This window comes from Brenneria roseae subsp. americana, assembly GCF_003115815.1.
Taxonomy (GTDB): domain Bacteria; phylum Pseudomonadota; class Gammaproteobacteria; order Enterobacterales; family Enterobacteriaceae; genus Brenneria; species Brenneria roseae.
Map to the genome: position 1 here is coordinate 230686 of NZ_QDKJ01000002.1, position 57671 is coordinate 288356.

Genomic DNA, 57671 nt, shown 5'->3' on the forward strand with positions numbered 1-57671 from the left:
CCATTCGTACACTGATAGATCGCGGTCAACGGATTGATGACGCAGTTGGCCGCCAGCTTAAGCCAGCAGGTCGCAGTAATGTTATTGTGCCAGGCTACATCAGGTAATGCCTGATGCAAAATTTCGGCAAAATGGCTTTGCTGGTCGCCATCATTAATCGATCCGATATGCGTGGTTCCTGGGGCCACATGAACCACCGTGGTCGCATCACGGCGCGCGGCGTGGGTGGTAATGCCGATAATCAAAGGTTGCCTGTGCGCAGGCAGTTCTTCGCGCGTGCCCATTCCGTTATGCAAAAGCAAAATGGTGCAGTGAGGGTTGAGCTGCGGTAGTAAGCCGGCGACGGCATCGGAAACCTGCCAGGCTTTCAATGTCACGAGCAATAGCTCGCTTTGCGCCAGATGATCGGGATCGTTCGCCGTCAGGTTAAGATTGCAGTGTTGTCCATTCAACATGATCACATTGACGGAACAAAATGGTTGCGGGATACGCAGCCACCCCTGAACATCATGTCCCTGCTGATGTAAAGCGGCAAGCCACAGCTGGCCGATGGCGCCGCAACCAAGAACGGTTATTTTCATTTGACTCTCCCTTTGTTATTGATACGGGAACTGTCGTTCTTGTATCGGCCATTCACAGACCATCATTCGCATCAATATCCATTTATACCCGTCATACTTCAAGCTGCATGTGCGTTGGCTGCGCTCAGTCACCCGACTCACTTACCTGAGTAAGCTCATCGGGATTAATGAGAGACATCCTGTCTCTCACCGAAGGCCAGCCGTTGGCTGTTCAAATTCGTTCCCGACGAATTTGTCCTTCCCTTGCCGCCTTCCTGCAACTCGAATTATTTAGGGTATATACCCGTTATCTTTCAACTCGCAACCGAGTTAAGAATCTTGTCCCAGTATCAGATGCTCTGTCTGGGTCTATCAGGCTAATCAGCGATGACAACAGGGTAAAAGCTGAGCGTAATAAACCTGATAGCGACTCGTATTTTGTTTATGACAGAGGAGCGGTTATTATGCTCGCCAGGTCAAACTTGTCAGGAGAACAAATTATGCCATCTTTCGATATTGTTTCGGAAATTGATATGCAGGAAGTTCGCAATGCGGTGGAAAACGCGACGCGAGAGTTGAGCACCCGTTGGGATTTCCGCAATGTTCCGGCCAGCTTTGAACTGAATGAAAAGTCACAGAGTATCAAGGCGGCCAGTGAGTCAGATTTTCAGGTTCAGCAATTGATCGATATCTTGCGTGAGAAACTGATGAAACGCGGCATTGAAGGCGGTTCGCTGGAAATCCCTGAAGAGATGGAGCATAGCGGTAAAACCTACAGCGTTGAGGCTAAACTGAAGCAGGGTATTGAAAGCACGCTGGCAAAAAAGATTGTGAAGCTGATTAAAGACAGCAAGCTGAAAGTACAGGCGCAAATCCAGGGTGAACAGATTCGCGTGACGGGGAAATCCCGTGACGATTTGCAAGGTGCGATGGCGCTGGTGCGCGGTGCCGATTTGGGGCAGCCATTTCAGTTCACCAATTTCCGCGATTAAAGTATTTACAGGCCAGCGTTCGCTGGCCTGTTTGTGTGATAGCGGGCAGGCACGCTCCCGTTTTTTATGACGGGCTGACCAATTCTTCCAACTGTTTTCTGCTGGTTTTTTTATTGTCGATTTTGACGTAGGCGCTGTATTCATCGGGTACGATGATCACTTCTGCCACCCCTGGCTGCGTGCGCATTTTATGCTCGAGTTCGTTGTCACTTAATGCCAAATCGGAAAGCGTAATTCTCAGGCTGCTCAAATATGGCGGCTCCTGCATGGTCAATCCGACCAGTAACCAGATGGCGGCAATGACGGTTCCCGCAATAAAGACAAATGACGCCCCGTACAGTTCGAAAAGCCCCCCGCCGAGGCTGCCGCCGATCGCCACGCCAAGAAACTGGGTGGTTGAATAGACGCCCATCGCCGTACCTTTATAGCCAGCGGGTGATTCTTTGCTGATAAGTGAAGGCAATAGCGCTTCCATCACGTTGAATGCCAGAAAAAATAACTGAATACCGAAAATAATCTGCCAGAGATGGTTTTCCGCCTGCCACAGCACCAGTTCCGCCGCGATGAGTACGGTGATACAACCGACAAACACCTGTTTCATCCGGCGTTTCAATTCGGCATAAATAATAAAGGGCACAACGCCGGCGAAGGAAATCAGCATGGTGACCAAATAGACTTTCCAGTGGTCCTGCGGCGGTAAGCCCGCTTTTTCAAGTACCCTTGGCAGGGCAACAAAGCTGGACATCAGCAGGATATGCAGACACATAATGCCGAAATTCAGCTTCAGCAGTCGGCTATTCGCCAGGACTTTATGAAAACTGCCGCTTACGATGGCCGATTCCCGATTGAGAATGTGCGCTGGCGCAGCGGGAATCATCGTGAGCGTGATGAAAATTCCCACCAGAGACAGCGCCGTAATGCCCCAGAAGAGCGCCTGCAATCCAAACGCATGCGTGACGATCGGACCGACAACCATGGCAATAGCAAAGGTAACGCCGAAGCTGACGCCAATAAACGCCATGGCTTTGGTGCGATTCTGTTCGCGCGTCAGATCGGAAAGCAGAGCCATGACGGCGGCGGATATTGCCCCCGAACCCTGTAAGGCCCGGCCAAGAATAATCCCCCAGATTGAATCGCTGAGAGCGGCAATGATGCTTCCCAATGCAAAAATCAGTAATCCGCCAACGATTAACGGTTTTCTGCCGACACGATCCGACAGCAGCCCAAATGGGATCTGAAAAATAGCCTGCATCAGACCATAGATGCCGATCGCAATACCGATAAGGGTTTCGCTGGCGCCTTGCAAGGCCATACCGTAGGTGGTCAGAACAGGCAACACCATAAACATGCCGAGCATGCGTAGCGAAAATACTGTTCCCAGTCCCCATGTGGCGCGCAACTCACCAGGCGTCATCTTGTTATCGTTCATTGATACCTCTGAAAAACAGTCGGCGCTATTCTAGTTCGTTACCCGCCCGGCAGTAAACGGGAGCTTTGTTACGTTATTTAGCGAAAGAGTTGAGAGAGGAAAAAAGAAAAACAGGCGGAGGAGCCGCCTGTTTTACATGATTTGATACTGCTTATCTCTGGTATTGAACCACGACGTTAACGTAAGTAGGTCAGCAAGACCTCATGTGCCGGAGCCATTGAGTCAACGGACATCATGACGCTCAGCGAAGTGATGGCGACAATGGAAAACACAAACAGTTTTCTTGCCCATACCCGGTCGTCATTGGCATTTTTATAGCCCGATAGCGCCATTCCCAACCACCACACGCTGACCGCTGCGGCGACAACCAGATATTTGTAACCGGCGTAGCCGCCCAGAGACAGCATCAGCGTGGCAATCATAAACGCGAGGATATAGAGCGTAATATGATGCTTTGCGACGGAAATCCCCTTAACCACCGGTAAAACCGGGATATTGGCGGCCTGATAATCTTTGAGCCGGAAAATGGCAATCGCGTAGGAGTGGGGCATCTGCCACAGACTGAAAATCAGCAGCAGAATCAGGGCGCCCGCATCGAACTGGTTACTGACGGCACAATAGCCGATAACCGGCGGCGCGGCGCCTGACAAACTGCCAATCAGCGTACCGTAAACAGAATGACGCTTCATATACAGACTATAAACACCGACATAAACCACAAATCCCATCACCGCCAGCCACATGGCCAGCGGATTGGCTGCGATATACAGTAGTGCGAAGCCTGCAATACCCAACAATGAAGCGTAAACCAGCGTTACCTTCAGTGAAATCAGTCCTTTTACCAGGACGCGATTTCTGGTTCTCTCCATTTTTTTGTCGATATCGCGGTCAATAACGTTGTTAAACACGCAACCAGACGCAACGACCAGCGATACGCCGAACAGGGTGGAAAGAAACAGGGGATAATCAATGCTGCCCTGGGCAGCAAGAAGAAATCCGCCAATCACAGAAATTAGATTACCGAAAATAATTCCTGGTTTAGTGACTTGCAGGTATTGCTTAATCATCTTTGACGGCTCTGTTACTGGATCATCATGTTGTGGTGTGCGCTCATCATAATCCAGATGGAACCCACGACGACAATCGCGATAATCAGGACGGTAAACACCAGGGCCACCACATTCCACCGTTCTTCAGACGACGTATTCAGATGCAGGAAGTACACCAGGTGCACCAGAATCTGGATAACCGCACATCCCAGAACGGTCAGAAGAATCACGTTATGTGAGGCTGAACCGGCCATTACTATGCCGAAAGGAATGACTGTCAGAATAACGGACAGAACAAATCCAATCAGATAGGATTTAACGCTACCGTGGCTGGCGCCAGCATGATCGGTTGTTGAATGACTCATTGCATCGCCCCCAGCAGGTAAACAACGGTGAATACACAAATCCACACCACGTCAAGGAAGTGCCAGAACAGGCTCAGGCACATCAGGCGGGTTTTGTTTGTTGACGTCAGGCCGCGTTTGGAAACCTGAATCATCATGATGGTAATCCAGATAAGGCCGGCGGTAACGTGGATGCCGTGCGTGCCGACCAGCGCGAAGAAGGCTGACAGGAACGCGCTGCGATCCGGACCGTAACCTTCGGCGATCAGGTGATGGAATTCATAGATTTCCATCGCGATGAACATCAGACCGAACAGGAAGGTCAGACCCAACCAGGCGTTGACCTGAGACTGGTTGCCTTTGTTCATCGCTATCATCGCCATGCCGTAGGTAATACTACTGAACAGCAGGGCGAAAGTTTCCACCAGAACGAAAGGCAGCTCGAAAATGTCCTTCCCTGTCGGACCGCCAGCGGTACCATTAACCAGTACTGCATAGGTTGCGAACAAAGACGCAAACAAAATGCAGTCGCTCATCAGGTAGATCCAGAAGCCGAATACTTTGGTGGCTCCGGCATCATGGTGCCCATGCTCGGCATGGGCGGCATTATGGTTAGTCAGAGTTTCAGTTGACATTTTTCAGACCTGCTTTGCTGAGTTGATCAAAATTCTGATTCTCAATTTGTTCAATTTCCTTAACCGGGACGTAGTAATCCACATCCTGATTAAAGCTATGCACAATCCAGGTCACAATCATGCCGGCAAAACCGATGATTGCCATCCACCAGATGTGCCAGATCATGGCAAAACCGAACACCAGGCTGAATGCAGAGATAATCACACCTGCGCCGGTATTCTTCGGCATATGGATCTCTTCATAACCAGCCGGTTTTTTGTAGGCTTCGCCTTTCTCTTTGGCATCCCAGAATGCGTCACGATCGTGAACGTGCGGTACGGTAGCAAAGTTATAGAACGGCGCCGGAGAGGAGGTGGACCATTCCAGCGTACGCGCATCCCATGGGTCGCCCGTCAGGTCGCGGTTCTGATCGCGGTCACGGATACTGATGTAGAACTGTACCACCTGACACAGCACACCAATACCGATCAGCACGGCGCCCATAGACGCGACAACCAGTAACGGGTGGAATTCCGGGTTGATTTGCTGGCTCAGACGACGGGTCATGCCCATAAAGCCCAGCGCGTACAGCGGCATAAAGGCGACAAAGAAGCCGATGATCCAGAACCAGAATGCGCGCTTACCCCAGGTTTCGTTAAGGGTGAAACCAAACGCTTTCGGGAACCAGTAAGTGATACCGGCAAAGCACCCAAACACCACACCACCGATGATCACGTTGTGGAAGTGCGCAATCAGGAACAGGCTGTTGTGTAAAACGAAGTTGGCGCCAGGCACGGCCAGCAGTACCCCGGTCATCCCACCGATGGAGAAGGTGATGATAAAGCCAGTGGTCCACAGCATGGCGGAATGCGACTGAATACGGCCCTGATACATGGTAAACAGCCAGTTGAAGATTTTAACCCCGGTCGGAATTGAAATAATCATGGTGGCGATACCAAAGAAGGCATTCACGTTCGCGCCAGACCCCATGGTGAAGAAGTGGTGCAGCCAAACGATAAATGACAGCACGGTAATGGCGATGGTTGCCCATACCAGCGAGGTATAGCCAAACAGACGTTTTTTACAGAATGTGGCCACCACTTCTGAATAAATACCGAACACCGGCAACACCAGAATGTAAACCTCAGGATGACCCCAGGCCCAAATCAGGTTGATGTACATCATCATGTTGCCACCCATATCGTTGGTAAAGAAATGGGTGCCGAGATAACGGTCAAGCGTCAACAGCGCGATCGTAACCGTCAGAATCGGGAATGCGGCAATAATCAGAACGTTGGTGCACAGCGCCGTCCAGGTAAATACCGGCATTTTCATCAGGGTCATGCCGGGCGCGCGCATCTTCATAATGGTGGCAAAGAAGTTTACGCCGGTCAGCGTGGTGCCCAGACCGGATATCTGCAAACTCCATATCCAGTAATCGACCCCGACTCCGGGACTGTACTCCTTACCGGAAAGCGGCGGATAAGCGACCCAACCGGTTTGCGCGAACTCACCCACGCCCAGAGAGAGGTTGATCAAAATGACGCCGACCACGAACAGCCAGAAGCTCAGGGAGTTCAGGAACGGGAAGGCAACGTCGCGGGCGCCGATTTGCAGCGGAACGGCGAGGTTCATCAAACCGACCACGAACGGTGTCGCCACGAAGAAAATCATGATAACGCCGTGGGCGGTGAAGATTTGATCGTAATGGTGGGCGTTAAGGAAGCCTTCTTGCCCGGCAGAGGCGAGAACCTGCTGGCCGCGCATCATGATGGCATCGGCAAAACCACGCAGCATCATCACCAGCGCGACGATGATATACATGATACCGATTTTCTTATGATCTACGGAGGTGAACCATTCGGCCCACAGCCATTTCCACTTGCCAAAGTAGGTTAGCGCCGCCAGCAGCGCCAGGCCGCCGACAATGATCGCCGCGACGGTGACCATGATAATGGGTTCATGATACGGAACCGCTTCAAGTGTAAGTTTTCCGAACATCGTATTATCCCTCGGCTCCTTGGTGCGAGCCATGCTCGCCCATGTTCATACTCTCATCGTGCTGCATGTTTTCACCGTGCTGCATGCCTTCACCATGATGTTGCATGTTCATGTCGTCGCCTGTGAATTTGCGAATAATATTGTTGAACAAATCCGGTTGAACACTGGAGAAGTATTCTACGGGATGATATTCACTTGGCTGAGCCAGTTGGTTGAATTCATCCATGCTGTTGAGTGTCTTGGAAGACGCACGGACGTTCGCAACCCACTGGTCGAACTCCTGCTGGGTCGGCGTGGCGATGGCGGTAAACTTCATGCCAGAGAAGCCTTTTCCGCTGTAACCACCGGAAATACCGTCATATTTGCCAGGCTCATTGGCAATCAGATGCAGCTTGGTTTGCATACCAGCCATTGCATAAATCTGTCCGCCAAGACGAGGAATGAAGAATGAGTTCATTACCGAGTCGGAGGTGATTCTGAACGTAACGGGCGTGTTCGCAGGGAAGGCGAGTTCATTGACGCTGGCGATCCCCAGATCCGGGTAAACAAACAGCCATTTCCAGTCAAGCGAAACCACTTCAACATTAATCGGCTTGATGTCTGATTCCAAAGGCTTGTACGGGTCAAGCGAGTGGCTCGTTTTCCAGGTAATGGTGGCGAGAATGATGATAATGATAATTGGCACGGTCCAGACAACGGCTTCAATCTTGTTGGAATGTGACCAGTTCGGAGTGTATTTCGCCTTTTCGTTGGAAGCACGGAACTTCCAGGCAAAGGCAATCGTCATTATGATGACGGGTATGACGACGATCAACATCAGCCCAATGGCAGTCAGTATTAACGATCGTTGCTCTAACCCGACCTGTCCTTTGGGATTCATCAATGCCATATCGCAACCGCTGAGTAGTGCAGTGGCTGCAAATAAAGACAACATCCCAAAAATTTTATTGTATTTCCTGAGTCTCATCTAGCGACCTCAATAACAAGGGCTCTATTGTCATTTCACGCGAGCGGGCATTTTACGGGAAGGTTACTGTACTGTAAACATGATTAAGAGTATGTCAGCCTGTTGTTGCTGTTTTTTGCCTTGATTGTCACAAAGGCAACATAAAAATAAAAAATGATGATATAAAACAGTGAATTAAAGTGTCGTGCCGATAAAAGTATGGATGGATAATAAAAAATTACAACCATGTACGAGTTTTATTTCCAGAACGGTAGTATTTTCTGCATCAACCAGTGATTCACCATAAAACAGAATTAGCTCGGAAAAATATTCATCGTGGTGAAATAAATCTTTTTCTTACTCAATTATTAAAGAGAAAAATAATTTTATAAGTGGATAAAGACGCGGGTAAGGCGTCTTTATCCCCAAAAACCCGGCTTACCGGGAGCCAGACAGGGGAGATTTCAGTGAAAGGTAGTCCAGCAGACTCCCTAACAGAATACCCAAAAGAGCCAGCCCGCAACCCGCGATTAACAAATACTCCGCCGTCAGCGCCTGGGCCGTCCATCCCAACGCATTGGTGATCAACAGCATCAACCACAATCCCAGCAGGCTTGACCCGATAGCGAGCATACGCAAAGCCGTTCTATAGTAATAAGGAAAGCTATTCCGTAACTGGAAACTATCGGTTTTCTGTGTATATTCCAGCGTATTGCGGCATATCAGCAACAGGAACAGGCCGGGCAACGCGGCAACAATCGAGAAGAGATAGAACCACGTCCATCCGTAGATTTCGACAAACCAGCCCGCAATTGGACCAACGTACACCCGGCCTACCGCAGAAAGGGCGGAGAGCAAGGCGAATTGGGTGGCGGAAAACGATTTGTTGCACAGCGTCATCAATAGCGCCACAAACGCCGCGGTTCCCATCCCGCCGCACAGATTTTCCAGAAACACGGCGCTGGCCATGGTAAACATATTTTTATCGGTAATGGCCAGCAGCCAGTATCCGGCGTTGGACACGGCCTGAAGAATACCGAAGAGCATTAACGCGCGGAACAGCGTCAGGCGCTGCATCAGCAAGCCGCCATAAATGGCGCCGGCAATGGTGGCAAACAGCCCCAGCGTTTTATTGACCAGACCGACATCGCCTGCGTTAAAACCGACGCCGCGGATCAGAAAGGTAGTCGTCAGGCTGGCGGCGAAGGCATCGCCCAATTTATACAACACGATAAGCAGCAGGATGAGCCACGCATTGTTACGTGCGAAAAAGTCGCGCAACGGGGCGACGATCGCCTGTTCCATAGAGCGTGGCGCCGGCTGAGTGTTATTCGGTTCCGGTGCCAGCAGCGTGGAAACCACGCCAATCAGCATTAATCCGGCCATGAGCCAGTATGTTGCCTGCCAGCCTAACAGCCGGTCCGCAATCCACAATGCCAGACCGCCTGAAACCAACATCGCCAGACGATAGCCCAGTACCGACGTGGCGGCGCCGGTGCCGCGTTCTTCAGGCGCCAGCAAATCTGTTTTATAAGCGTCAAAAACAATATCTTGCGACGCCGAGAAAAAAGCGACGAGTACGGCTAGCGCGGCGAGCCACCAGAGATCGCGGGCTGGATTCATAAACCCCATGCAGACAATGGCGACAATCAGCAATAGCTGGCTTACCAGCAGCCATCCGCGTCTGCGCCCCAGAAAAGGCGGGGTATAACGGTCCATCAGGGGAGACCAGAGGAATTTGAATACGTAGGCCTGACCAACCAGAGAGAAAAAACCAATGGTTTTCAAATCAACATTTTCAACGGTCATCCAGGCTTGTAACGTGCCAGAGGTGAGCGCCAGCGGCAATCCTGACGCGAAGCCAAGCAATAACAGAAAACGTGAATTGCGTTGGCTGAACAGATTGATGATACGACTAAACATGAAAGACCCTTTTCCGTTGCGCTGCGAGGAAAATCCGTGCGCAACGGAAGCGGATGAAAAGATTAACGCGCGTTTTCTTTAATGAAGGCGCTGACGCTGGTGTCCTGAGCCATGTCGTTAATGACATCGCTTAACACAGTATTAACGGCATTGGTAATGTTCTGATTGTTTGCGGTAAAGGCGCCCTGGACGCTATAGGTCGCACGGTAGTTTTTCACCTGCTTGTTGCCGTTTGCCGCTTGAGACAGGATAGAGATATCGGCTTTGGTGGTGATGTTGTAACGCAGGTTTCCTTCAGAAACATCGGCATACAGATTATTAACGACGATCTGTAACGCCACCGGGCCGCCAGTACCAATCATGTAGCCACGGGCTGTCATTTGTTTTTCCAGCGCTTCTTGCAACAGGAAACGCAGATCGCGCGAAGGGGTCAGCGTAATCAATTGCCCATCGCGGTTCACTTTAGCCAGTGCCTGATCGGCACGCTGATCGGCGCCGTTAATGCTGATAGTGACGCCCATCAGCGTCGGATCTTGCGACGGCAGGCTAATGTTCGGCGTAATGTTCAGCGTATTGCTTTTGGTGGCGCATCCGGCAAGCAGGATCACGGCCAGAAGTGGGAAAAATAATTTTTTTAACATTCGTATTTTCTCAGTAATGATTAGGGTGGTTAGCTGATAAAAATTCTTGGTATCATATCATTGCCGCTGACGGGGGAAAGAGCGGAGTGCAAGTAATTTATCCTGAAATGCATCTTTTCCTCTTCTTTGCCCTGGCAAAAATCGTTTTTATCACATCATTGCCACTGAAGATATGTCATCAGGTTGCGATGTATTATCTGTTAGCAGTTGTGTTATTTGACCATAACGGCTTGAAAAACAGCTAAGATTAAAGTGATTCGGGGATCTGTAAGTGACAGGCAAGTTTAGCTGGTATCAGACTTTTCCAAAGCCGAAAGGGTGGCCGTATGATGTGTGAAACGATAGAAGAAAAACTGCGTGTGGAATTTGAACCCATCCACCTGGAAGTGATTGATGAAAGCTATCGTCACAACGTGCCAGCGGGGGCGGAAAGCCATTTTAAGGTGGTTATGGTCAGCGATCGTTTTGTGGGGGAGCGGGTTTTAGGCCGCCATCGTGCCATCTATGCGGTGCTTGCCGCCGAACTGGCGAGTACGGTACATGCGTTGGCGTTGCATACCTATACGGTAACGGAGTGGAGCAGTTTGCAGAATGCCGTGCCTTCATCGCCGCCTTGTGGTGGGGCGGGTATCCTGTCGTAAGTCTGGGATATAACCCGTTTCGAACCTTTTCGGTACGGGTTATTCATAAAAGTGTGAATCTCTTGCTGCAATAGTCTTTCTGCCGTCCTCGACTCAACCTGTCTATATCGCTATAATGCCGCGTCTATTTTTCCGGAATGTATTCGGGACGCTTCTGACTACAGGGAACAAGGGCGGGTAAATACGCCATCGTCCGGTTCTGTGAGGCTTTTTTCAATACATGTCGACCATGTTTGGGCAGGCTTTGCTGTTGTGAGAATAGTTTTGGGGTTGACCGAGCACTGTGATTTTTTGAGGTAACAAGATGCAAGTTTCTGTGGAAACCACTCAAGGCCTTGGGCGCCGTGTAACGATTACCGTTGCTGCTGACAGCATTGAGAGTGCGGTTAAGAGCGAATTGGTCAACGTGGCCAAAAAAGTACGTATTGACGGCTTTCGTAAAGGCAAAGTGCCGATGAATGTTGTTGCTCAGCGTTATGGTGCCTCTGTGCGTCAGGATGTGCTGGGCGATCTGATGCAGCGCAATTTTGTCGATGCCATCATCAAAGAAAAAATTAACCCGGTTGGCGCGCCGAACTATGTTCCGGGCGAATACACCGTGGGTGGCGACTTCACTTACTCTGTCGAGTTTGAAGTGTACCCGGAAGTGGAATTGAAAGGTCTGGACGCAATCGAAGTTGAAAAACCGGTTGTTGAAGTGACAGAAGCTGATGTTGACACCATGCTGGAAACGCTGCGTAAGCAACAGGCTACCTGGAAAGAAACCGATCGCGCCGCCGCTGCTGAAGACCGTGTTACCATCGACTTTACCGGTACTATCGACGGTGAAGAATTTGAAGGTGGCAAGGCTTCTGATTTCGTCCTGGCAATGGGCCAGAGCCGCATGATCCCGGGCTTTGAAGACGGCGTTGTTGGTCACAAGGCTGGCGAAGAATTCACCATTGACGTGAACTTCCCTGACGATTACCACGCTGAAAACCTGAAAGGTAAGGCGGCTCAGTTCGCTATCGTTCTGAAGAAAGTGGAAGAGCGTGAACTGCCGGAACTGACTGAAGAGTTCATCAAGCGTTTCGGCGTGGATGATGGTTCCCAGGAAGGCCTGCGTGCCGAAGTTCGCAAAAACATGGAACGCGAACTGAAAGGCGCCGTTCGCAACCGTATTAAGACTCAGGTTCTGGACGGTCTGGTTAAAGCGAATGAAATTGATGTTCCGGCCGCACTGATCGACGGCGAAATTGATGTTCTGCGTCGGCAGGCTGCACAGCGCTTTGGCGGTAACGAAAAACAAGCGCTGGAACTGCCTCGCGAACTGTTCGAAGAGCAGGCAAAGCGCCGCGTCGTTGTTGGCCTGCTGTTGGGTGAAGTCATCAGCACCAATGAGCTGAAAGCGGATGACGCGCGCGTCAACACCCTGATCGAAGAGATGGCTTCTGCTTACGAAGATCCGCGGGAAGTGATCGAGTTCTACAGTAAAAATAAAGAGCTGATGAACAACATGCGCAATGTTGCTTTGGAAGAGCAAGCGGTGGAAACCGTGCTTTCCAACGCGAAAGTGGTTGAGAAGTCAGTCAGCTTCAACGAACTGATGAACCAGACTGCCAGCGCATAAGTATCATTCTGCCGCTGTATCAGGGAATATATTCCCTGACAACAAAGCCCGTGGCCTGATGGCGCGGGCTTTTTTCTGTTTGCAGCCATCGCTGATAACCGATTTGTCTTGAACAGGATGACCTGACTTGCACTATCATTAACAATAAAGAACGGATGCGTTTAGAGGCTGGGCGTTATTGCTGATAACTCTTTAATATAAAACAATTGATAGTGTAAGCTTGAAAAGCGAGGCGTGAGCCCCAAATAATTGGAATAACGGCGGGCGCATGAAGAGGCTTCGGTATAACCAGGTTGATTGAGTGACGCCGGTGCGTGAGCATGGTCATCACTCTTTATCTCAAGTAGAATCGAACCAGAATGACGCCGACGCATTTTATCTAGGAGACGTGAATGTCATACAGTGGCGAACAAGAAAGACAGGCACCTCATATGGCTTTAGTGCCGATGGTGGTTGAACAAACCTCTCGTGGGGAGCGTTCTTACGATATTTATTCCCGTCTGCTAAAAGAACGGATAATCTTCCTGACCGGTCAGGTTGAAGATTATATGGCAAACCTGATTGTGGCGCAGATGCTGTTCCTTGAAGCCGAAAATCCGGAAAAAGACATTTTCCTGTACATTAATTCTCCAGGTGGCGTCATTACCGCGGGTATGTCCATTTACGACACGATGCAGTTCATTAAACCTGATGTGAGTACGATCTGTATGGGACAGGCGTGTTCCATGGGGTCGTTCCTGCTGGCCGCAGGAGCAAAAGGCAAACGTATCTGCCTGCCGAATTCACGGGTGATGATTCACCAGCCGCTGGGCGGGTTCCAGGGACAGGCAACGGATATTGAAATCCACGCCAAAGAAATACTGAAAGTGAAAGCCAGAATGAATGAATTACTGGCAAAACATACTGGGCAGCCTATTGATGTTATAGAGAGAGACACAGAACGAGACCGTTTCCTCTCTGCCAATGAGGCAGTAGACTATGGTTTGGTAGACTCTGTATTCACGCACCGTGAATAATATTCTGCTATGTTAACAGTCTATAGTGGCTAAAAATCAGTGTACGACCGATAGTCTGTAATGCGATGTTTTTTGCGTGTATTGGCTATAAATGTCGGCGTTCGCTGTAGCGATATCGCTGTGGTTGGCCTGCGGGCAAAAGACTAAGAAGAGGTTTGACTCATGACAGATAAGCGCAAAGACGGTTCAGGAAAGTTGCTGTACTGCTCTTTCTGCGGCAAAAGCCAGCATGAAGTCCGAAAGCTGATTGCCGGGCCGTCAGTGTATATCTGCGATGAATGTGTGGACTTGTGTAACGACATTATTCGCGAAGAAATTAAAGAAGTGGCGCCGCATCGTGAACGCAGCGCATTGCCGACGCCGCACGAAATCCGCCGACACCTTGATGATTACGTTATCGGTCAGGAACAGGCCAAAAAGGTCCTGTCCGTCGCGGTATACAACCACTACAAGCGGTTACGTAACGGTGACAGCAGCAATGGTATCGAACTGGGTAAAAGTAATATTCTGCTGATTGGCCCAACGGGTAGCGGTAAAACCCTGCTGGCTGAAACACTGGCTCGTTTCCTCGATGTGCCATTTACCATGGCCGATGCAACAACGCTGACTGAAGCCGGTTATGTGGGTGAAGACGTTGAAAATATCATCCAGAAACTGCTGCAGAAATGCGACTACGATGTGCAAAAAGCGCAGCGTGGCATTGTCTATATCGATGAAATCGACAAGATTTCACGTAAATCAGACAATCCGTCTATCACTCGCGACGTGTCGGGTGAAGGCGTTCAGCAGGCATTGTTGAAACTGATTGAAGGCACTATCGCTGCGGTTCCGCCGCAGGGCGGGCGTAAACATCCTCAGCAGGAGTTCTTGCAGGTTGATACTTCCAAGATCCTCTTTATTTGTGGCGGGGCGTTTGCCGGTCTGGATAAGGTTATTGAGCAGCGTACCGATACCGGACGTGGTATCGGCTTTGGTGCAACGGTGAAAGGTTCCGCTGAAAAAGCGACCGAGGGTGAACTGTTGGGCCAGGTTGAACCGGGCGATTTGATCAAATTCGGTTTGATTCCCGAGTTTATTGGCCGTTTACCTGTAGTGGCAACGCTCAGGGAACTGAGTGAAGACGCGCTGATTCAAATTCTGCGTGAGCCGAAAAATGCACTGACCAAACAGTATCAGGCGCTATTTAATCTGGAAGGCGTCGAGCTGGAATTTCGTGATGAGGCCCTGACGGCAATTGCGAAGAAAGCCATGGTACGTAAAACCGGCGCCCGTGGTCTGCGTTCCATTGTCGAAGCGGCATTGCTGGATACCATGTACGATCTGCCATCATTGGAGAGCGTAGATAAGGTTGTCATTGATGAATCAGTGATTGCCGGCCAATCTGAACCTCTGCTGATCTACGGCAAGCCCGAGGCTCAACAAGCGTCCGGCGAATAATTAGCCAAAAAAACAGTCCTGAAAGATAAAAATGGGGGATTTTATCCCCCATTCGCTTTTACACGCGTTCTGGTCGTTGAATGTAAGATATTTATCCCCATATACTCGAATACCTATTTGGTGAAACCCGTGAAGATCGTGTTTCACGAGATTCCCTTAACCTGGCGGAAACGAAACTAAGAGAGAGCTCTATGAACCCTGAGCGTTCCGAACGCATAGAAATCCCCGTATTGCCGTTGCGCGATGTGGTGGTTTATCCGCACATGGTGATTCCGTTGTTTGTTGGTCGGGAGAAGTCGATTCGGTGCCTTGAAGCCGCAATGGATCATGATAAAAAGATCATGCTGGTGGCACAGAAAGAAGCCTCAACGGATGAGCCAAGTATTAACGATCTTTTCTCGGTAGGGACGGTAGCCTCAATTCTTCAAATGCTGAAACTGCCGGACGGCACGGTTAAAGTGCTGGTCGAAGGTTTGCAGCGTGCGCGTATTACGACCTTGTCCGACAGCGGCGAGCATTTTGCTGCACAGGCGGAATATCTGGACTCCCCGGCGATTGATGAGCGTGAGCAGGAAGTTCTGATGCGCACGGCAATCAATCAGTTTGAGGGATATATCAAGCTGAATAAAAAGATCCCGCCGGAAGTTCTGACGTCGCTGAACAGCATTGATGATGCGGCGCGTCTGGCTGATACCATCGCTGCACATATGCCTCTGAAATTGGCGGATAAGCAGTCGGTACTTGAAATGTTCGATATTACGGAACGTCTCGAGTATCTGATGGCGATGATGGAATCTGAAATCGATCTGTTGCAGGTCGAAAAACGTATCCGTAGCCGCGTTAAGAAGCAGATGGAGAAAAGTCAGCGTGAGTACTATCTGAATGAGCAAATGAAGGCCATTCAGAAGGAACTCGGCGAGATGGACGACGCGCCAGATGAACACGAAGCGTTAAAGCGCAAGATTGAAGCGGCAAAAATGCCGAAAGAAGCGCGTGAAAAAACCGAAGCGGAACTGCAGAAGCTGAAAATGATGTCGCCGATGTCGGCTGAAGCGACGGTTGTCCGTAGTTACATTGACTGGATGGTTCAGGTTCCCTGGAATGCGCGTAGCAAAGTGAAGAAAGATTTGCTGAAAGCGCAGGAAATGCTGGATACCGACCATTACGGTCTTGAGCGTGTGAAAGAACGCATTCTGGAATATCTTGCAGTACAAAGCCGCGTCAGCAAAATCAAGGGACCTATCCTGTGTCTGGTGGGGCCGCCGGGAGTGGGTAAAACCTCGCTGGGGCAGTCCATCGCTAAAGCGACGGGTCGTCAGTATGTTCGTATGGCGCTGGGTGGGGTACGCGATGAGGCCGAGATTCGTGGTCACCGCCGTACTTATATCGGTTCCATGCCGGGCAAGCTGATTCAGAAAATGGCCAAAGTCGGGGTGAAGAATCCGCTGTTCCTGCTGGATGAGATTGACAAGATGTCATCCGACATGCGCGGCGATCCGGCGTCTGCTTTGCTGGAAGTGCTTGATCCTGAGCAGAATGTTGCTTTTAACGATCACTATCTGGAGGTCGATTACGATCTCTCCGACGTGATGTTTGTTGCGACATCCAACTCAATGAACATTCCGGCGCCGTTGCTCGATCGTATGGAGGTGATTCGTCTTTCCGGCTATACCGAAGATGAAAAACTGAACATCGCCAAACAGCATCTGCTGCCAAAACAGATTGAGCGCAACGCGCTGAAAAAAGGCGAGTTGTCGGTGGACGACAGCGCGATTGTCGGGATTATCCGCTACTACACCCGTGAAGCGGGCGTGCGAAGTCTGGAACGTGAAATTTCCAAACTGTGTCGTAAGGCCGTCAAAACGCTGTTGATGGATAAATCTGTTAAACATATCCAGATAACGGGCGATAATCTTAAAGATTTCCTCGGCGTACAGCGCTTTGACTATGGCCGGGCGGATGATGAAAACCGTGTTGGTCAGGTAACCGGGTTGGCCTGGACGGAAGTAGGCGGCGACTTACTGACGATTGAGACCGCCTGTGTTCCAGGTAAAGGCAAGTTGACCTATACCGGTTCGTTAGGTGAAGTGATGCAGGAGTCTATCCAGGCCGCGCTCACCGTGGTTCGTGCCAGAGCGGAGAAATTGGGTATCAACGCGGATTTCTATGAGAAACGCGATATTCACGTTCACGTTCCTGAAGGGGCGACACCGAAAGATGGGCCAAGCGCGGGTATTGCAATGTGTACCGCGCTGGTGTCCTGTTTGACCGGTAACCCGGTACGGGCTGACGTGGCGATGACAGGCGAAATCACCTTACGTGGTTTAGTGCTGCCTATCGGTGGTCTGAAAGAGAAACTGCTGGCCGCGCATCGTGGCGGTATCAAAACGGTATTGATCCCGGATGATAACAAGCGTGATCTTGAAGATATTCCGCAAAACGTGATTGCCGATCTGGATATTCATCCAGTGAAGCGTATCGAGGAAGTGTTGGCGTTAGCGTTACAGAATGCGCCATATGGTATGCAGGTAGTGAACACAACGACGCCTGAGGCGAAAACGGCCAAGGCAAAATAGTGACCTATAGCAAAAACCATTGATAAAAGCAGGGCTGGTGAGTTAAATCGTGCTTGCCAGCTTTTTTTTGTACCGCTAAGTTAGAGCACTGTTGGCTTTAGCTGTAACTTGCTAAGGTCTGGCAGGATTGATATAAAGCTACGTGTCGTGTTTTGGGAAACTAGCGCGATAATAGAATTTCAGAGGGGATGAGAGAGTGAACAAGTCACAATTGATCGACAAAATTGCCGCAGATGCTGATATTTCTAAAGCGGCGGCAGGGCGTGTGTTAGATGCAATTATTGGTTCCGTTACCGAGTCTCTGAAAGAAGGGGATGATGTCGCTTTGGTTGGTTTCGGTACTTTCTCAGTGCGTGAACGCGCTGCTCGTACCGGCCGTAACCCCCAGACTGGTAAGGAAATCAGTATTCCTGCAGCGAAAGTACCGGGCTTCCGTGCTGGTAAATCGCTGAAAGACGCCGTTAACTGATTATTACGTCACAGGTTTGGGGTGTAACACGCTGTGTTGCCAAACATTACCTGACGCAGAGATATTGGTAAGGTAAGATACGAGGCGCATCATTTTATGATGTGCCTTTTACTATGACGGGCTATCCTGCCCGTCATCCTTTGGGCCGTCGCAAGCGACGTTGAAAATCGCTTCCGGCGATTTTTTATGACGGGCTAATACCCTGCCCGATACCCTGCGGGTCGTTGCGGAGCAACGTTGAAAAACATTCCTGATGTTTTTTTACCGGCAATTCAGGTTACGATTGTCGGACAAAAGCTTAAATGCGCCCTGGCTTTGTTTGCGGGCTACAGCAATGGCAAGGATGTATGGCTTCGGCCGGCGCGGGGAGTATTATCCATTCTACAGCGGAGTGTTGTCACATTATGATGGACAATTTACGCGCGGCCGCTAATAACGTCGTGCTCAAAATTATTCTTGCTTTGATCATTGCATCATTCGTTTTAACCGGCGTTGGTGATTATCTTATTGGTGGTTCCGGAGACTATGCGGCAAAGGTAAATGGTCAGGAAATTACCCGTGCCCAGTTGGAACAAGCGGTACAAAACGAACGCAATCGTCAGCAGGAAGCACTGGGCGAGAATTTCTCCATTCTTGCGAGCAATGACGGTTATATGCAGAATCTGCGTCGGCAGGCTCTTGCTCAACTGATTGATGAAGCGTTGCTGGATCAATATGCCAATAAACTTGGACTGAGTATCAGTGATGAACAGATTAAGCAGGCGATTTTCTCTGTTCCTGAGTTTCAAACCAACAACCGTTTCGATAACGAAAAATATCTGAATCAGGTTCGCCGTCTTGGACTGACGCCGGATGTCTATGCCCAACTGTTGCGTAAACAATTAACGTCACAGCAGCTGATTCGTGGTTTCGGCAATACCTCGTTCCTGCTTCCCCAGGAAATCGACAATCTGGTAAAACAGGCGGCTCAGGATCGCGTGGTTCGACTGGCGACGATAGATGTTGAAGCCAGGGCCAACGCGCTGAGTGTTTCTGATGAAGAAATCCAGAGTTATTACGATCAGAACAAGAACAGCTTTATCGCACCTGAAGCGTTCAAAGTGAGCTATATCACGCTGGATGCGGCGGGGATCATGGATAAAATCACGGTCAATGACGATGATGTCGCCGATTTTTATGAAAAAAATAAAAATGACTATTCTCAGCCAGAGCGTAAGAAATTCAGCGTTATTCAGGTAAAAACCGAAGCTGATGCACAGACTGTTTTGGATGAACTGAAGCAGGGCGCCGATTTTGCTGCGTTGGCGAAAGAAAAATCGACCGATGTGATTTCAAGCCGCAACGGTGGTGATTTGGGCTGGATGGACGAAGGTTCCACCGTTGATGAGCTCAGGCAGGCTGCGCTGACCGAAAAAGGGCAGGTGTCCTCAGCAATAAAATCCTCTGTGGGATATTTGATTGTTCGTCTGGATGATATTCAGCCGCAGCAGGTTAAACCGCTGAGTGAGGTTCGTGCTGACATCGCCGCCAAAGTTAAGCAAGAAAAAGCGCTGGACGAATATTACGCGCTGCAACAAAAAGTCAGCGAAGCGGCAAGCAATGACAACGAGTCTCTGGCTTCCGCTGAAGAGGCCGCCGGCGTCAAAGCCACGCAAACGGATTGGTTTACTCGTGAACAGGTCCCTGCCGCACTGAATTTTCAGCCAGTTACTCAGGTGCTCTTTGATGGCGCATTGCTGGGTGATAACGGCGCGCCCGGCAATAACTCCGATGTCATCAATGTGGATGGCGATCGTGCTTTCGTTATTCGTATCACTGACCATAAAGCGGAAACCACGCGTCCGTTGGATCAGGTTCGCGATCAGGTAACGCAGATGGTTAAACGTCAGAAGGCAGAGCAACAGGCTCGCGTTGATGCCGAAAAAATCCTGGCCGATCTGAAACAAGGTAAGGACGATACGTTGAAAGCGGCCGGTCTGAGCTTTGGCGAGGCGAGAACGCTGTCATCAATTTCTCAAGGCGACGTAATGACGGAATCTATTTTCGCTCTGCCATATCCGGCCAACGATAAACCGTCTTACGGGATTTCTCAGGATCAGGCGGGCAATGTGGTCCTTGTCGCATTGGATAACGTGACGCCGCATCCGCTAAACGATCAACAAAAAGAGCAATTTGCCAGCCAGATACAGCAAAGCTCACTGGGTTCTCTGTTTGATGCGCTGCTGACCAGCTTACGTAGCGAAGCCAAAATCAAAATGGGTAACGCCGCTCAGGAGCAGCAATAAGCTCCGCATAAATTTGCAAACCGTTGCAATAACAAAAGGCCGCTTTCGCGGCCTTTTCCACATTTAAATTCCTCCGTTTGCGGCGAACTCAGACCTGCGGCAAGGTAGCCCTGCTGTCAAACACAAGGAGGAAACAGCATGAAAAGATCAGGAATAAAAGCGCTTTGTCTGGTAATTGGGATGAGTTTGTCAGGGTTACCGTTAATCGTTCAGGCAACCCTGAAGGCTGATAATACGGCGACGGCGGCAAAATCTGTTTCATCCGAGCAAAAGGCGGAAAAAGTAAACTTGCCGAACGCTGATGAGGATGAGGTAAGTATTAACATGGGAACCGCAGCAGAACTAGCTGAAGTGATGAACGGCGTTGGCCTTAAGAAAGCCGAGGCCATCGTCAATTATCGTGAACAAAATGGCCCTTTCACGCAGATTGAGCAATTACAAGAAGTTCCAGGGATTGGCGCCGCGCTGGTAGAACGTAATCTCTCCCGATTAAAATTGTGATGTTGTTCGCAACCGAGTGGTGAAATGCTACTCGGTTGCGAGCTTCTGCTAGGCTAAATATCAGGTCATACCAGTCTTGTGAGTCTTGTTGCTATGGGAGTATTGGCTTGATGCAGAGTTTTATCACCGTTCGTGGGTATCACATTGATGTTTATCAGCATGTCAACAACGCACGATATCTGGAGTTTTTAGAGGATGCTCGCTGGCAATGGCTGGAAACGCTGCCAACCTTTGACTGGATGAATCGAAACAACATTGCCTTTATCGTCGTAAATATCAACATCAACTATCGTAAGCCCGCAGTGTTAGGGGATAAATTGCGTATCGATAGTGAGTTTTTACAATTGAATACTAAAAGCGGTGTGATCAGTCAGAAAATAACTCGTCAGTCCGATGACGAAAATATTGCTGATGCTTTGCTGACGTTCGTCTGCATTGATTTGTTAACGCAGAAGGCGTTACCGCTTGAGGGTGAACTACTGGAACATTTGAATGATATCCGCCATGAGGGATAGCGCAGGGGAATAAATCAGATGTCTCCCGCTGTATATCGTTAGCATCAGGGAAACTCAGGCTATTCAGGCAAGGCGGTCATTGGGGATACGCTTTGCCTGAACCTGGCTCTGTTTGATTATCTTAAACCGGTCTTATTCTTCAGGGCCGACATAATATTGGCCGGATCGCTCTGATATTGCTCCAGACCGTTAGCGCGTAAATGGCAGGCTGCGCAATGACCACAACCATCGCCTTTAATACCGTTGTAGCACGTCAGGGTATGATGGCGGATGGTATCCAACTGCTGATAATAATCCGCCAGTGCCCAGGTTTCTGCTTTGTTGAGCCACATCAGCGGTGTTTCAAAGCGGATATCACGCGCGATCCCAAGTACGATGGCTTGATTCAGGGCTTTGACGAATTCATCCCGGCAGTCGGGATAGCCGGAGAAGTCTGTTTCACACACGCCGGTAATGACGGCCTCCGCGCCAACCTGGTAAGCATAAATGGAGGCCAGCGTCAGGAAAAGGATGTTTCTTCCGGGAACAAAGGTGCTGGGCACGCCCTGCACATTGGCGTCATAGTCAGGGACAGGAATATTTTCCCGGGTCAGGCTGCTGGCGGCTAATTCATTCAGTAAACCCACATCAAGAACTTTATGTGCGGCGACACCTAAAGTCAGCGCAAGCTCTTTGGCGATATCAATTTCTGCCCGATGACGTTGTCCGTAATCGAAAGTAATGCAGTGGACTTCATCATATTGTTGCAGAGCCTGAATCAGGCAGGTTGTGGAGTCTTGTCCACCGCTAAAAACGACAACAGCGCGCTTCATTCTTCATTCACCTTGACGCAGTGTGAACCTCAACGTATACGCGAGACCTTGAGGTGTAAAGCGGATATGTTACCTGAAAAACCGTCACCGTTCAGCGATGTCGGCATCTTCTGGGTGAACCCGGGTCAGGCCATATTCAGCGCTGCCGCAACGTTGCATGTTGTTTTGGCACTCAGCCTATTGAGATAGGGAGTGAGGTCGCCGATATTTTTTTCGACCCAGGCGCTATTGTAGTAGGTGTCCAGATAGCGTTCGCCGCTATCGCATAACAGGGTAACAATCGCACCTTGTTTACCTTGCGCAACCATCTGTTTTGCCAATTGCAGCATTCCCCAGACATTGGTGCCGGTAGATGCGCCGACCTTACGGCCCAGAATACCTTCCAGCCAGTAGAGCGTGGCAATGCTGGCCGCATCGGGTACTTTGATCATGCTGTCGATGACGTCAGGAATAAACGACGGTTCGGCTCTTGGGCGGCCGATTCCTTCAATTCGGCTGCCGCATTCGCCGGTAATCGAACGATCGCGTTGTTGATAGCAGTCGTAGAACACCGAGTTTTCTGGGTCCACCACCACCAGTTGTGTATTCAAGCCCTGATAGCGGATATAACGCCCCAGCGTTGCCGATGTGCCACCGGTTCCCGCGCTCATAACGATATAATCTGGTACTGGATTGGGTTCACGGGACATCTGTCGATAGATGCTGTCGGCGATGTTATTGTTGCCGCGCCAGTCGGTGGCTCGCTCCGCGTAGGTAAACTGATCCATATAATGACCATTCAGTTCTTTGGCCAATTGCTCTGAAGCGGCGTAGATCTGTCCGGCTTGTTCGACAAAGTGGCAGCGACCACCATAAAAGGTAATTTGTTCTATTTTTCGTTTGGCGGTGTGGGCGGGCATAACGGCGATAAAGGGTAACCCCAGCAGACGTGCAAAATAAGCTTCGGAGACGGCGGTACTGCCGGATGACGCTTCAATAATCGGCGAACCTTCTTTTATCCAGCCATTGCACAGTCCATAAAGAAAGAGAGAACGGGCCAGACGGTGTTTCAGGCTGCCACTTGGGTGCGTACTTTCGTCTTTTAAATAGAAATAGATACCGGGATAGTCCGGCAATGTCAGACGGATGAGGTGCGTATCAGCGGAGCGTTGGAAGTCAGCGTCTATTGCGCTGATAGCCTGTTTTACCCAGGTGTTGTTCATGATGTTGACCCATTTGCGCAGTGATAGGATTAGCTTAGCGAGTTTCTCGGAAAAAAAGGTTGTCTTTTTATCTTCTAATGCGTGAAATTAGAGAAAATTTTTCTACGGAATGACGTCATGCTAGATAAAATAGATCGCACTTTGCTGAGTTTGTTGCAACAGGACTGTACGCTGTCGCTTCAGTCGCTGGCGGAATCGGTAAATCTGACGTCAACCCCATGCTGGAAACGGTTGAAGCGTCTGGAGGAAGAGGGATACATCCGGGCGCGCGTCGCCTTGCTGGATAACGAACGGCTGGGGCTGGGGCTCACCGCATTCGTCCTGTTGAAGACGCAGCAGCATAATAGTGTCTGGTATCAGACGTTTACCAGCGTCGTATCGGAAATGCCCGAAGTCTTGTCTTTCTATCGGATGGCGGGAGAGTATGATTACCTGATGCAGGTACAGGTCGCTGATATGAAAAGTTATGATGATTTTTATAAACGCCTGGTGAACGGTATTCCCGGTTTGGTTGATGTCACATCCAGTTTTGCCATGGAACGTATTAAGCACACTACCGCACTACCTTTATCACTATGATTGATTATCATTCATAAGCTTTCTGTATAATCATTTTTCTGAGTTCATAATGACTCTTCTGGATATTGGAATTAAAACTGCGTGAGACTGTTTGCTCTACTAGGTTGGTATTTTCGTCGCGAATGGCGACGTTATGTCGGGGCGGTGGCGCTACTGATTGTCATTGCCATCCTGCAACTGTTACCCCCAAAACTGGTTGGGGTTATTGTTGATGGTGTCACCCGGCATAACATATCCACGGCTGAGGTTATGCAATGGATCGGCGTGATGCTGTTGACGGCCACCATGGTCTACCTGTTGCGCTATGTCTGGCGTGTGTTGTTGTTTGGCGCATCCTATAAGTTGGCAGTTGAACTACGTGAAGACTTTTATCGGCAATTGAGTCGCCAGCATCCCGCCTTTTATCTTCGTCATCGTACTGGTGACTTGATGGCGCTAGCCACAAATGATGTTGACCGTGTGGTTTTTGCTGCGGGAGAAGGGGTTCTCACGCTGGTGGACTCCATGGTGATGGGATGCGCGGTTCTGATTGTTATGAGCACCCAAATCAGCTGGCAGCTGACACTGCTGGCGCTATTGCCCATGCCAGTGATGGCGCTGGTGATCAAACACTATGGCTCCCAGTTGCATCAGCGTTTCAAAGTGGCTCAGGCTGCATTTTCATCTCTCAACGATCAGGCACAGGAAAGCCTGACCAGTATTCGCATGATTAAATCATTTGGGCTGGAAGATTATCAGTCCCGTCGTTTTGCGCAGGTTGCGGCGGATGCCGGGGCCAAAAATATGCATGTCGCACGGGTTGATGCACGCTTTGACCCCACCATTTATATCGCGGTAGGGCTGTCTCACCTGTTGGCTATCGGCGGCGGCAGTTGGATGGTTATCAATGGTTCGTTGACGTTGGGACTGCTGACCAGCTTCGTGATGTATCTTGGGCTGATGATTTGGCCGATGCTGGCGTTGGCATGGATGTTCAATATCGTTGAACGGGGAAGCGCCGCTTACAGTCGTATTCGACAACTTCTGTCGGAGGAACAGGTGGTGGCGGAAGGTTCTGCCTCCCTGCCTGCCGGGCGGGGAACGTTAAGCGTCAATATCGATGAGTTTCACTATCCTGAAAGTCCACGCCATGTTTTGAATAATGTCCGCTTTACGCTGGAGCCGGGCAGAATGCTTGGGCTCTGTGGTCCGACCGGTTCGGGGAAAAGCACGTTACTGGCATTGATTCTGCGACATTTTGATATTAAATCGGGCGATATCCAGTATCACAACCTGCCGCTGTCTGATATCCGGTTGGACGAATTGCGTCATCGTTTTGCCGTCGTCGGGCAAACGCCTTTCCTGTTTTCTGATAGCGTGACAAACAATATTGCGTTAGGGCGGCCTGATGCCACCCAGCAACAGATTGAGCAGGCCGCACGGCTTGCCTGCGTACATGAGGATATTCTGCGTCTTCCCCAGGGGTATAAAACCGAAGTGGGGGAGCGCGGTGTGATGCTGTCCGGCGGTCAGAAACAGCGGATCGCCATCGCCCGGGCCTTACTGCTGGAGGCAGAGATTCTGGTGCTGGATGATGCGCTATCGGCGGTCGACGGACGTACAGAGTACCAGATTCTGCAAAACCTGAAGCAATGGGGTGAGCAGCGTACATTGATTATCAGCGCTCATCGCCTGTCGGCTTTGACTGAAGCCAATGAGACTCTGGTTCTGCAACAGGGGCATGTGGCCCAGCGCGGTCATCATCGTGAGCTGTTGGCGCAACCCGGCTGGTATCGCGATATGTATCGCTACCAACAGCTGGAGGCCGCCCTGGATGACGCGCCGCAGGCGGAAGGAGCGGAGGATGAATAGCCCTAAACAGCTTTGGCCGACGTTGAAGCGGCTGCTGGCTTATGGATCACCGTGGCGTAAGCCGCTGACATTCGGCGTGGTGATGCTTTGGATCGCCGCTGCGGCGGAGGTTTCCGGCCCGGTATTGGTGAGTTACTTCATTGACCATCTGGTGGCAAAAGGCGAATTTCCGTTAGCGATAGCCGCCGGTTTGGCCATGGTGTACATCATGTTGCAGATTCTGGCTGCCGCGCTGCACTATTTCCAGGCGCTATTGTTCAACCGGGTCGCCGTAGGCGTAGTACAGCAGTTGCGAACCGATGTGATGGATGCCGCTTTGCGTCAGCCGCTCAGCACGTTTGACACTCAGCCGGTGGGCCAACTGATATCGCGTGTAACGAACGACACCGAGGTTGTGAAAGATCTGTACGTCATGGTTGTCTCGACGGTATTACGCAGTGCCGCGCTTATCGGTGCCATGCTGGTGGCGATGTTCAGTCTGGATTGGCGCATGGCTCTGGTTGCCTTGACTATTTTTCCCGCGGTGATCGCCGTCATGGTGATTTACCAGCGATACAGTACGCCGATTGTGCGCCGGGTGCGGAGCTATCTGGCGGATATCAATGATGGTTTTAACGAAATTATCAACGGTATGGGCGTGATACAGCAGTTTCGTCAGCAGGCCCGCTTTGGTGAAAAGCTGGGGGTTGCCAGCCGTGAACATTATCTGGCGCGTATGCAGACACTGCGTCTGGATGGGTTTCTTTTACGTCCGTTGCTCAGTCTGTTTTCTGCCATGGTCTTGTGCGGCCTGCTGCTGCAATTCGGTTTCAGTTCAGTGGGTTCTGTGGGCGTCGGTGTCCTGTATGCATTTATTAACTATCTCGGCCGCCTGAACGAGCCATTAATTGAGCTGACGACACAGCAGTCTATGCTGCAACAAGCTGTTGTCGCAGGTGAGCGTATATTTGAGCTGATGGACGGCTTGAAGCAACGTTACGGTGATGATGAGCGTGCGCTGGTCAGCGGTAGTGTTGAGATCGATAACGTTTCTTTCTCTTACGGCGCGGATCAGAAGAGCGTGTTGCAGCATATTTCGCTGACGATCCCAACGCGGGGATTTGTTGCGCTGGTGGGGCATACCGGCAGTGGTAAAAGTACGCTGGCAAATTTGCTGATGGGGTATTATTCGCCGAATGAAGGGGAAATTCGTCTGGATGGACGTCCATTGCAAACGCTATCACATCAGGTACTGCGGCAAAATGTGGCCATGGTGCAGCAGGATCCGGTTGTTCTGGCGGAATCAATGTATACGAATGTGACGCTGGGACGTGATATCAATGAGGACGAAGTCTGGAGGGTATTGAATATCGTCCAACTGTCTGAATTGGTGCGGTCGTTTCCGGAAGGATTGCATACGCGCGTCGGTGAACAGGGCAATAACCTGTCTACCGGACAGAAGCAACTGCTGGCAATAGCCCGTGTGCTGGTGCAAACCCCCAAAATTTTGATCCTTGATGAAGCGACCGCGAATATTGACTCGGGTACGGAGCAGGCGGTTCAGAAAGCGCTTAACGTCATTCGTGAACAAACGACGTTGATCGTGATTGCTCACCGGCTCTCAACGATCGTCGAGGCGGATACCATCATGGTGCTCCACCATGGACAGACTGTCGAGCAAGGGACGCATGAACAGCTGCTGCGTCGGCAAGGGCGGTATTATCAAATGTATCAACTGCAATTAGCTGGAGAAGAGCTGGCGGCCGCGGAAGTCAGCGAGCAGACGCTCCCTGTTTTATAAACATCAATTTTATAAACCATCAATGCACCTGAACATGTGAGGCTGAGCCACAGCCTCTTCACGACTTCGCACCATCACTAGGCATATCTATTCTGTTTTTAGCCCATATGCACTGAAACTTGGCGCAATGCACTAATTTGGTGCGTGTTGTGCCCCGCTTTTTTGTGGCCTATCATCCCTGGCGGCCACCCTTACGGGCCGTCGCTGGAGCGACATCAAAGATTTCTCCCGGAAATTTTTTGATTTTCTTCTCCTGATAGCGTTTTTTCCAGCTTATAGCAGACCTTAACCGCGTTCCCTCATTGATCTGAGCCAGAGAAATCATTTATGGCACACCCTTTGCTTTAATAATCACGTGCAAGGTAATTCGAGATGATCGTAATCCGAAAAATGTAATTCTAATAGTGGCGGGCGTAAGTCTGAACTTAATGGTTAGGGGGAAGATGAATGAAACTGGTTACTGTGGTGATAAAACCATTCAAGCTGGAAGATGTGCGTGAAGCATTATCTTCTGTCGGCATCCAGGGGCTCACCGTCACTGAGGTGAAGGGATTTGGACGCCAGAAAGGGCATGCTGAGCTGTATCGTGGCGCAGAGTACAGCGTTAACTTTCTGCCGAAAGTAAAAATCGATATCGCTATTGCCGATGATCAACTGGACGAAGTTATCGATGTGATCAGCAAAGCTGCCTATACCGGTAAAATTGGCGACGGTAAGATTTTTGTCGCTGAACTGCAAAGGGTGATTCGTATTCGTACCGGTGAAACTGACGAAGCCGCACTTTAACAAACACCTGACTTAGATTCGTAAATAGGGATGGATGAAAATGAAAAAACTTGTCTCCTCATTAGGTCTGGGTGTAGCTGCTTTGCTCCCGTCCTGGGCGATGGCTGCAGCTCCAACGATCGATAAAGCGGATAACGCTTTTATTATGATTTGTACCGCTCTGGTACTCTTTATGACTATACCTGGTATCGCACTGTTTTACGGCGGTTTGATCCGTTCAAAAAACGTGCTTTCCATGTTGTCACAGGTGATAATTTCTTTTGCGCTGGTTTGTATTTTATGGGTCGTTTACGGCTATAGTCTGGCGTTTAGCGAAGGTAACGCTTTCTTTGGCGGTTTTGCCAACTTTATGTTGAAAGGCATCGCCATTGATTCGATCACCGGTACATTTTATCAGTACGTTCATGTTGCTTATCAGGCTTCTTTCGCCTGTATCACCGTCGCGCTGATTGTGGGGGCTATTGCTGAACGTATTCGTTTCTCTGCGGTGCTGATTTTCGTTGCGCTGTGGCTGACGTTCTCTTACCTGCCGATGACGCACATGGTGTGGGGCGGTGGCTATCTGGCTGCTGATGGCGCTCTGGACTTTGCCGGTGGTACCGTGGTGCATATTAACGCCGCTGTTGCCGGTCTGGTCGGTGCCTATCTGTTGGGCAAACGTGCCGGTTTCGGTAAAGAAGCGTTGAAACCGCACAATCTGCCGATGGTATTTATTGGTACGGCAATTCTGTACATCGGTTGGTTCGGCTTTAACGCCGGTTCTGCCGGTGCGGCAGATGAAATTGCCGGCCTTGCCTTCCTGAATACGGTTGTTGCTACCGCCGCTGCGATTCTGGCATGGGTTGCCGGTGAGTGGATGGCTCGTGGCAAACCTTCTCTGTTGGGCGCCTGTTCTGGTTGTATCGCGGGTCTGGTTGCCATTACGCCGGCTGCGGGTACTGTCGGCGTCGGTGGCGCGTTGATCATCGGTCTGGCGGGTGGTTTTGCTGGTCTGTGGGGCGTTACCGTACTGAAAAGATGGCTGCGTGTTGATGACCCATGTGATGTGTTCGGTGTTCACGGCGTATGCGGTATCGTAGGTTGCATCCTGACGGGTGTCTTTACCTCCGCTTCTCTGGGCGGCACTGGGTACGAGGAAGGCGTCACCATGGTTCATCAGGTTTGGGTACAGTTGTTCAGCGTTATCGTCTGCTTCGTGTGGTCTGGCGTCGCAGCGTTCATCGCGTTCAAGGTTGCGGATATGATTGTTGGTCTGCGTGTTCCTGAAGAACAAGAGCGCGAAGGTCTGGACGTCAACAGCCATGGCGAAAATGCTTACAACCAGTAAGTCACGACGTTAGGTTTATCAAGTCCTACTGATATAAATTGAAACAGGGCGCGAGAATTATCTCGCGCCCTGTTTTCTTGTGGCGGGCAGGTATCTAAGGCAGCATGGGTTTTTTAATGTGCGTGGCGGCGCATTACGCCTTCCTGAATGCTGGAGGCGATCAAAACGCCTTCGCGGGTATAAAACTGTCCGCGAACAAAACCTCTGGCTCCCGATGCGGATGTACTTTCTACGGTATACAGCAACCAGTCATCCAGACGGAAAGAGCGATGGAACCACATGGAATGGTCAATGGTCGCGACCTGCATTCCAGGTTCGAGGAACCCGACGCCATGAGGTTGCAGAGCCGTTAACAGAAAATTGCAATCAGACGTATAGCCAAGCAGATACTGATGAGTGCGTTCATCATCCGGTAACGGGCCGTTGGCTCTGCACCAGACATGTCGTACTGGTTCTTCGACTTTCCCTTTTAGCGGGTTATGAAACTTCACGGGGCGCATCTCGATTGGCCGTGGTCGGGTGAATTTATCCCGAAACTGAGGGGGTAATAAATGCGCCATGCTTTGTGCAATCTCTTGTTCCGACTTGAGTTCTTCTGGTGGTGCGACGTCGGGCATCACGTTTTGGTGCTCAAAACCCACTTCATGACTCTGAAATGACGCTGTCATGTAGAAAATCGGTTTGCCATTCTGAATCGCACTCACCCGGCGGGCGCTAAAACTGTTGCCGTCACGCAAGTTCTCTACATCGTAGATGATGGGTTTCTGGCTATCGCCCGGTAGCAGAAAATAGCTATGGAATGAGTGAATGCGTCGTTCGGTCGGGACGGTTTGTTTAGCCGCGGACAGTGCCTGACCAACGACTTGCCCGCCAAAAACCTGACGCAGCCCCAAATCATCACTTTGTCCCCGGAATAGTCCTTCCTCAATTTTTTCCAGATTCAGGATGTCGAGAAGGTTTTGTAGTGCCTGGCTCATGGTGTCGGCCTCGTTGGTTGATAATGGTTTGTACTCTTTATCTTCAAATTGAGGAGCGTTCGCATCCTTCTCTATCTAACCGATGGTCCTGCCTGAATGTCAGGAAACCGAACGGCTAATGTATTTCAACTAATTGAAATAGTCATTGTTTTAAAGCCATGATGCTGTCAGGCAGCCTATTGTGGAATTAAGTGATTTACGGGTTTGGTTTAGTAATTTAAATCATCTCGCATGAAAATATCAGAATTTTGCACACATCATTATTGTGTTAAGTGAACCATACTGCTTAAGGAACGCCGGTTTTTCTGATACCGGCAGTCTGACAGGAATAAATAAAAGGAGACTGTCCGAATGAAATTATGGCATATCTTAGGTATCACGTTATCAATGGCGCTGTCAGCGTGTGCCGATAGAGGGGACTATGGCGCTTCTCCTCAAACCGGAGCGCCAATCACCGGTGCATCGTCTCAAAATCCAGTCGTTTCAATGCCTGCTGTCAGCGGTACAGTGAATATTCGCCAACGTATCGCTTTGCCGGCCAATGCGGTTTTAACGGTGACGGTATCTGATGCATCACTCTCCGACGCACCTTCAAAAGTCATTACCCAGCGCGTAATGCGTACCGATGGCAAACAGGCGCCTTTCCCGTTTGCTTTACCGTATAACCCGGCTGATATCCAGCCTAATGCGCGTATTCTGTTGAGTGCGGCGATTGCGATAGATAACAGAATCGTCATGGTGACGGAGAATGTTTTACCGGTTATCTCCAATGGGGTGAATAACGCCGATCTGGTCCTGGTTCCGGTCGCTTCGGTTCCGTTACCTACCAGTCATTCAGACTCGGTATTATCTCCGGTTGGGCAGGCTCAAAGTTCAGGGACGCTACAGCCATCCACCACGACATCGCCAATAATATCTCCACAGCCTGTACAGTCGGGCTGGTAATCGGTAGACAGTACGCACAGAGCTAGGGTGCGTACTGCCACTTGAAGCGTCGCAGATCGATCTTGCCGTAGCGGTCAAAGACAATCCCTTCTGACAACAAGGCGGATTTTTGGCGCTGATAGTCTGCACCAATGAGCGATATTTCACCTTTGCGGTTAATCACCCGGTGCCACGGAAGTTTGCTGTCATTGGGTAGGCGCTTTAACACGCCGCCAACTTGTCTGGAGGCGCGTGGAGATCCAGCCAACATCGCCACTTCACCATAGGTTGTTACTTTGCCGTAAGGGATGGCCGCTACAATTTGGAAAATACGCTGGCGAAAATTGTCATTTTCTCCTGTCATCAACGCGTTCCTGTCTTTTTGAGTTTGGCACAGTGAAGAAAAGTGTATAGTGACATAGCAGTATGGGTAAGAAAACAACGGTTGGAATGTGTTAGCTTGCAATTGGCCATCCCATCACCGATAATGCCCTCCGCTCTTTAGCAAGATAGCAAAATATCTTGTCATTGAGTCGTCAATGGAGGCTCTGTCGGTTCTCCCGCAACATTAACCTGTGGACTCGGTCAGGTCCGGAAGGAAGCAGCCGCAGCAGGAGACGTGTGTGCCGGGATGTAGCTGGCAGGGCCTCCACCAATTTTATCTCCCGTATTAATTTTCTTTGGTATCCAGAAAAGCGTTTGCTTACCGCGTGCTGGTGTTTCCCCTGTTTAAGAAGAATCAGACACGTTGTGCCGTGAGTGGGGCTTTTGTCTATTTCGTTATTGCCTGCTTATCGCGTATTTATCTATCATCCTGGATATCGCTCAAGCCACTGACTCGTATAAGAACGAACCCGATTGCGCGTTTGCCTGCCAGTATCTCGAAATCTATCGGGGGGATATATAAAGAATAGCTTTGGTTATTGATTGGGCTATCAATGAGGCTGGTAAAAATGAGGAGAGGCTGGAATTTAATAATGTTTATAAAAAAATACTATACTAATTATTGCTTTCATTGCGAATACACTTTGTTACAAGTTTTGCTTTGTTAATACATTAATAAACAAAACAAGAGTAATGGCCGATAAAGGGTTATCGGCACAATGTATTTTATATCAACGTTTGTATACTTTGCGTCTGAGAATTAACGAACGTATTTCCATACCGCGGTGGGGACTTTGTCATAAAGCTTGTTCATCGTCAGTTCTGCCAGACGGTGATCCGCTGCGGAATAGAACATCTCCAGCTCATCATTAGAGAGTTCATACTTGTTTTTCTCAATAACGCGTTCAAGCGTGTCAATGGTTGTGCATTTACGTAAACGCATCAAATAATCGATTTTTTTCATAATGGCCTTTGTGCAAACAGTACCTGGTGGTTAATAAATATAAGATAAATTATTGCTTAAGTTTTAGCAGGCGTACAGATGTTCGCTTCTGAGAACATTCCGAATAATTTGTCTTTAGATTTCTGCCAACGGCGTAGCTCGGCGTCATTGATGCCGTAGTTGCTAAACAAAACGTAGGTATCATCTAAATACTTTTCAACCTGCTGGGAAAGCTTGTTTTCGTCAGGGTATTTTATTTTAAATGTGAGAATAAATGTAGCGATATGCTCAATAAGTTCATTTAATTGGAGATTGATCGCAGATGTAGGGTCATTGACCCAGCCGTGACTGCTATCGCCTAACGTTGCAATGCTTTCGTCGCACAGATTCTCACATAAGAATCTGAGTTGGGCAATATCATAATGTTTCGGTGTGTACTCATCCATATCAATCCCTCCGTTAAGCCGTTATTCAGTGTTACTTCGGTTAACACCTGGTAAACAGGTAGACTGACGAAACTCATAGAAGATTTTAGCCCTGTTTCTGTATTCATGACGCCACGATCAAAATCGTTATCTCTATGATTCTGACAGTCATAAATTAGGCAACAACGACCACTGTACTTCCTGATATCAACAAGCTCACTTTCTACTTTAATACTAACACATGGCGTCTAAACTATACCATGCTGATACAAATTACGTCATTCCCCTATGACTATAGCAAAATCGTCAGCAAGATTCGCGGGTAATAGATAAGCTTTTCGAGGCTATTTTTCAGGATTAAATGACCGTCATTTTGATGATGTGAATAGTCAGAGAATAATCTTGATATTAGATAACCAAATTAATTCTGTTATAAAATCGAGATGGCGAGGTGATCTCACAAGAGGGTGGCGGTGATATTATCTTATTGTTTTATCTGTTTTTATTTAATGGTTTATAAAAAAAGCTCCATTACATGCATAACAGAGCTGGAGTAATTTTATAAGAAAATCGTTAACCTTTTTTCTTTTTCCTGCCTTGTACGGCCTTAAAGCGTGGATTGCTTTTACATATAACATAGACACGTCCACGGCGACGTACCACGACACAGTCTTTATGACGGTTTTTTGCCGATCGCAGCGAGCTAAGTACCTGCATATGAATAATTCCTCTCTTTACTTAAAGAAGTGTCCAAAACGCTGCTGGAAGCGAGCTGTGCTGCCTTCTTTCGCATATTCTTTCTGTTTCCCGGTATAGTAAGGGTGAGATGCCGAAGAAACATCAATAGTGACATAGGGATAGCTGACGCCTTCCAGCTCGATGGTGCGATCCGTTCTGATGGTTGAGCCAATATGGTAGTACACGCCGGCACTGGTATCATGGAATACCACCGTCCGATAATCAGGATGAATATTTGCTTTCATAGTCGCCTTAAATGTTATGTTATAACATATCCATATATTGCGCTTTTTTGCTACATGAATCAACCCTGATATTTGAGTGGTTACTTTGCTTTGCGGCTGAGGAAGGCGGGCAGTAAAAAGGCCGCATTCGCGGCCTTGGAGAGAAGTGGATTAAGCCTTAGTGAGGCTCTACCTTGTGATGCTGTTCTGACTCGTCAATCTTCTTTCCGAAGCGGCGGCGTACCACCACAAAGAACACTGGAACGAAGAATATCGCCAGAACGGTAGCGGTGATCATCCCACCCATCACGCCTGTACCCACGGCGTTCTGTGCACCGGAGCCGGCACCTGAGCTGATGACCAGCGGCAGTACACCAAGAATGAAGGCAAGTGATGTCATCAGTATTGGGCGCAAACGCATACGGACGGCGTCCAACGTTGCTTCAATCAGACCCTTGCCTTCTTTCTCCATCAGGTCTTTGGCAAACTCGACGATCAATATGGCGTTTTTCGCGGATAACCCTATGGTTGTCAGCAGGCCTACCTTGAAGTAAACGTCGTTTTCAAGACCACGCATATTGGCGGCGATCAACGCGCCAATAATACCCAGTGGTACAACCAGCATGACGGAGAATGGGATGGACCAGCTTTCATAAAGCGCCGCCAGACACAGGAAGACCACAATCAATGAAATAGCATAGATTGCAGGAGCCTGATTACCTGACAAACGTTCCTGGTAAGACATACCCGTCCATTCGTAACCGATGCCCTGTGGCAATTTGGTCACAAACTCTTCCATCAATGCCATGGCTTCACCCGTACTCTTGCCTGGAACGGCTTCCCCCTGGATTTGCATAGAAGGCTGGCCGTTGTAACGTTCCAGACGTGGTGAACCATATTCCCAATGACTTTGGGTGAACGCCGAGAATGGCACCATCTGTCCGTTACTGCCGCGGATATACCAGGCCTTGATATCATCCGGGAGCATACGGAAAGGCGCATCCGCCTGAACGTACACTTTTTTCACGCGGCCGCGGTCGATAAAGTCATTCACGTAGCTTCCGCCCAGGGCCGTCGCCAGTGTCGCGTTGATATCCGACAAGGAAACACCCAGCGCCTGAGCTTTTTCATGGTCAATATCAAGTCGGAACTGCGGTGTATCTTCCATGCCGTTAGGTCGAACTTTCACCAGCGTGTCAGGGCGCTGAGCGGCCATACCCAAGAGTTGGTTACGGGCCTCCGTCAGTTTTTCGTGACCGAGGTTAGCCTGATCGATCAACTGGAAGTCGAAACCGGTAGCAGTACCCAGTTCGACAATCGCAGGGATGTTGGCTGCAATAACGATAGCCTCTTTAATTTGGCTGAATACGGCGTTTGCTCTGCCGGCGATAGCGGTAACTTTATTCTCATCGCCACGACGCTCGTTCCAGTCTTTGAGACTGGCGAACGCCAATCCCGCATTCTGGCCGCGGCCAGAAAAACCGAAACCAGTAACCGTAAAGACTGATTGAACGTTGTCCTTTTCATTCTCCATGTAGTACTTGGATACGCTGTCCATGATTTTCTGGGTATTTTCCTGCGTTGCACCTGCGGGTAGCTGCACAATATTCAGCAGAACCCCCTGATCTTCGTCCGGCAAGAAAGAACTTGGCAAACGCAGGAACAGGAGCGCCAGACCCACAACAATTAGCAGATAGATGACCAGATAACGACCCGTGCTGCGCAGGATATTTGCTACGCTGTCGGTGTAATGGTGAGAGCTTTTTTCAAACAGTCTGTTGAACCAGCCGAAAAATCCCGTTTTCTCGCCATGATCGCCTTTGGCAATAGGTTTCAACAGCGTGGCGCAGAGGGCAGGGGTCAGAATCAATGCCACCAGCACAGACAGCACCATTGCGGAAACAATCGTGATGGAGAACTGACGGTAAATGGCCCCTGTGGATCCGCCAGTGAACGCCATGGGGACGAATACTGCTGACAGAACCAGGGCAATACCAACCAGCGCGCCCTGGATCTGTTCCATGGAGCGTTTTGTCGCTTCTTTCGGCGGCAATCCTTCCTCCGCCATGACGCGTTCCACGTTTTCGACCACGACGATGGCATCATCCACCAGAAGCCCGATTGCCAGAACCATCGCAAACATGGTCAAGGTATTAATGGAGTAACCAAAGGCCGAGAGGATGGCGAACGTACCCAGCAGAACAACCGGTACCGCAATCGTAGGGATCAGCGTGGCGCGGAAGTTCTGCAAGAACAGATACATCACCAGAAAAACCAGTACGATAGCTTCTGCCAGTGTTTTTACCACTTCGTTAATTGAGATTTTAACGAAAGGGGTTGTGTCATAGGGATAAACGACTTTCAGCCCGGAAGGAAAGAATTCTTCCAGGTTGGACAGTTCATTTTTTACTGCGGTTGCCGTATCCAGCGCATTCGCACCGGTTGCCAGTTTGATACCGATACCCGCAGCGGGTTGACCGTTGAAGCGGGCGATAATGTCATAGCTTTCGGCACCGAGTTCGACACGCGCTACGTCCTTTAAACGAACCTGTGAGCCATCCGTGTTCACCTTCAGCAGAATCTGCGAGAATTGCTCCGGCGAGTTCAGACGGGTTTGCGCAATGATTGACGAGTTCAACTGCTGGCCGGGAACCGGCGGCGAACCGCCCAATTGGCCGGCCGCAATCTGGTTGTTCTGCACCGTGATAGCTGAGGTTACGTCACTGGTCGTCAACTGATAGTTATTCAGCTTGTTCGGGTCCAGCCAGATACGCATTGCGTACTGTGCGCCAAACAGCTGTGCATCACCCACGCCGGAAGTCCGGCTGATCGGATCTTTGACGTTGGCCGCCACATAGTCCGCAATATCTTCCTGCGATAATTTGCCGTCTTCACTGATGAAGGCTGCGACCATCAAGAAGCTGCTGCTGGATTTCTGGACGTTCACCCCTTGTTGCTGAACTTCCTGAGGCAGTAAAGGCATTGCCAATTGCAGCTTGTTTTGTACCTGAACCTGAGCAATGTCGGCGTTGGTGCCGGCATCAAAGGTCAAGGTAATCTGCACGGTACCAGATGAGTCACTGCTTGATGCCATGTACATCAGATTATCGATACCGTTCATATTCTGTTCGATAACCTGCGTAACAGAGTCTTGCAGCGTTGACGCATCGGCCCCCGGATAATTTGCTGTCACTTCAATTGCGGGTGGCGCGATCGTCGGATATTGGGCAATGGGCAATTTTACAATTGCCAGCAACCCCGCCAGCATCACTATAATGGCGAGTACCCATGCAAAAATGGGGCGATCTATAAAAAACTTAGCCATGAATTACCGGCTCCTGTTAAGACTTCGCGGGTTCAGCCGACGCTTGCTGCGGCTGCTCATTATCTTGAGCGACTTCTTGGGCCTTCACTTGTACACCGGGTCTGATTTTTTGCAGGCCGGTGAGAATAACGCGATCGCCTTCTTTCAAGCCTTCCGTAACCAACCATTTGTCACCAATTGCTTTACTGGTTTTAAGCGACCGCGGTTCGACTTTATCGCCTTCTCCGACCAGCATCGCCGTTGCTTCACCGCGTGGATCGCGGGTGATTCCCTGCTGTGGAACCAGTAACGCATTATTGTTTATACCGGACTCGAGACGCGCACGTACAAACATGCCGGGCAGAAGGTCGTGTTGCGGGTTAGGGAAAATGGCCCGTAAGGTGATTGAACCTGTGGTTTCATCAACGGTCACGTCCGAAAACTCCAGCGTACCCGGATGGCCGTATTCTGAACCATCCTCCAGCAGCAGACGAACGGTCGCTTTACCTTCGTTCTGTTTCAGCGTGCCGTTTTCCAGTTCTTTCTTCAGTTGCAGGAAATCATTACTGGATTGCGTGACATCGACATACATCGGATCCAACTGCTGTACGGTGGTTAATGCGGTGGTTTGACCGGTAGAAACCAGCGCGCCTTCTGTTACCGTGGATTTACCAATCCGACCGGAGATTGGCGAACTTACTTTGGTATAAGCGAGGTTGATCTGAGCGGTATCTACCGCGGCTTGCGCGGCCTGAACAGCGGCATCAGCCTGACGGGACGTTGCAACAGCCTGATCGTAATCCTGTTTGCTGATGTAATTGGTTCCCAGCAGAGGTTTGTAACGATTAACGGTTAAACGAGCGATTTCAGCGCTGGCCTGTGCCTGTGCTAATGAGCCTCTGGCACTATTATAATTGGCCTCATACGTCGCAGGATCGATCTGATACAGTGATGCGCCCGCCTGAATATCACTTCCTTCAACAAAGTTGCGTTTCAGGATAATGCCACCGACCTGAGGGCGGACTTCTGCAATGCGATAGGCGTTGGTACGGCCAGGCAAGTCGGTCGTGACATTCAATGACTGCGTTTTCAATGTCACAATACCCACTTCAGGAGCCTGTTGTTGCGCGTCAGCCTGCTGATTTTCACTACTGTCGCACCCTGCGAGAATTAAGCCGCCAGAAAGCATCAGAACTGCCGCCAGAGGCGTTAGCCCTCTGTTTTTGTTCATAGATAAACCTCAAGTGTCCGATTTGAAATTGACCAATGGATCACGTGCTTAAAACCCATTGCTGCGATAGTCTTATCTTCATGCTATGTTACATACATACTCGAATGTATGTAAATCACACTTTCCTTCAAATACAGCGATATGGCACGAAAAACCAAACTACAGGCTCAAGAAACCCGACGACAAATAATTGATGCAGCGTTGAGAGTATTCTCAGAGCATGGTGTATCTGCTACGTCACTGGCTGATATTGCCGCTGCCGCAGGAGTTACCCGTGGCGCTATTTACTGGCATTTCAAAAACAAAGCTGAATTATTTGATGAAATATGGGCATTAGCAGAAGCAAAAATCAGTGATTTTGAAATAGAGTATCAGACAAAATTCCCTGATAATCCACTCCTTGTGATGCGTGAATTATTGATTTATATGCTCCGTTTAACCGTCAGTGACCCTCAGTGGCGCTCCATGATGGAAATCATTTTTCATAAATGTGAGTTTGTAGGTGAAATGCTACAATCTTATAACGCCCGCAAAGCGCTTTATCTTTCCTGCTACACCGATATTGAAGATAACTTGATACGATGTATCCGTTTGGGGATGCTGCCGGCGGATATTCATCCCCGTCGCGCCGCTATCGCATTACGCGCCTATTTTTCGGGCATTATGGAAAACTGGTTGTTCATGCCCGAGAGTTTCAACCTTGAACAGGACGCGCCCACATTGACAGATGCTTTTATTGATATGCTTCGCTTCAGCACTGCCATTCGTCATACTGCGGTTTGAGCGGCTCATTGAATATCGCTCGATCTGGCTGTGTCGTTGATATGGGCGACGGGCGCTTGTCCCTGTCGGTGCTTTGAGGGCTACGCTTCAGTAGGTTTTTTCTCCCGCTGCGCCTTCTTCTGAAAGTCTTCGCGTACGATTTCCAGGGCAGCCAGGGCAAGCTGCGGTTCAATTTGGTTATCTTCCAATAACATGATCAGATCGACTGCCAGTTTGATCTCCGGGGGCGCATTTTCCAGCGACATAACGGATTCCCCTCCATCGTATTCTGCATGGGTCTTTCAGATATAGCAGAAAGACCACACAATTTACAGGCCCTGCTCGTTGCGTTCGATTAAGCGTTCCAGTCGGGAGAGTGCCTGCCGACAGCGCGATAGTCGGCCTTCCAGCGCGGCCAGCTCTTTTTGCAGCCGCTGTTGTTCACTGAATAATGTTTGTGTACTGAGCAGGCTTTCCCTGTCCTGAATCATGGAGAGCAGGCGGCGTTCGTAACCTTGATGTTCCGCTAATTTATGGTAGAGATCGTCTGCTGAGGGGATGGTGGGTTGTTCCTGGCGCCGTAAAGATTGTGTGGCTGACTCGCGTTGTAGTGCCGTAATTTGACTGACCAGTTTTTCTGCCATGAAGGCGACCTGTTCCGTGCGTTGTTCCGCTACCAGTTGCCGGATCAAATGTAAGTTCTGGCTGACTTCCGCGAAGTAATCTTTCAGGCGTGTACCATAGCTGCTAAATAATTGACGATCAAAACGCGACTGTGAAATGGATTTATCCGCGATCGGCTCAATTTCTTTTGCCAGCGTTGCAATCTGCTGTTCAAGAACCAGCAGCAGTTTGTGAGTGTTCACATTATTCCCCTACGCCAAGCGGATAGCCCAGCTTGCCTGTAATGATAGGTCGGTACAAGTTATTGTCGTTATCCGGAATGAGAATATCTTAACTAACCAGTCGAAAAAGTTGGTGATAAAGTGTCATTGTCATAGCCGATGTTTTTAGATCGCAAGGGTGAATATGTATCGTGTGGCGCTGATAATATTAGGGTGGATCGCTGTGGTGCTGGCAACGCTTGGCGTGGTGTTGCCCCTGCTGCCGACTACGCCGTTTCTATTATTGGCGGCGTGGTGTTTTGCCCGTTCGTCTCCGCGTTTTCATTATTGGCTGCTTTACCGTTCATGGTTCGGCGGTTATTTACGTCATTGGCAGCAATACCGGGCGTTACCGCCGGGAGCAAAGTGGAAGGCGGTTGCCGTTATTTTGTTAACGTTTGCGCTCTCGCTTTGGCTGGTTAAAATGATCTGGGTAAGAGTCTTGCTACTGGTGATTCTGGCAATTTTATTGACCTTTATGCTTCGTTTACCGGTTATTGATCCGGAACAACAAAAAATTTCCGGAAGAAATTTTTAATAACGCATGGCGTTAGCCGTTGGGCGACGAGGCTCGACAGCCGTTACAAAAAGCGCGCTGACGCCGTGCAGATGGTTGCTTTTATCTGCCAGTTTGACTAGATTTGACCGTTTTCGTGCGCCGGCCGCCATTTCCTTTCTTTCGCAAGTGTGTCAATTCACTGGCAGATGAAGTGCTGGAAGTGGTGTGGGGGTCAGCATTAGTATGTTAGAACGTTTTATCAGGCACAGATATGATGACAGCGCAGCAGCCAGAATTGATTAAAAACAGTATTAAAAGCATTCCCGACTACCCAAAACCGGGGATTCTGTTTCGCGATGTAACGAGTCTGCTGGAAGATCCTGCCGCTTATGCTGCCAGCATCGAGATGTTGACCGATCGTTACCGCGATGCCGGTATTACCAAAGTCGTGGGAACGGAAGCGCGTGGTTTCCTGTTCGGCGCGCCAGTTGCTCTGGCGCTGGGCGTTGGTTTCGTTCCTGTTCGCAAGCCAGGCAAACTGCCGCGTCCCACCATCAGCGAGAGCTACGAACTGGAATATGGTTCCGACAGTCTGGAAATCCACTCAGATGCAATCAATGCCGCGGATAACGTACTGGTTATCGACGATCTGCTGGCAACCGGCGGGACGATTGAAGCGACGGTAAAACTGATTCGCCGTTTGGGTGGTCACGTCACCGACGCCGCTTTTGTCATCAACCTGTTCGATTTGGGTGGAACACAACGTCTGGAAGCGATGGGCGTGCACTGCTATAGCCTGGTTGACTTCCCCGGACATTAATCATAACAGCCTCGCCGATAACGGCGAGGCTGTGTTAGCATGACCTCCTCAATAACTCAACTGTTGCGGTATTGATGAGCTATCAGGTTCTTGCCCGTAAGTGGCGTCCCCAAACCTTTGCCAATGTCGTTGGTCAAGAGCATGTACTGACCGCATTGGCCAATGGCCTTTCTTTAGGCAGAATCCATCATGCCTATCTGTTTTCCGGTACGCGCGGCGTAGGGAAGACCACCATCGCGCGTTTGCTGGCAAAAGGGCTGAATTGCGAGCAGGGCGTAACAGCGACCCCTTGTGGACAATGTGAGAACTGCCGTGAGATCGAGCAAGGTCGTTTTGTCGATTTAATCGAGATCGATGCGGCTTCCCGCACCAAGGTCGAAGACACCCGCGAACTACTGGATAACGTGCAGTATGCGCCGGCGCGCGGTCGCTTCAAGGTCTACCTGATCGATGAAGTTCATATGCTATCGCGGCACAGTTTCAATGCGTTGCTGAAAACGCTGGAAGAGCCGCCGCCGCACGTCAAATTCCTGCTGGCGACCACCGATCCGCAAAAGCTGCCGGTGACAATTTTGTCACGCTGCCTGCAATTCCATCTGAAAGCGCTGGATGTTGAACAGATTCGGGCGCATCTGGAGCAGGTGTTGCAGGCTGAACAACTGGTCAGCGAACCCCGGGCGTTACAGTTGCTGGCGCGTGCCGCCGATGGCAGCCTGCGCGATGCGCTGAGCCTGACCGATCAGGCGATCGCCATGGGACAAGGTCAGGTGACGACCGAATCCGTTAGTCGGATGCTGGGAACGCTGGATGATGAGCAGCCGCTGGCGATTATCGAAGCGCTGGTGAAAGCCGATAGCGAGCACGTGATGTCCCTGCTCGATCAGGCGGCAGCGCGAGGCGTCGACTGGGAGGCGCTGCTGGTGGAAACCCTGACGTTACTGCATCGTATCGCCATGGTTCAATTGTTGCCGACGGCATTGAGTCACGATTATGCGTCGGTTGAAGCCCGCCTGCGGGATTTGGCCCGGGCGCTACCGCCTGCGGATGTGCAGCTTTACTACCAGATACTGCTGATAGGACGCAAAGAATTGCCCTATGCGCCGGATCGCCGCATGGGCGTGGAAATGACGTTGCTGCGGGCGTTGGCATTTCACCCGCAACAGATAATTGAAGCGCCTGCGTCGGCGCCGCCGGTGAGTACAAGACCGTCTCCCTCAACGCCGGCGGCGGCAATCGCCAATACCGCTACGCCGCAAGGCAATGCGCCGCAGGATAATGCGTTCGCGCCATCTTATCCGACGGACATGCCCGTGCCGCCTGCCGACTATGCTTCCGGCGCCGCAGACGCCGAGTATGCGGCATCTGCGCCTCCCCCGGATACGGTTGATAGCGGCCTTTCTGATACCACATCGCAACTGCTACAGGCGCGTAGCCGGCTATTGCGCAAGCAGGGGACAACTCCGCCAAAAAAGGCTGAACCGGCAGCGTCTGATAAAACGCGGCCGGCAACCTCGGCGCTTGAGCGTTTAGCCTCGGTGACCGAGCGCAGCATGCAGCGGAAAAATGAAAAGGATACGGCTTCCGTTTCCGCCAAAAAACCGGAAGCTTATCGCTGGCGTGCGCAGAACAAGGCTGAGGAGATAAAAGCGGATGTCACCACGCCGAAAGCGTTGCGTTCTGCGTTGGAGCATGAAAAAACGCCTGAACTGGCGGCACGGTTGGCGGAGGAGTCACTGGAGCGTGATGAATGGGCGGCGGAAATTAATCGCCTGTCGTTACCAAAACTGGTACAACAGCTGGCGTTAAATGCCTTCAGGGAGATCCCCGAGGCAGGTAAAATACATCTGCATCTGCGTTCTTCCCAGCGTCACCTGAATTCACCCGCGGCGCAGGAAACGCTGACGGAAGCGCTGACGGCGCACTACGGTCATCCGATAACGCTGTCGGTGACCGAAGATGATAATCCCGCGGTGCTGACGCCGCTGGAATGGCGTCAGGCGATTTATGAAGAAAAGCTGGCGCAGGCACGCCAGTCGATTCTGGCTGATAATACGATTCAAACGCTGCGGCGTTTCTTTGATGCGGAACTGGACGAAGAGAGTATCCGCCCTGTTTAACCGCTGCGAGTTTGCAGCCCGAAGTGATAGAGAGAAAACTATGTTTGGTAAAGGTGGAATTGGCAATCTGATGAAGCAAGCCCAGCAGATGCAGGAAAAAATGCAGCAGATGCAGGAAGAGATTGCAAATCTGGAAGTCACGGGTGAATCGGGCGCCGGTCTGGTGAAGATTACGATCAATGGGGCGCACAATTGCCGCCGTGTTGAGATCGATCCCAGCCTGATGGAAGACGATAAAGAAATGCTGGAAGATCTGATCGCGGCGGCGTTCAACGATGCCGCGCGTCGTATTGACGAAACGCAGAAAGAGAAAATGGCTTCTGTTTCCAGCGGCATGCAGTTGCCGCCAGGCTTTAAGATGCCGTTCTGATGCAAACCAGTCCGCTTCTTGAAGCACTGATGGAGGCGTTGCGCTGTTTGCCGGGGGTCGGGCCGAAATCGGCGCAGCGCATGGCTTTTCATCTGCTGCAGCGTAACCGCAGCGGAGGGATGCGTCTGGCGCAGGCGCTGACTCGCGCCATGTCTGAAGTCGGTCACTGTGCCGACTGCCGCACCTTCACCGAACAGGATGTGTGCACCATCTGTTCCAACCCGCGCCGTCAGCAAAATGGTCAGATCTGCGTGGTGGAAAGCCCGGCGGATATTCATGCCATCGAACAGACCGGGCAGTTTGCCGGACGTTACTTTGTGCTGATGGGGCATTTATCGCCGCTCGATGGGATCGGCCCGGATGATATTGGTCTGGGGCGTCTGGAAGAGCGTCTGCAAAGCGAATCGATCGGCGAAGTCATTCTGGCCACCAACCCGACGGTGGAAGGTGACGCGACGGCTAACTACATTGCCGAACTGTGTGCGCAGTATGGCGTGATGGCCAGCCGGATTGCCCATGGCGTTCCTGTCGGGGGAGAGTTGGAAATGGTGGATGGCACCACGCTTTCCCACTCGCTTGCCGGTCGTCAACCTTTCAAGTTTTAATCTCAACCGGCTGTCAGAGTGCTGCCTGACTGCCGGGTTACCCTTTTATTTATCCGCTTTTTTTGCCTGGCCTCGCCCTTGAAATTATCGTGTCCTATCCCCACTTCATGCTCATCGTCAGTTTAATCAGCCTGAATAATATTAGGATTGAGGTAAGCAACAATGAGTATGAAAGGCCAAGAAACCCGTGGATTCCAGTCCGAAGTAAAGCAACTGCTGCATTTGATGATCCATTCACTGTATTCCAATAAAGAAATCTTCCTGCGTGAATTGATCTCCAATGCCTCCGATGCGGCAGATAAATTACGTTTCCGGGCATTGTCTGCCCCTGAACTGTATGCCGGCGACGGCGACCTGCGCGTGCGAGTTTCGACCGATAAAGAAAAACGTACTCTGACGATTTCTGATAACGGTATTGGTATGAGCCGTGAGGAAGTGATTGATAATCTGGGAACGATCGCTAAATCGGGTACAAAAGCGTTTTTGGAGTCGATGGGGTCCGATCAGATTAAAGACAGCCAACTGATTGGTCAGTTTGGCGTTGGTTTTTATTCGGCCTTTATCGTAGCGGATAAGGTTACGGTGCGCACTCGTGCGGCTGGCGCGGCTGCCGATCAGGCGGTGTTCTGGGAATCGGCGGGCGAGGGGGACTACACCATCGCCGATATCACCAAAGACGATCGCGGCACTGAAATTACGCTGCATCTGCGGGAAGGGGAAGATGAGTTTCTGGATGACTGGCGCGTGCGCTCCATCATCAGCAAATACTCCGATCACATTGCGCTGCCGGTGGAGATTGAATCCCGAACGGAAAGTGAAGAAGAAGGCGGCGAATCAACCGTAAGCTGGGAGAAGATCAACAAGGCGCAGGCCCTGTGGACGCGCAGCAAATCTGAAATCAGCGATGAAGAATATAACGAGTTCTACAAGCACATCGCTCATGATTTTACCGACCCGCTGAGCTGGAGCCACAACCGTGTGGAAGGCAAGCAGGAGTACACCAGCCTGCTGTATATCCCTGCCCGTGCGCCGTGGGACATGTGGAACCGCGACCATAAACACGGCCTGAAACTGTATGTTCAGCGCGTATTTATTATGGACGATGCCGAACAGTTCATGCCGAACTATCTGCGTTTCGTTCGCGGCCTGATTGATTCCAATGATCTGCCGCTCAACGTTTCCCGCGAAATTTTGCAGGATAGCCGCGTCACTCAGAACCTGCGTAATGCCCTGACCAAACGCGTATTGCAGATGCTGGAAAAACTGGCGAAAGATGACGCGGAAAAATATCAAACCTTCTGGCAACAGTTCGGTCTGGTGCTGAAAGAGGGCCCGGCTGAAGACAGCGGCAACCGCGAAGCGATCGCTAAACTGCTGCGCTTTGCCACGACGCAGTCCGACAGCTCGGCACAGACCGTATCGCTGGAAGAGTATGTTGGCCGGATGGTTGAAGGTCAGGATAAAATTTATTACATCACGGCTGACAGCTATGCCGCCGCGAAGAGCAGCCCGCATCTGGAGCTGTTCCGCAAGAAAGGCATTGAAGTGTTGCTGTTGTCCGATCGTATCGACGAATGGATGATGAGCTACCTGACTGAGTTCGATGGCAAGTCATTCCAGTCGGTCAGCAAGGCGGATGAAGCGCTGGATAAGCTGGCGGATGAAGAAAACGACGCGCAGAAAGAAGCGGAAAAAGCGCTGGAGCCTTTTGTCGATCGCGTGAAAACCCTGTTGGGTGAGCGAGTGAAAGACGTTCGTTTGACGCATCGTCTGACGGATACGCCTGCGATTGTGGTCACTGACGCCAATGAAATGAGTACGCAGATGGCGAAACTGTTTGCCGCTGCCGGACAACAGGCGCCGGAAGTGAAGTATATTTTTGAACTGAACCCGGAACATGCGCTGGTTAAGCGTGCTGCCGATGTCAGTGATGAAGCCGGATTCGCCGAATGGGTGGAGCTGCTGCTCGATCAGGCTTTACTGGCAGAGCGCGGTACGCTGGACGATCCTAACCAGTTTATCCGTCGCATGAACCAGTTGTTGACAGCCTGATATCATCATCTCTCAGACCCCGGTTCTCCGGGGTCGTTAAACGCCGCTTGCGGCGTTTTTTTATTATTTATCGGTTATGACGCCATACCCATTCGCGTGGCAGCGGCCGATCGGATTTTCTCTGGTTTCCACCTCGTCGAATATTCTTTTATTCGTCTACACTCACAGTCATGACCGTCCGACCATAAGGTTTGGCGGCTTTTTCACCGGCTGATGATATGCTGAAGCGAGCCCGTTCCTTGAGGATAAGCGCCTGGAATGGTATGGTTTAGCGTTTTTCAAATTTATTTTATAAAAACTACATAGCAAGGGGATTTACGCAATGCGTATTATTCTGCTGGGCGCTCCAGGCGCAGGCAAAGGTACTCAGGCTCAATTCATCATGGAAAAATACGGGATCCCGCAGATTTCCACTGGTGATATGCTACGTGCCGCGGTAAAAGCGGGTACTGAACTGGGTAAGCAGGCTAAAGAAATCATGGACGCTGGTAAGCTGGTGACGGATGAATTGGTCATTGCCCTGGTTAAAGAACGTATCGCCCAGGATGATTGTCATAACGGTTTTCTGCTGGATGGTTTCCCGCGGACTATTCCTCAGGCTGATGCCATGAAAGAAGCGGGCATCAATGTGGACTATGTGATTGAATTTGCTGTTCCTGATGAACTGATCGTCGATCGTATTGTGGGACGTCGCGTTCATGCCGCGTCCGGCCGTGTTTATCATGTGAAATTTAATCCGCCTAAAGTTGAAGGCAAGGATGACGTCACGGGCGAAGAACTGACGACGCGTAAAGACGATCAGGAAGAAACCGTACGTAAACGTCTGGTGGAATATCATCAGCAAACCGCGCCGCTGGTGGCTTACTACCAGAAAGAAGCTGATGCGGGCAACACCCGTTATTTCAAAGTGGAAGGTACGCGCAAAGTCGCAGAAGTTCGCGCCGAACTGGAAACGATCCTGGGCTGATATCCCCGACGCCCGGAACATAGGGTAATGCTTCTGATGCCAGACGACCGTCTGGCATTTTTTATGGCGGGCCGTCACTGCGTGACGTTGAAAAACGCAGGCGCGTTTTTATGTCGGCGGCGCGATCACGGTTACTTTCTTCTATTAGTGACATCGGTTTTAACCATGCTATCTACCCGTATTGGTTTGGTTTTTTCGCTACAATAAAGATTCTGATAGGTAGACATAGCGGGTTGGCTGGATAGATAAGCGGCTTGTTTTAAGGGGAAGGTATGAGAGTAGAGAAACTCGGCGTTTTGATGGTGAATTTAGGGACGCCCGATGCACCGACACCGCAGGCGGTGAAACGCTATCTGGCCGAGTTCCTGAGCGACAGGCGTGTCGTGGATACGTCTCGTCTGTTATGGCAGCCGCTGCTGCGTGGCGTCATTCTGCCGTTCCGCTCTCCGCGAGTGGCAAAACTCTATCAGTCCGTCTGGATGGAGGGCGGCTCGCCGCTGCTGGTGATTAGTCGTCGGCAACAACAGGCGCTGGCGACACGTCTGCCTGATACTCCTGTCGAGTTGGGGATGAGCTATGGTTCTCCCAGCCTGCATTCTGCGCTGGATAAACTGTTATTGCAGGGAGTCACACAGCTGGTGGTTATCCCGATGTATCCCCAGTATTCCTGTTCGACCACGGCCTCCGTCTGGGATGGACTGGCGACGCAGTTACGCCGCTATCGGCAATTGCCCGCCATTCGCTTTATTCGCGATTACGCCGAACACCCTGCTTATATTGCCGCATTAAAATATCGGGTTGAACAGGCTTTTGCCGGGCACGGCGAGCCCGATCGACTGGTGCTCTCTTTTCATGGCATCCCGCAGCGTTATGCCAACGAAGGCGATGACTATCCACAGCGTTGTCATGCAACCACTGAGGCATTGATTGCCGCATTGGGATTGCCGCAGGAAAAGGTGATGATGACCTTCCAGTCACGTTTCGGACGCGAGCCCTGGCTGACGCCTTATACGGATGCAACGATGCAGGCGCTGCCTTCGCAGGGCGTTAAACGTATTCAGATTATGTGTCCGGGGTTTGCCGCAGACTGTCTGGAAACGCTGGAAGAGATTCAGGAGCAGAACCGCGAGATATTTTTGCATGCGGGCGGCGAAGCATTTAATTACATTCCCGCGCTGAATGACGATCCGTTGCACATCGATATGCTTGAGCAGTTAGTCACAAAAGCAGATTAAGCCAACGTGCGATAACAGCAGAAAATCAAGGCGGGGATAATCCCGCCTTGTTGCTATGGAAGGCGATCGTCGGAGCAATCGCCCTTACCAGAAATCAGATAGGACATTCCCGCGGAGTCGCCGGCTCTTTATCCAGATTCAGCAATGTGATCATGCTATTGGCTATTTCACGTTCGCCCATCACCACCTCATTGGCGCCATGTTCCGTGATATAGCTGACTTCGTCGTCATAATGCGCGCGGGCAATGATCTCCAGATCGGAGCGCTTTTCCCGTGCGGCGGCCACAATTTCCCCGGCTTCATAACCGTTGGGAATAGTGAGTAACAGCCAACGCGCGCAGTCCAGACGGGCGATTTCCATGATCTCGGGTTTGGTGGCGTTGCCGAGGACAGCCTTGATGCCTTGCTCACGCAGGGCATCGACACGCGAGCGGGAGTTTTCAACCACGACCACTGGAATGCCGACCTGATGCAGTTTAGCGCCAATCAGGCTGCCTACGCGTCCATAGCCGACCAGCAGCGCATGGTTGCATAAATCGACGGGGATCTGTTTCTCTTCCTCAATCGCTTCTTCCACGATCTGCTCTTCAATGGTTTCGTTTTTCGCCAGATAGCGTTCAAGCATTGCAAAGATCAATGGGTTGATCATGATAGAGAGAATTGCCCCGGCCAGCACCAGGCTACGACCTTCCTCTGACAGCAGACCCAGCGCGATGCCGAGACCGGCAAGGATAAAGGCAAATTCGCCGATTTGCGCCAGGCTGGCAGAAATCGTCAACGCGGTGCGCTTGGAGTGACCAAACAACCGCACCAGAATAAATGCGGCGGCCGACTTGCCGAATACAATGATCGCCAGCGTAATCAAGACGGCAATCGGGTCATTGATGAGGATCATCGGGTCGAACAGCATGCCGACGGAAACAAAGAACAGAACCGCGAAGGCATCACGCAGAGGCAAAGTATCGTGTGCCGCCCGCTGACTGAGTTCCGATTCATTCAGCACCACGCCAGCGAAGAATGCGCCCAGAGCAAAAGAAACATCAAACAGTTTAACCGCGCCGAAGGCGATGCCCAGTGCCATGGCAAGCACTGCCAGCGTAAACAGTTCGCGGGAGCCGGTACTGGCGCTTTTCGCCAGTACCCAGGGAACCAGACGACGTCCGACAACAATCATCAGGGTAATAAAGGCAATGACTTTACCGATGGTCCAGGCCAGATCGCGTAGCAGTTTGCCGGTATTCGCGTGTTCCGCACCAATCATGTCACCAAATGCCGGCAGGAGAACCAGCGTTAGCACCATGGCCAGATCTTCAACAATCAGCCAACCGATGGCGATTTGGCCGCGTTGGCTGTCAATTAGCTGTCGCTCTTCCAATGCCCGCAGCAGGACAACGGTACTGGCAGTGGAAAGGCAGAGGCCGAACACCAGACCGCTTGCCAAACTCCAGCCCAGCATGGCCGAAAGCGCCATGCCAAGCAATGTTGCTACGGCGATCTGCGCTATGGCTCCGGGAATTGCGATTGATTTTACCGCCATCAGGTCTTTCAGGGAGAAGTGCAAACCGACGCCAAACATCAAAAGAATAACACCCAACTCCGCCAATTCCGGCGCCAGTGAGGTGTCAGCAACAAATCCTGGCGTAAACGGCCCGACGAGTACACCGGCAACGAGATAGCCAACAAGAGGGGAGATGCGCAGGCGATTCGCCAGAATACCGAGAAGGAAGGCGAGTACCAGCCCTCCGGAAATAGTAGAAATTAGAGGTGTTGCAGCATGCATCCCGACTCCTTGTGCCATGAGGTGAAACGTGAATGAGCGGACTTCTTCTTACCCTTCTTATCTGACGTCGCAGCCAAAACATCATGAGAACATGGTGAATGGCTTCTCACCCGTTGGAATCACCCGATTGTGTAATTCGTTTGTTTTTTCTTGACGGCAAGGCCAGCAACGTCGGCAATATACAAATTCTATTGCATATGGAGAAATCTTGCTTGGGAAAAAATGGTTTTTTGTAAAAAAGGTTAGTTTACCAAGCTATTCATATTGTAACACAGATTTAAACACGGTTTCTCACGATAAGCATTGATAAACATGCGTAATTATTACCATAAAGCGCCTATCTTGGTGAGTATCCCACATGACTTTTCAGCGTATCCGGTAAAACAACGCCATCGTCAGGTCAAAAACCAGAGAAAATAAGGAATAAAGAGCGTGAAAATGGATTATCCCGACGAACTATCCATATTAAGAAGAATTCATGACAACACGAAGACAGCCCGACTGAGTTGACTATCGAAAGAATGGATAAGTGTGCTTGATGAAACACATCTATTATAGAATGTGTGCCGCTTCCTTAAGGGACAACGTCAGATCGGGTTCATCAGTCTGTGCTAGCCTGATTGGCAGGGTTTCTCTATCCACAGTCACTGGGTATTTAAAATAAATGGAGATTTATCATGCGTTTTTCAATAAAAACTCTGGGCTACGCGGTTGCGGTATCGCTGGCGCTGACGTCTACAGGCGCAATGGCCTGGGAAAAAGATAAAACGTATGCCATCACAATATTGCATACAAACGATCATCACGGCCACTTCTGGCAAAATGATTATGGTGAGTATGGGTTGGCGGCACAAAAAACACTGGTTGATCAAATTCGTCAGGACGTCACCAGCAAGGGAGGGAGTGTTCTGTTGCTGTCCGGCGGTGATATCAATACCGGGGTGCCCGAATCGGATTTACAGGATGCCGAGCCGGACTTTCGCGGCATGAATATGGTTGGCTATGATGCGATGGCGCTGGGTAACCACGAGTTTGACAACCCGCTTTCGGTGCTGCGTCAGCAGGAAAAATGGGCCGATTTTCCGCTGCTTTCCGCCAATATTTATCAAAAGAGCACTAATAAACGTCTGTTCAAACCGTATGCCCTGTTTGATAAACAAGGGGTAAAAATCGCTGTTATCGGCCTGACAACCGACGATACCGCCAAACTGGGTAATCCTGAGTATTTTACGGATATCGAATTTCGTCAGCCCGCGGCCGAGGCCAGACAGGTAGTCGATGAATTACGCCAGACGGAAAAGCCGGATGTCATCATCGCGGCGACGCATATGGGCCATTATGACGATGGTCAGCATGGCTCTAATGCGCCGGGTGATGTGGAAATGGCGCGTAGCCTGCCTGCTGGTTACCTTGACATGATTGTCGGCGGCCATTCGCAGGACCCGCTTTGTATGGCCAGCGAAAATAAAAAACAGGTGGATTATGTGCCTGGTACGCCCTGTGCTCCGGATCGTCAAAATGGAATCTGGATTGTTCAGGCACATGAATGGGGTAAATATGTCGGCCGTGCAGATTTCACTTTCCGCAATGGCGAGTTGAAACTGGATCACTACCAGCTTATTCCGGTCAACCTGAAGAAAAAAGTCGAGCAAGCGGACGGAAAAAGTGAACGCGTTTACTACACGCAGGAAATTGCGCAAGACCCTTCCGTGCTGAACATGCTGACGCCCTTCCAGGAAAAAGGTCAGGCGCAACTGGATGTGAAAGTCGGCAGCGTCAACGGAAAACTGGAGGGCGATCGTAGTCAGGTTCGTTTCCATCAGACCAATTTGGCCCGGGTGCTGTTGTCCGCCCAGCTTGAGCGTGCGAACGCAGATTTTGCCGTCATGAGCGGCGGCGGCGTGCGAGACTCCATTGAATCCGGAGATATCACGTATAAAAGTGTGCTGAAAGTGCAGCCTTTTGCCAACACGCTGGTTTATGTCGATATGAAAGGCAGCGAAGTGGAAAAGTATCTGGCGGTGGTCGCCAATAAAAAGGTCGATTCCGGTGCGTATGCTCAGTTCCTTAACGTCAGCCTGATTGCCGACGGTGAGGGCGTGCAGGACATTAAAATCAAAGGGGAACCGTTGCAGGCAAATAACGTCTACCGTATGGCTACGCTGAATTTTAACGCGTTGGGCGGGGATGGGTATCCGCGTATTGATCGTTTACCCAGCTACGTGAATACCGGATTTATCGATGCTGAAGTCCTGAAACAGTACATTGAAAAACACTCTCCGCTGGATGCCGCGGCGTATGAACCGCGAGGCGAGATTGTTTATAAATAGTCAATCGTCGTCGTTAGAGACAGACTGCTGAAAACGCAGTCTGTCTCTACCAACTTTTTCCGTTTCTGCCGCTGGCCGGGACTAAGCGGATTTTTGGCGCGGCCAGAAGCTGTACAGCAGTAGCGCAATGGCGAAGGTCGCCGGCGCGGAAAACGATTGCCACACGTCGCTGCCGTGCATCAGTACGATGCCTGCGGCGACGCTTAAAAACCAGGCGCTAAGTCCTCGCAGGCTGAAGGTCTGTTCAGCCGGTTGAGACGGCGCCCGACCGACAAAAAAGATATGCCCCAGCGCCACGCCGACCCAGGCCACCACAAATACCCCCTGATACGCTAATGCCTGTAGAATGTAGGCGAAAATATTCGCCAGCATCAGCACATAAACGACCGCGCCGACAATGCATGCCCACACGATTTTTTGGTAGCGGATGCGGAACAGGCGATCGAAAAACACCTGCATATTCACCGTTGCCAGATAATAATTGGCGGTGTTGATGCGCGTCTGGCTGACCCAGACAAACAGCAATCCCCATAGCCCCAGTAAGTTCAGGATGGCGACCACCACCGAGATTTCACTCACGCCGCCCTGTTGTTCAAAGCTGCTGACCAGATAAATACCCGCCACGCCGTTCAGCAGGAACGTGATCAGGTAGAACGGCATGCCAAAGTTAAACTGCGCATGATAGTCGCTGTCCTTCTGTTTGCCGAAGCGTGCATAGTCGAAGGTATACATCATCAGGATCCAGACCCCCATATAGTAGGTGAAGCAGTTCCACCATCCGTAAGCCGGCGGCGAGTCCGGTCCGAATTCCAGCCATTGCGGCTGATAACCATAATAGTTAATCGCGACCAGCACGGTGAGCAGCAGACCGATCAGGTAAAATGGCAGCAAAACGCCGTTAAACTTATCCAGCCAGTGTTGTACGCTGCCGAAAATCAGCGGCACGCTGTAGAGCACCACGATCAGCGCCGCCCAGTAGTAGGGCAGTTGCGGGAAGAGATGGTTAAGGGCAAAGGCGATGACCGACCCTTCAAAAACCGCGTAATAGATGGCGGTCGAGAAGAAAATCAGTGTCGCCAGCGCCGAACCAAGCCGTCCGAACAGCAGGTTGGAAAACAGCGCGACGGATAAACCGCTGCGAATGGCAAAACGGCTGATGGCCGCATTAATCAGCCCATAGCTGATGACGGAGAGCACCATGCCGATAATGGCGTTTCTGGCCCCGTAATTTAACGCCAGAGAAGCCCCGACCACGATATAGAAAATGGCGCTGCACACGGCCCACCAGGCCATGGTTAAAGAAAGTTTTCCCATCCGTTCTGCGTCGGTGACGGTTTCGGCGGATGTGGCATCATGCGAACCTTCAATTTGAGATAGATCAGCCATTGTAAACCTCCGGAAAGCAGGCATACCTGTCGGATGACAGGGCCCGATTGAGAGCATCAATTAAGGACGAACAGATCCACCGTCCGGACGATGCCAAACGGGACAGACGCCCGGTATAAAGGCAGGTTCAGTTCACAAACAGATGTTCAAGCTGTGCCAGACGCTGGCGATAGCGTTGTCGCGCGTCCAGCGCGTCTTCCAGTGATACGGCGACAAAACGTGCCCGGTAATTGGGCTGCAACTGCCCGACAAGATCCAAATCGGCGCTGATCACCGTACCCAGCGTCATATATCCCCCACCGGAAACCGCATCACGCAGCAGGACAATTGGTTCGAGTCCTCCTGGAACCTGGATTGAACCAATCGGGTAGCAGGCATCCACGATATTGGAGGGATCGGAACCCGCGCCAAAAGGGGGTGTTCGGGGCTGGAAGGCCAGCGGCGATCCGCCTTTCAGCCGATAGCCGATACGGTCAGCCTCTGTGCCCACGGACCAGCTATCGGTAAAAAACTGTTCTGCGGCCTGCGGGAGCAGACGATGGATATACAACCCCGGCACCATGCGCAGCGTAACGTCCTTGCTGAATACCGGCAGATAATCCGCTGGTACGGTGGCGCCCGGTGCGACTCGTTTTTCGGGTATCCCGATGGGCAACGCGTCATTAGCGGCGAGACGACGCCCCTGAAATCCACCCAGCGCCCCCAGCGTATAGGTTGAACGGCTTCCCAATACCTCCGGTACGTCGATACCGCCCGCTACCGCCAGATAACTCCGGCAACCCGCGGTGGCGTAGCCAAAACGCAGAACTTGTCCCGCCTTGACGCTAAAGGCGGTATGCATAGGCATCTCTTCGCCATCCAGCCGCGGTTTCATGTTCGCGCCGCAAAGGGCTACCAGACTGTCGGCCGTAAATTTCAGTTCGGGCCCCAGTAGCGTTAGCTCAAGTACGGCTGCGGACGCGTTGTTTCCCACCAGCAGGTTAGCCATGCGCAGGGAATACTGATCCAGACCGCCAGAAGGGGGAATGCCGAGATGGTAATAGCCTTCCCGTCCCGTATCCTGCACGGAGGTCGCCAGTCCGGGTTTTAGGACATTAATCTGCATATAGCACCTCCTGAAGATAGTGTTTATACCGAGTGGGATCGGCGACAAACTTATCCAGCTCAAACGTCACCGGGCGGATACGTAAAGCGAACGTTCCCTGCTCGACCGCCTGCACGTCCTGCTCATAGTGCTGCGGGTCAATGGGTTTGAACTGCACGATATCGCCGGTACGGAAAAACACGAGCGACTCCTGAAAATAGTCCAGCGTTTGCGCGGGATCGTAAATCGGCGCGGGCGTCACCCCAAACAGTTGATAGCCGCCCGCACCGCGCACGGAGTAAATGCAGCCGAAACAGCCGCCGTGTCCCACCGACAGACGAGGCGTATCGGTGCGGGGCCGTAGATATTTAGGGACCTGAAGCTGTTTTTGCTGTTCCGCCATCTGAAACATGAAGGGTAAACCGGCGACGAATCCTACCATCGAGACAAACCACGGCGTGCCGCTGTGGGCATCAATAAATGCGTTGATATCCTGATAGCCGTTGATGCGGGCGGCGTATTCCAGATCGGTTGCGCTGGGGTCCTGATGGCGATCGCGAAAACGCATCAGCGTCTCCCGGGTCCAGGGATCGTTGTATAACACCGGAATTTCAATGATGCGGGTCTCAAGTCGGTTAACGCTCTGCGCCTGGCTTTCCGTCCGTTGTACCGTTTCCAGCAGCGTCTGAGGTGAAACGATATCCGGATTAAACCGGATCTGAAACGACGCGTTGGCTAGGCAAATGTCCAGAATGCCGGGGATCGCCAACTGTTCAACCGCGCGGGTGATGGCCAGACCGCGAAAGAACGCGGATAGCGACATGGCTTCATCGATTTCAGCAAAAAGATGCTCATCACCACCAAAACTGTAACGAATGGCAGAGTTTTCCATATCAGGCCTCCCGGAAAAGCGGCGTCTTGGTTGATGCCCGTTGTTGTAACCAGCCTTCCAGAGAGGTGGTATCAAACTGTCCGGCTCGCAGACGCGGGTCCGCGATCAGCCATTGATGCAGGGACTGGGTAGTGTGGATGCCGGTAAGGCGCAACTGTCGTAATGCCTGTTCGGCCCGAGCCAGCATCTGTTGACGATCGCGTCCGTGCACCACCAGTTTCGCCAGCAGGGAATCGTAATAGGGCGGAATGCGATAGCCGCTGAAGAGATGGCTATCAATACGAATCCCTTCCCCCTGCGGCCACACCAGCTTGTCGATAACGCCGGGGCAGGGGAAAAAGTTCCGATCCGGATCTTCGGCATTGATGCGCATCTCGCAGGCGTTGCCGCTGAGTGCGATCGCTTCCTGACGCAGACTGAGCTTTTCGCCTTGTGCAATTCTAAGCATCCACTGCACCAGATCGACGCCAGTGACCATCTCCGTGACCGGGTGCTCTACCTGAATGCGGGTGTTCATTTCAATGAAGTAGAACTTTCCGCTATCCTCGTCAAACAGGTATTCCAGCGTTCCCGCTCCCCGGTAGCGTAGCTGTTGCGCCAGTTTCAATGCGCTGTGGCAAATGGCTTCGCGCTGTTCTGGTGAGAGTGCTGACGAGGGCGCTTCCTCAAAGATCTTTTGCCGTCGGCGTTGCAGCGAGCATTCTCGTTCATACAGATGCACGACGCGTTCGCCGTCGCCGAGTATTTGTACTTCAATATGCCGTGCATGCTGGATAAAACGTTCCAGATAGACATCACCGCAGCCAAAGGCGGCCGTTGATTCGTGGCGGGCGAGGGGGAAATCACGCACCA

General features: G+C 50.9%; 52 protein-coding genes, 1 other RNA gene and 1 other annotated feature (2 of these 54 only partly in view). Of the genes, 27 read left to right on the top strand and 26 right to left on the bottom strand.

Going from position 1 to position 57671, the window contains the following annotated elements; all coding sequences use genetic code 11:
- Positions 1 to 581: the 5' portion of a 2-dehydropantoate 2-reductase gene (gene panE / locus B4923_RS03000; RefSeq protein ID WP_109052879.1), read on the bottom strand. The gene continues 328 nt to the left of window position 1, outside the view; the window shows 581 of its 909 coding nt (coding positions 1-581); the start codon lies at positions 579 to 581; its stop codon lies beyond the left edge, outside the window.
- A 479-nt stretch (positions 582 to 1060) separates the two neighbouring features.
- Here panE and B4923_RS03005 point away from each other — a divergent pair, with 479 nt between their 5' ends.
- Positions 1061 to 1552, top strand: coding sequence for a YajQ family cyclic di-GMP-binding protein (locus B4923_RS03005; RefSeq protein ID WP_109052880.1), 492 nt, complete (start codon positions 1061 to 1063; stop codon positions 1550 to 1552).
- Positions 1553 to 1616: 64 nt separating this feature from the next.
- Here the strand turns inward: B4923_RS03005 and B4923_RS03010 are convergent, their stop codons facing one another.
- From B4923_RS03010 to B4923_RS03045, 8 genes are all read right to left on the bottom strand, one after another.
- Positions 1617 to 2981 carry an MFS transporter gene (locus B4923_RS03010; RefSeq protein ID WP_109052881.1) on the bottom strand — a complete coding sequence of 455 codons (1365 nt, stop codon included), beginning with the start codon at positions 2979 to 2981 and terminating at the stop codon, positions 1617 to 1619.
- Between the two features lie 176 nt (positions 2982 to 3157).
- Positions 3158 to 4048, bottom strand: a complete 891-nt coding sequence (gene cyoE / locus B4923_RS03015) for a heme o synthase (protein WP_109052882.1) — start codon at positions 4046 to 4048, stop codon at positions 3158 to 3160.
- A gap of 14 nt (positions 4049 to 4062) precedes the next feature.
- Entirely contained in the window at positions 4063 to 4395 is a 333-nt protein-coding gene (locus B4923_RS03020) for a cytochrome o ubiquinol oxidase subunit IV (RefSeq protein ID WP_109052883.1), read from the bottom strand.
- Positions 4392 to 5009 carry a cytochrome o ubiquinol oxidase subunit III gene (locus tag B4923_RS03025; protein ID WP_109052884.1) on the bottom strand — a complete coding sequence of 206 codons (618 nt, stop codon included), beginning with the start codon at positions 5007 to 5009 and terminating at the stop codon, positions 4392 to 4394. The genes B4923_RS03020 and B4923_RS03025 overlap by 4 nt, the downstream gene beginning before the upstream one ends.
- Positions 4999 to 6990: a cytochrome o ubiquinol oxidase subunit I gene (gene cyoB / locus B4923_RS03030; RefSeq protein ID WP_109052885.1), complete on the bottom strand. Its 1992-nt coding sequence runs from the start codon at positions 6988 to 6990 to the stop codon at positions 4999 to 5001. The genes B4923_RS03025 and cyoB overlap by 11 nt, the downstream gene beginning before the upstream one ends.
- Before the next feature lie 4 nt (positions 6991 to 6994).
- Complete coding sequence (cyoA, locus tag B4923_RS03035) at positions 6995 to 7957, bottom strand: cytochrome o ubiquinol oxidase subunit II (RefSeq protein ID WP_109052886.1); 963 nt, start codon at positions 7955 to 7957, stop codon at positions 6995 to 6997.
- A 417-nt stretch (positions 7958 to 8374) separates the two neighbouring features.
- Positions 8375 to 9859, bottom strand: coding sequence for a muropeptide MFS transporter AmpG (gene ampG, locus B4923_RS03040; protein ID WP_109052887.1), 1485 nt, complete (start codon positions 9857 to 9859; stop codon positions 8375 to 8377).
- 62 nt (positions 9860 to 9921) lie between these two features.
- Positions 9922 to 10500, bottom strand: a complete 579-nt coding sequence (locus B4923_RS03045) for a lipoprotein (protein ID WP_109052888.1) — start codon at positions 10498 to 10500, stop codon at positions 9922 to 9924.
- Between the two features lie 326 nt (positions 10501 to 10826).
- On the opposite strand from B4923_RS03045, the gene bolA reads away from it, so the two are divergent.
- The 9 genes from bolA (at position 10827) to B4923_RS03090 (ending at position 21549) form a co-directional block, all read left to right on the top strand.
- A complete protein-coding gene (bolA, locus tag B4923_RS03050) occupies positions 10827 to 11141 on the top strand; it encodes a transcriptional regulator BolA (protein WP_109052889.1) in 315 nt (104 codons plus the stop codon).
- Between the two features lie 304 nt (positions 11142 to 11445).
- Positions 11446 to 12750, top strand: coding sequence for a trigger factor (gene tig / locus B4923_RS03055; protein ID WP_109052890.1), 1305 nt, complete (start codon positions 11446 to 11448; stop codon positions 12748 to 12750).
- A 392-nt stretch (positions 12751 to 13142) separates the two neighbouring features.
- A complete protein-coding gene (gene clpP, locus B4923_RS03060; RefSeq protein ID WP_109052891.1) occupies positions 13143 to 13766 on the top strand; it encodes an ATP-dependent Clp endopeptidase proteolytic subunit ClpP in 624 nt (207 codons plus the stop codon).
- Positions 13767 to 13928: 162 nt separating this feature from the next.
- Positions 13929 to 15203, top strand: a complete 1275-nt coding sequence (clpX, locus tag B4923_RS03065; RefSeq protein WP_109052892.1) for an ATP-dependent protease ATP-binding subunit ClpX — start codon at positions 13929 to 13931, stop codon at positions 15201 to 15203.
- Between the two features lie 191 nt (positions 15204 to 15394).
- Positions 15395 to 17779, top strand: a complete 2385-nt coding sequence (gene lon / locus B4923_RS03070; protein WP_109052893.1) for an endopeptidase La — start codon at positions 15395 to 15397, stop codon at positions 17777 to 17779.
- Between the two features lie 196 nt (positions 17780 to 17975).
- Positions 17976 to 18248, top strand: a complete 273-nt coding sequence (gene hupB / locus B4923_RS03075) for a nucleoid-associated protein HU-beta (protein ID WP_109052894.1) — start codon at positions 17976 to 17978, stop codon at positions 18246 to 18248.
- Positions 18249 to 18652: 404 nt separating this feature from the next.
- Entirely contained in the window at positions 18653 to 20533 is a 1881-nt protein-coding gene (gene ppiD / locus B4923_RS03080; protein WP_109052895.1) for a peptidylprolyl isomerase, read from the top strand.
- A 138-nt stretch (positions 20534 to 20671) separates the two neighbouring features.
- Positions 20672 to 21034 (top strand): ComEA family DNA-binding protein, encoded by a 363-nt coding sequence (locus tag B4923_RS03085; protein ID WP_109052896.1) that lies wholly within the window; start codon positions 20672 to 20674, stop codon positions 21032 to 21034.
- A gap of 110 nt (positions 21035 to 21144) precedes the next feature.
- A complete protein-coding gene (locus tag B4923_RS03090) occupies positions 21145 to 21549 on the top strand; it encodes an acyl-CoA thioesterase (protein ID WP_109052897.1) in 405 nt (134 codons plus the stop codon).
- A gap of 116 nt (positions 21550 to 21665) precedes the next feature.
- Here the strand turns inward: B4923_RS03090 and queC are convergent, their stop codons facing one another.
- Both queC and B4923_RS03100 read right to left on the bottom strand, forming a co-directional pair.
- The gene (gene queC, locus B4923_RS03095; protein WP_109052898.1) at positions 21666 to 22361 is read right to left on the bottom strand and encodes a 7-cyano-7-deazaguanine synthase QueC; all 696 of its coding nucleotides are present in this window, start codon (positions 22359 to 22361) and stop codon (positions 21666 to 21668) included.
- A 125-nt stretch (positions 22362 to 22486) separates the two neighbouring features.
- Entirely contained in the window at positions 22487 to 23563 is a 1077-nt protein-coding gene (locus B4923_RS03100; protein ID WP_109052899.1) for a PLP-dependent cysteine synthase family protein, read from the bottom strand.
- Positions 23564 to 23680: 117 nt separating this feature from the next.
- Between B4923_RS03100 and B4923_RS03105 the strand changes: the two genes are divergently transcribed.
- From B4923_RS03105 to amtB, 5 genes are all read left to right on the top strand, one after another.
- Positions 23681 to 24142 (top strand): Lrp/AsnC family transcriptional regulator, encoded by a 462-nt coding sequence (locus tag B4923_RS03105; protein ID WP_109052900.1) that lies wholly within the window; start codon positions 23681 to 23683, stop codon positions 24140 to 24142.
- 81 nt (positions 24143 to 24223) lie between these two features.
- Entirely contained in the window at positions 24224 to 25993 is a 1770-nt protein-coding gene (locus tag B4923_RS03110; protein ID WP_109052901.1) for a SmdA family multidrug ABC transporter permease/ATP-binding protein, read from the top strand.
- Positions 25986 to 27773, top strand: a complete 1788-nt coding sequence (locus B4923_RS03115) for a SmdB family multidrug efflux ABC transporter permease/ATP-binding protein (protein ID WP_109052902.1) — start codon at positions 25986 to 25988, stop codon at positions 27771 to 27773. Before B4923_RS03110 ends, B4923_RS03115 begins: the two co-directional genes overlap by 8 nt.
- Before the next feature lie 447 nt (positions 27774 to 28220).
- Positions 28221 to 28559: a P-II family nitrogen regulator gene (gene glnK / locus B4923_RS03120; RefSeq protein ID WP_002208627.1), complete on the top strand. Its 339-nt coding sequence runs from the start codon at positions 28221 to 28223 to the stop codon at positions 28557 to 28559.
- Between the two features lie 40 nt (positions 28560 to 28599).
- Positions 28600 to 29886, top strand: coding sequence for an ammonium transporter AmtB (gene amtB, locus B4923_RS03125; protein ID WP_170115999.1), 1287 nt, complete (start codon positions 28600 to 28602; stop codon positions 29884 to 29886).
- A gap of 113 nt (positions 29887 to 29999) precedes the next feature.
- Here amtB and tesB read toward each other — a convergent pair whose 3' ends face one another.
- Positions 30000 to 30863 carry an acyl-CoA thioesterase II gene (gene tesB / locus B4923_RS03130; RefSeq protein WP_109052904.1) on the bottom strand — a complete coding sequence of 288 codons (864 nt, stop codon included), beginning with the start codon at positions 30861 to 30863 and terminating at the stop codon, positions 30000 to 30002.
- Between the two features lie 351 nt (positions 30864 to 31214).
- Between tesB and B4923_RS03135 the strand changes: the two genes are divergently transcribed.
- Complete coding sequence (locus B4923_RS03135) at positions 31215 to 31808, top strand: YbaY family lipoprotein (protein ID WP_109052905.1); 594 nt, start codon at positions 31215 to 31217, stop codon at positions 31806 to 31808.
- Positions 31809 to 31830: 22 nt separating this feature from the next.
- Here B4923_RS03135 and B4923_RS03140 read toward each other — a convergent pair whose 3' ends face one another.
- The gene (locus B4923_RS03140; RefSeq protein WP_109052906.1) at positions 31831 to 32151 is read right to left on the bottom strand and encodes an MGMT family protein; all 321 of its coding nucleotides are present in this window, start codon (positions 32149 to 32151) and stop codon (positions 31831 to 31833) included.
- A 185-nt stretch (positions 32152 to 32336) separates the two neighbouring features.
- On the opposite strand from B4923_RS03140, the gene ffs reads away from it, so the two are divergent.
- Positions 32337 to 32433, top strand: an RNA gene (ffs, locus tag B4923_RS03145) — signal recognition particle sRNA small type.
- 498 nt (positions 32434 to 32931) lie between these two features.
- Here the strand turns inward: ffs and B4923_RS03150 are convergent.
- The 6 genes from B4923_RS03150 to B4923_RS03175 form a co-directional block, all read right to left on the bottom strand.
- Positions 32932 to 33135 carry an HHA domain-containing protein gene (locus B4923_RS03150; protein ID WP_009114000.1) on the bottom strand — a complete coding sequence of 68 codons (204 nt, stop codon included), beginning with the start codon at positions 33133 to 33135 and terminating at the stop codon, positions 32932 to 32934.
- Between the two features lie 56 nt (positions 33136 to 33191).
- On the bottom strand, positions 33192 to 33560 hold the full coding sequence (tomB, locus tag B4923_RS03155; RefSeq protein WP_109052907.1) for an Hha toxicity modulator TomB: 369 nt from the start codon (positions 33558 to 33560) through the stop codon (positions 33192 to 33194).
- A gap of 552 nt (positions 33561 to 34112) precedes the next feature.
- Positions 34113 to 34256: a type B 50S ribosomal protein L36 gene (ykgO, locus tag B4923_RS03160; RefSeq protein ID WP_109052908.1), complete on the bottom strand. Its 144-nt coding sequence runs from the start codon at positions 34254 to 34256 to the stop codon at positions 34113 to 34115.
- Positions 34257 to 34273: 17 nt separating this feature from the next.
- Positions 34274 to 34522: a type B 50S ribosomal protein L31 gene (locus tag B4923_RS03165; RefSeq protein ID WP_109052909.1), complete on the bottom strand. Its 249-nt coding sequence runs from the start codon at positions 34520 to 34522 to the stop codon at positions 34274 to 34276.
- A gap of 157 nt (positions 34523 to 34679) precedes the next feature.
- Positions 34680 to 37826, bottom strand: coding sequence for an efflux RND transporter permease subunit (locus tag B4923_RS03170; RefSeq protein WP_109052910.1), 3147 nt, complete (start codon positions 37824 to 37826; stop codon positions 34680 to 34682).
- 16 nt (positions 37827 to 37842) lie between these two features.
- The gene (locus tag B4923_RS03175) at positions 37843 to 39036 is read right to left on the bottom strand and encodes an efflux RND transporter periplasmic adaptor subunit (protein WP_109052911.1); all 1194 of its coding nucleotides are present in this window, start codon (positions 39034 to 39036) and stop codon (positions 37843 to 37845) included.
- Positions 39037 to 39177: 141 nt separating this feature from the next.
- Here B4923_RS03175 and acrR point away from each other — a divergent pair, with 141 nt between their 5' ends.
- Positions 39178 to 39819: a multidrug efflux transporter transcriptional repressor AcrR gene (gene acrR / locus B4923_RS03180; protein WP_109052912.1), complete on the top strand. Its 642-nt coding sequence runs from the start codon at positions 39178 to 39180 to the stop codon at positions 39817 to 39819.
- A gap of 80 nt (positions 39820 to 39899) precedes the next feature.
- Here the strand turns inward: acrR and rsmS are convergent, their stop codons facing one another.
- On the bottom strand, positions 39900 to 40064 hold the full coding sequence (gene rsmS, locus B4923_RS03185) for a pleiotropic regulatory protein RsmS (RefSeq protein ID WP_109052913.1): 165 nt from the start codon (positions 40062 to 40064) through the stop codon (positions 39900 to 39902).
- A 63-nt stretch (positions 40065 to 40127) separates the two neighbouring features.
- Positions 40128 to 40664 (bottom strand): primosomal replication protein PriC, encoded by a 537-nt coding sequence (gene priC / locus B4923_RS03190; protein ID WP_109052914.1) that lies wholly within the window; start codon positions 40662 to 40664, stop codon positions 40128 to 40130.
- Positions 40665 to 40827: 163 nt separating this feature from the next.
- Here priC and B4923_RS03195 point away from each other — a divergent pair, with 163 nt between their 5' ends.
- From B4923_RS03195 to hemH, 8 genes are all read left to right on the top strand, one after another.
- On the top strand, positions 40828 to 41220 hold the full coding sequence (locus B4923_RS03195) for a DUF454 family protein (protein WP_109052915.1): 393 nt from the start codon (positions 40828 to 40830) through the stop codon (positions 41218 to 41220).
- A 232-nt stretch (positions 41221 to 41452) separates the two neighbouring features.
- On the top strand, positions 41453 to 42001 hold the full coding sequence (gene apt / locus B4923_RS03200) for an adenine phosphoribosyltransferase (protein ID WP_109052916.1): 549 nt from the start codon (positions 41453 to 41455) through the stop codon (positions 41999 to 42001).
- Positions 42002 to 42075: 74 nt separating this feature from the next.
- Complete coding sequence (gene dnaX / locus B4923_RS03205; RefSeq protein ID WP_109052917.1) at positions 42076 to 44118, top strand: DNA polymerase III subunit gamma/tau; 2043 nt, start codon at positions 42076 to 42078, stop codon at positions 44116 to 44118.
- Positions 43448 to 43512 (top strand) — a sequence feature (DnaX frameshifting element). It overlaps the preceding gene by 65 nt.
- 40 nt (positions 44119 to 44158) lie before the next feature.
- Positions 44159 to 44488, top strand: coding sequence for a YbaB/EbfC family nucleoid-associated protein (locus tag B4923_RS03210; protein WP_109052918.1), 330 nt, complete (start codon positions 44159 to 44161; stop codon positions 44486 to 44488).
- Positions 44488 to 45093 carry a recombination mediator RecR gene (gene recR, locus B4923_RS03215; protein ID WP_109052919.1) on the top strand — a complete coding sequence of 202 codons (606 nt, stop codon included), beginning with the start codon at positions 44488 to 44490 and terminating at the stop codon, positions 45091 to 45093. The genes B4923_RS03210 and recR overlap by 1 nt, the downstream gene beginning before the upstream one ends.
- Positions 45094 to 45261: 168 nt before the next feature.
- A complete protein-coding gene (gene htpG / locus B4923_RS03220) occupies positions 45262 to 47145 on the top strand; it encodes a molecular chaperone HtpG (RefSeq protein ID WP_211313919.1) in 1884 nt (627 codons plus the stop codon).
- Between the two features lie 322 nt (positions 47146 to 47467).
- The gene (gene adk / locus B4923_RS03225; protein WP_109052921.1) at positions 47468 to 48112 is read left to right on the top strand and encodes an adenylate kinase; all 645 of its coding nucleotides are present in this window, start codon (positions 47468 to 47470) and stop codon (positions 48110 to 48112) included.
- Positions 48113 to 48384: 272 nt separating this feature from the next.
- Positions 48385 to 49347 carry a ferrochelatase gene (gene hemH, locus B4923_RS03235; RefSeq protein WP_109052923.1) on the top strand — a complete coding sequence of 321 codons (963 nt, stop codon included), beginning with the start codon at positions 48385 to 48387 and terminating at the stop codon, positions 49345 to 49347.
- 94 nt (positions 49348 to 49441) lie between these two features.
- Here hemH and ybaL read toward each other — a convergent pair whose 3' ends face one another.
- Positions 49442 to 51127 (bottom strand): YbaL family putative K(+) efflux transporter, encoded by a 1686-nt coding sequence (gene ybaL, locus B4923_RS03240; protein ID WP_109052924.1) that lies wholly within the window; start codon positions 51125 to 51127, stop codon positions 49442 to 49444.
- Between the two features lie 677 nt (positions 51128 to 51804).
- Between ybaL and ushA the strand changes: the two genes are divergently transcribed.
- Entirely contained in the window at positions 51805 to 53457 is a 1653-nt protein-coding gene (gene ushA, locus B4923_RS03245; protein WP_109052925.1) for a bifunctional UDP-sugar hydrolase/5'-nucleotidase UshA, read from the top strand.
- Between the two features lie 81 nt (positions 53458 to 53538).
- Here ushA and B4923_RS03250 read toward each other — a convergent pair whose 3' ends face one another.
- From B4923_RS03250 to B4923_RS03265, 4 genes are all read right to left on the bottom strand, one after another.
- Positions 53539 to 54843: a purine-cytosine permease family protein gene (locus B4923_RS03250; RefSeq protein ID WP_109052926.1), complete on the bottom strand. Its 1305-nt coding sequence runs from the start codon at positions 54841 to 54843 to the stop codon at positions 53539 to 53541.
- A gap of 127 nt (positions 54844 to 54970) precedes the next feature.
- Entirely contained in the window at positions 54971 to 55948 is a 978-nt protein-coding gene (locus B4923_RS03255) for a 5-oxoprolinase subunit C family protein (protein ID WP_109052927.1), read from the bottom strand.
- Positions 55938 to 56819, bottom strand: coding sequence for a 5-oxoprolinase subunit B family protein (locus B4923_RS03260; RefSeq protein ID WP_109052928.1), 882 nt, complete (start codon positions 56817 to 56819; stop codon positions 55938 to 55940). The genes B4923_RS03255 and B4923_RS03260 overlap by 11 nt, the downstream gene beginning before the upstream one ends.
- 1 nt (position 56820) lies before the next feature.
- Positions 56821 to 57671 carry the 3' portion of an acetyl-CoA carboxylase biotin carboxylase subunit gene (locus tag B4923_RS03265; protein WP_109053060.1) on the bottom strand. It continues 535 nt past the right edge of the window, so the window shows 851 of its 1386 coding nt (coding positions 536-1386); its start codon lies beyond the right edge, outside the window; its stop codon occupies positions 56821 to 56823.

Excerpts from the sequence above, each read along its gene's own strand:
- B4923_RS03005 (WP_109052880.1), top strand. The coding sequence starts at position 1,061 with ATGCCATCTTTCGATATTGTTTCGGAAATTGATATGCAGGAAGTTCGC.
- B4923_RS03010 (WP_109052881.1), bottom strand. The coding sequence starts at position 2,981 with ATGAACGATAACAAGATGACGCCTGGTGAGTTGCGCGCCACATGGGGA.
- cyoE (WP_109052882.1), bottom strand. The coding sequence starts at position 4,048 with ATGATTAAGCAATACCTGCAAGTCACTAAACCAGGAATTATTTTCGGT.
- B4923_RS03020 (WP_109052883.1), bottom strand. The coding sequence starts at position 4,395 with ATGAGTCATTCAACAACCGATCATGCTGGCGCCAGCCACGGTAGCGTT.
- B4923_RS03025 (WP_109052884.1), bottom strand. The coding sequence starts at position 5,009 with ATGTCAACTGAAACTCTGACTAACCATAATGCCGCCCATGCCGAGCAT.
- cyoB (WP_109052885.1), bottom strand. The coding sequence starts at position 6,990 with ATGTTCGGAAAACTTACACTTGAAGCGGTTCCGTATCATGAACCCATT.
- cyoA (WP_109052886.1), bottom strand. The coding sequence starts at position 7,957 with ATGAGACTCAGGAAATACAATAAAATTTTTGGGATGTTGTCTTTATTT.
- ampG (WP_109052887.1), bottom strand. The coding sequence starts at position 9,859 with ATGTTTAGTCGTATCATCAATCTGTTCAGCCAACGCAATTCACGTTTT.
- B4923_RS03045 (WP_109052888.1), bottom strand. The coding sequence starts at position 10,500 with ATGTTAAAAAAATTATTTTTCCCACTTCTGGCCGTGATCCTGCTTGCC.
- bolA (WP_109052889.1), top strand. The coding sequence starts at position 10,827 with ATGATGTGTGAAACGATAGAAGAAAAACTGCGTGTGGAATTTGAACCC.
- tig (WP_109052890.1), top strand. The coding sequence starts at position 11,446 with ATGCAAGTTTCTGTGGAAACCACTCAAGGCCTTGGGCGCCGTGTAACG.
- clpP (WP_109052891.1), top strand. The coding sequence starts at position 13,143 with ATGTCATACAGTGGCGAACAAGAAAGACAGGCACCTCATATGGCTTTA.
- clpX (WP_109052892.1), top strand. The coding sequence starts at position 13,929 with ATGACAGATAAGCGCAAAGACGGTTCAGGAAAGTTGCTGTACTGCTCT.
- lon (WP_109052893.1), top strand. The coding sequence starts at position 15,395 with ATGAACCCTGAGCGTTCCGAACGCATAGAAATCCCCGTATTGCCGTTG.
- ppiD (WP_109052895.1), top strand. The coding sequence starts at position 18,653 with ATGATGGACAATTTACGCGCGGCCGCTAATAACGTCGTGCTCAAAATT.
- B4923_RS03085 (WP_109052896.1), top strand. The coding sequence starts at position 20,672 with ATGAAAAGATCAGGAATAAAAGCGCTTTGTCTGGTAATTGGGATGAGT.
- B4923_RS03090 (WP_109052897.1), top strand. The coding sequence starts at position 21,145 with ATGCAGAGTTTTATCACCGTTCGTGGGTATCACATTGATGTTTATCAG.
- queC (WP_109052898.1), bottom strand. The coding sequence starts at position 22,361 with ATGAAGCGCGCTGTTGTCGTTTTTAGCGGTGGACAAGACTCCACAACC.
- B4923_RS03100 (WP_109052899.1), bottom strand. The coding sequence starts at position 23,563 with ATGAACAACACCTGGGTAAAACAGGCTATCAGCGCAATAGACGCTGAC.
- B4923_RS03105 (WP_109052900.1), top strand. The coding sequence starts at position 23,681 with ATGCTAGATAAAATAGATCGCACTTTGCTGAGTTTGTTGCAACAGGAC.
- B4923_RS03115 (WP_109052902.1), top strand. The coding sequence starts at position 25,986 with ATGAATAGCCCTAAACAGCTTTGGCCGACGTTGAAGCGGCTGCTGGCT.
- glnK (WP_002208627.1), top strand. The coding sequence starts at position 28,221 with ATGAAACTGGTTACTGTGGTGATAAAACCATTCAAGCTGGAAGATGTG.
- amtB (WP_170115999.1), top strand. The coding sequence starts at position 28,600 with ATGAAAAAACTTGTCTCCTCATTAGGTCTGGGTGTAGCTGCTTTGCTC.
- tesB (WP_109052904.1), bottom strand. The coding sequence starts at position 30,863 with ATGAGCCAGGCACTACAAAACCTTCTCGACATCCTGAATCTGGAAAAA.
- B4923_RS03135 (WP_109052905.1), top strand. The coding sequence starts at position 31,215 with ATGAAATTATGGCATATCTTAGGTATCACGTTATCAATGGCGCTGTCA.
- B4923_RS03140 (WP_109052906.1), bottom strand. The coding sequence starts at position 32,151 with ATGACAGGAGAAAATGACAATTTTCGCCAGCGTATTTTCCAAATTGTA.
- B4923_RS03150 (WP_009114000.1), bottom strand. The coding sequence starts at position 33,135 with ATGAAAAAAATCGATTATTTGATGCGTTTACGTAAATGCACAACCATT.
- tomB (WP_109052907.1), bottom strand. The coding sequence starts at position 33,560 with ATGGATGAGTACACACCGAAACATTATGATATTGCCCAACTCAGATTC.
- ykgO (WP_109052908.1), bottom strand. The coding sequence starts at position 34,256 with ATGCAGGTACTTAGCTCGCTGCGATCGGCAAAAAACCGTCATAAAGAC.
- B4923_RS03165 (WP_109052909.1), bottom strand. The coding sequence starts at position 34,522 with ATGAAAGCAAATATTCATCCTGATTATCGGACGGTGGTATTCCATGAT.
- B4923_RS03170 (WP_109052910.1), bottom strand. The coding sequence starts at position 37,826 with ATGGCTAAGTTTTTTATAGATCGCCCCATTTTTGCATGGGTACTCGCC.
- B4923_RS03175 (WP_109052911.1), bottom strand. The coding sequence starts at position 39,036 with ATGAACAAAAACAGAGGGCTAACGCCTCTGGCGGCAGTTCTGATGCTT.
- acrR (WP_109052912.1), top strand. The coding sequence starts at position 39,178 with ATGGCACGAAAAACCAAACTACAGGCTCAAGAAACCCGACGACAAATA.
- rsmS (WP_109052913.1), bottom strand. The coding sequence starts at position 40,064 with ATGTCGCTGGAAAATGCGCCCCCGGAGATCAAACTGGCAGTCGATCTG.
- B4923_RS03195 (WP_109052915.1), top strand. The coding sequence starts at position 40,828 with ATGTATCGTGTGGCGCTGATAATATTAGGGTGGATCGCTGTGGTGCTG.
- apt (WP_109052916.1), top strand. The coding sequence starts at position 41,453 with ATGATGACAGCGCAGCAGCCAGAATTGATTAAAAACAGTATTAAAAGC.
- dnaX (WP_109052917.1), top strand. The coding sequence starts at position 42,076 with ATGAGCTATCAGGTTCTTGCCCGTAAGTGGCGTCCCCAAACCTTTGCC.
- B4923_RS03210 (WP_109052918.1), top strand. The coding sequence starts at position 44,159 with ATGTTTGGTAAAGGTGGAATTGGCAATCTGATGAAGCAAGCCCAGCAG.
- recR (WP_109052919.1), top strand. The coding sequence starts at position 44,488 with ATGCAAACCAGTCCGCTTCTTGAAGCACTGATGGAGGCGTTGCGCTGT.
- htpG (WP_211313919.1), top strand. The coding sequence starts at position 45,262 with ATGAAAGGCCAAGAAACCCGTGGATTCCAGTCCGAAGTAAAGCAACTG.
- adk (WP_109052921.1), top strand. The coding sequence starts at position 47,468 with ATGCGTATTATTCTGCTGGGCGCTCCAGGCGCAGGCAAAGGTACTCAG.
- hemH (WP_109052923.1), top strand. The coding sequence starts at position 48,385 with ATGAGAGTAGAGAAACTCGGCGTTTTGATGGTGAATTTAGGGACGCCC.
- ybaL (WP_109052924.1), bottom strand. The coding sequence starts at position 51,127 with ATGCATGCTGCAACACCTCTAATTTCTACTATTTCCGGAGGGCTGGTA.
- ushA (WP_109052925.1), top strand. The coding sequence starts at position 51,805 with ATGCGTTTTTCAATAAAAACTCTGGGCTACGCGGTTGCGGTATCGCTG.
- B4923_RS03250 (WP_109052926.1), bottom strand. The coding sequence starts at position 54,843 with ATGGCTGATCTATCTCAAATTGAAGGTTCGCATGATGCCACATCCGCC.
- B4923_RS03255 (WP_109052927.1), bottom strand. The coding sequence starts at position 55,948 with ATGCAGATTAATGTCCTAAAACCCGGACTGGCGACCTCCGTGCAGGAT.
- B4923_RS03260 (WP_109052928.1), bottom strand. The coding sequence starts at position 56,819 with ATGGAAAACTCTGCCATTCGTTACAGTTTTGGTGGTGATGAGCATCTT.